Origin of the sequence: Streptomyces sp. NPDC006296, assembly GCF_040613235.1 — a bacterium.
GTDB lineage: Bacteria > Actinomycetota > Actinomycetes > Streptomycetales > Streptomycetaceae > Streptomyces.
Genome location: NZ_JBEXRT010000004.1, coordinates 170303 through 226459, shown reverse-complemented (window position 1 = coordinate 226459; position 56157 = coordinate 170303). Strand labels below are relative to the sequence as shown.

Annotated in this window: 49 protein-coding genes and 5 pseudogenes (1 of these 54 running past the window's edge); 33 read left to right on the top strand and 21 right to left on the bottom strand. The window is 71.7% G+C overall.

Annotated features, from left to right (window positions below; genetic code table 11):
* Window positions 1-389 precede the first annotated feature (389 nt).
* Window positions 390-1895: a glutamate-cysteine ligase family protein gene (locus ABZ172_RS04740; protein WP_356880193.1), complete on the top strand. Its 1506-nt coding sequence runs from the start codon at window positions 390-392 to the stop codon at window positions 1893-1895.
* 263 nt (window positions 1896-2158) lie between these two features.
* On the top strand, window positions 2159-2938 hold the full coding sequence (locus ABZ172_RS04735) for a CPBP family intramembrane glutamic endopeptidase (RefSeq protein ID WP_356880192.1): 780 nt from the start codon (window positions 2159-2161) through the stop codon (window positions 2936-2938).
* 25 nt (window positions 2939-2963) lie between these two features.
* On the opposite strand, the gene ABZ172_RS04730 is transcribed toward ABZ172_RS04735, so the two are convergent.
* Window positions 2964-3785 carry a PhzF family phenazine biosynthesis protein gene (locus ABZ172_RS04730; RefSeq protein WP_356880190.1) on the bottom strand — a complete coding sequence of 274 codons (822 nt, stop codon included), beginning with the start codon at window positions 3783-3785 and terminating at the stop codon, window positions 2964-2966.
* A gap of 174 nt (window positions 3786-3959) precedes the next feature.
* Here ABZ172_RS04730 and ABZ172_RS04725 point away from each other — a divergent pair, with 174 nt between their 5' ends.
* From ABZ172_RS04725 to ABZ172_RS04715, 3 genes are all read left to right on the top strand, one after another.
* Window positions 3960-4556 (top strand): PadR family transcriptional regulator, encoded by a 597-nt coding sequence (locus ABZ172_RS04725; protein ID WP_356880188.1) that lies wholly within the window; start codon window positions 3960-3962, stop codon window positions 4554-4556.
* Between the two features lie 278 nt (window positions 4557-4834).
* Window positions 4835-5299 (top strand): Clp protease N-terminal domain-containing protein, encoded by a 465-nt coding sequence (locus tag ABZ172_RS04720; RefSeq protein WP_356880185.1) that lies wholly within the window; start codon window positions 4835-4837, stop codon window positions 5297-5299.
* A gap of 67 nt (window positions 5300-5366) precedes the next feature.
* Window positions 5367-6401: an EamA family transporter gene (locus ABZ172_RS04715; RefSeq protein ID WP_356880183.1), complete on the top strand. Its 1035-nt coding sequence runs from the start codon at window positions 5367-5369 to the stop codon at window positions 6399-6401.
* 41 nt (window positions 6402-6442) lie between these two features.
* Here ABZ172_RS04715 and ABZ172_RS04710 read toward each other — a convergent pair whose 3' ends face one another.
* Window positions 6443-7171 (bottom strand): pyridoxamine 5'-phosphate oxidase family protein, encoded by a 729-nt coding sequence (locus ABZ172_RS04710; RefSeq protein ID WP_356880181.1) that lies wholly within the window; start codon window positions 7169-7171, stop codon window positions 6443-6445.
* Window positions 7172-7206: 35 nt separating this feature from the next.
* On the opposite strand from ABZ172_RS04710, the gene ABZ172_RS04705 reads away from it, so the two are divergent.
* Both ABZ172_RS04705 and ABZ172_RS04700 read left to right on the top strand, forming a co-directional pair.
* Window positions 7207-8538, top strand: coding sequence for an aminotransferase class I/II-fold pyridoxal phosphate-dependent enzyme (locus tag ABZ172_RS04705; RefSeq protein WP_356880179.1), 1332 nt, complete (start codon window positions 7207-7209; stop codon window positions 8536-8538).
* A gap of 104 nt (window positions 8539-8642) precedes the next feature.
* Window positions 8643-9596 carry a LysR family transcriptional regulator gene (locus tag ABZ172_RS04700; RefSeq protein ID WP_356880177.1) on the top strand — a complete coding sequence of 318 codons (954 nt, stop codon included), beginning with the start codon at window positions 8643-8645 and terminating at the stop codon, window positions 9594-9596.
* Here the strand turns inward: ABZ172_RS04700 and ABZ172_RS04695 are convergent.
* Both ABZ172_RS04695 and ABZ172_RS04690 read right to left on the bottom strand, forming a co-directional pair.
* Window positions 9583-10023, bottom strand: coding sequence for a Rieske (2Fe-2S) protein (locus tag ABZ172_RS04695; protein ID WP_356880175.1), 441 nt, complete (start codon window positions 10021-10023; stop codon window positions 9583-9585). The two genes, ABZ172_RS04700 and ABZ172_RS04695, sit on opposite strands and share 14 nt — an antisense overlap.
* 484 nt (window positions 10024-10507) lie before the next feature.
* Window positions 10508-11083, bottom strand: coding sequence for a TerD family protein (locus tag ABZ172_RS04690; protein ID WP_356880173.1), 576 nt, complete (start codon window positions 11081-11083; stop codon window positions 10508-10510).
* 159 nt (window positions 11084-11242) lie between these two features.
* Between ABZ172_RS04690 and ABZ172_RS04685 the strand changes: the two genes are divergently transcribed.
* Together ABZ172_RS04685 and ABZ172_RS04680 are read left to right on the top strand one after the other, a co-directional pair.
* Window positions 11243-11680: a sec-independent translocase gene (locus ABZ172_RS04685; protein WP_356880171.1), complete on the top strand. Its 438-nt coding sequence runs from the start codon at window positions 11243-11245 to the stop codon at window positions 11678-11680.
* A 194-nt stretch (window positions 11681-11874) separates the two neighbouring features.
* Complete coding sequence (locus ABZ172_RS04680) at window positions 11875-12105, top strand: hypothetical protein (RefSeq protein ID WP_356880168.1); 231 nt, start codon at window positions 11875-11877, stop codon at window positions 12103-12105.
* Window positions 12106-12124: 19 nt separating this feature from the next.
* On the opposite strand, the gene tatA is transcribed toward ABZ172_RS04680, so the two are convergent.
* Window positions 12125-12382: a Sec-independent protein translocase subunit TatA gene (tatA, locus tag ABZ172_RS04675; protein ID WP_356880166.1), complete on the bottom strand. Its 258-nt coding sequence runs from the start codon at window positions 12380-12382 to the stop codon at window positions 12125-12127.
* 148 nt (window positions 12383-12530) lie between these two features.
* Here tatA and ABZ172_RS04670 point away from each other — a divergent pair, with 148 nt between their 5' ends.
* Window positions 12531-14069, top strand: a complete 1539-nt coding sequence (locus ABZ172_RS04670; RefSeq protein WP_356880164.1) for an LCP family protein — start codon at window positions 12531-12533, stop codon at window positions 14067-14069.
* Window positions 14070-14315: 246 nt separating this feature from the next.
* Here the strand turns inward: ABZ172_RS04670 and mgtA are convergent, their stop codons facing one another.
* Both mgtA and ABZ172_RS04660 read right to left on the bottom strand, forming a co-directional pair.
* Window positions 14316-16967, bottom strand: coding sequence for a magnesium-translocating P-type ATPase (mgtA, locus tag ABZ172_RS04665; protein WP_356880162.1), 2652 nt, complete (start codon window positions 16965-16967; stop codon window positions 14316-14318).
* On the bottom strand, window positions 16951-17304 hold the full coding sequence (locus ABZ172_RS04660) for a metalloregulator ArsR/SmtB family transcription factor (protein ID WP_356880160.1): 354 nt from the start codon (window positions 17302-17304) through the stop codon (window positions 16951-16953). Before ABZ172_RS04660 ends, mgtA begins: the two co-directional genes overlap by 17 nt.
* Window positions 17305-17744: 440 nt before the next feature.
* Here ABZ172_RS04660 and ABZ172_RS04655 point away from each other — a divergent pair, with 440 nt between their 5' ends.
* From ABZ172_RS04655 to ABZ172_RS04640, 4 genes are all read left to right on the top strand, one after another.
* Window positions 17745-18251, top strand: coding sequence for a sigma factor (locus tag ABZ172_RS04655; RefSeq protein WP_356880158.1), 507 nt, complete (start codon window positions 17745-17747; stop codon window positions 18249-18251).
* Window positions 18248-19417 (top strand): zf-HC2 domain-containing protein, encoded by a 1170-nt coding sequence (locus ABZ172_RS04650; RefSeq protein ID WP_356880156.1) that lies wholly within the window; start codon window positions 18248-18250, stop codon window positions 19415-19417. The genes ABZ172_RS04655 and ABZ172_RS04650 overlap by 4 nt, the downstream gene beginning before the upstream one ends.
* 740 nt (window positions 19418-20157) lie before the next feature.
* A complete protein-coding gene (locus ABZ172_RS04645; protein ID WP_356880154.1) occupies window positions 20158-20823 on the top strand; it encodes a response regulator transcription factor in 666 nt (221 codons plus the stop codon).
* Window positions 20820-22172 carry a HAMP domain-containing sensor histidine kinase gene (locus ABZ172_RS04640; protein WP_356880152.1) on the top strand — a complete coding sequence of 451 codons (1353 nt, stop codon included), beginning with the start codon at window positions 20820-20822 and terminating at the stop codon, window positions 22170-22172. Before ABZ172_RS04645 ends, ABZ172_RS04640 begins: the two co-directional genes overlap by 4 nt.
* Here ABZ172_RS04640 and ABZ172_RS04635 read toward each other — a convergent pair.
* Window positions 22153-22971, bottom strand: coding sequence for a hypothetical protein (locus tag ABZ172_RS04635; RefSeq protein ID WP_356880150.1), 819 nt, complete (start codon window positions 22969-22971; stop codon window positions 22153-22155). The genes ABZ172_RS04640 and ABZ172_RS04635 overlap by 20 nt on opposite strands.
* Window positions 22972-23255: 284 nt before the next feature.
* On the opposite strand from ABZ172_RS04635, the gene ABZ172_RS04630 reads away from it, so the two are divergent.
* Both ABZ172_RS04630 and ABZ172_RS04625 read left to right on the top strand, forming a co-directional pair.
* On the top strand, window positions 23256-24680 hold the full coding sequence (locus tag ABZ172_RS04630) for a glycosyltransferase (RefSeq protein ID WP_356880148.1): 1425 nt from the start codon (window positions 23256-23258) through the stop codon (window positions 24678-24680).
* Between the two features lie 181 nt (window positions 24681-24861).
* Entirely contained in the window at window positions 24862-26193 is a 1332-nt protein-coding gene (locus ABZ172_RS04625) for a DUF6056 family protein (protein WP_356880146.1), read from the top strand.
* Between the two features lie 93 nt (window positions 26194-26286).
* Here the strand turns inward: ABZ172_RS04625 and ABZ172_RS04620 are convergent, their stop codons facing one another.
* Both ABZ172_RS04620 and ABZ172_RS04615 read right to left on the bottom strand, forming a co-directional pair.
* Entirely contained in the window at window positions 26287-27204 is a 918-nt protein-coding gene (locus ABZ172_RS04620) for a serine hydrolase (protein WP_356880144.1), read from the bottom strand.
* A gap of 496 nt (window positions 27205-27700) precedes the next feature.
* The gene (locus ABZ172_RS04615; protein ID WP_356880142.1) at window positions 27701-28573 is read right to left on the bottom strand and encodes a type II CAAX endopeptidase family protein; all 873 of its coding nucleotides are present in this window, start codon (window positions 28571-28573) and stop codon (window positions 27701-27703) included.
* Between the two features lie 314 nt (window positions 28574-28887).
* On the opposite strand from ABZ172_RS04615, the pseudogene ABZ172_RS04610 reads away from it, so the two are divergent.
* Window positions 28888-29839 (top strand): annotated as a pseudogene (locus ABZ172_RS04610) (IS630 family transposase); the annotation flags it as partial.
* A 222-nt stretch (window positions 29840-30061) separates the two neighbouring features.
* Here ABZ172_RS04610 and ABZ172_RS04605 read toward each other — a convergent pair.
* Together ABZ172_RS04605 and ABZ172_RS04600 are read right to left on the bottom strand one after the other, a co-directional pair.
* Window positions 30062-30523, bottom strand: a complete 462-nt coding sequence (locus ABZ172_RS04605) for a hypothetical protein (RefSeq protein ID WP_356880237.1) — start codon at window positions 30521-30523, stop codon at window positions 30062-30064.
* A 13-nt stretch (window positions 30524-30536) separates the two neighbouring features.
* The gene (locus ABZ172_RS04600; RefSeq protein ID WP_356880140.1) at window positions 30537-30956 is read right to left on the bottom strand and encodes a helix-turn-helix domain-containing protein; all 420 of its coding nucleotides are present in this window, start codon (window positions 30954-30956) and stop codon (window positions 30537-30539) included.
* Between the two features lie 102 nt (window positions 30957-31058).
* Here ABZ172_RS04600 and ABZ172_RS04595 point away from each other — a divergent pair, with 102 nt between their 5' ends.
* The 8 genes from ABZ172_RS04595 (at window position 31059) to ABZ172_RS04560 (ending at window position 37534) form a co-directional block, all read left to right on the top strand.
* The gene (locus ABZ172_RS04595; protein WP_356880138.1) at window positions 31059-31910 is read left to right on the top strand and encodes an alpha/beta hydrolase; all 852 of its coding nucleotides are present in this window, start codon (window positions 31059-31061) and stop codon (window positions 31908-31910) included.
* Window positions 31911-32085: 175 nt separating this feature from the next.
* On the top strand, window positions 32086-32574 hold the full coding sequence (locus tag ABZ172_RS04590; protein ID WP_356880136.1) for a tyrosine-type recombinase/integrase: 489 nt from the start codon (window positions 32086-32088) through the stop codon (window positions 32572-32574).
* Between the two features lie 21 nt (window positions 32575-32595).
* Entirely contained in the window at window positions 32596-33480 is an 885-nt protein-coding gene (locus ABZ172_RS04585; RefSeq protein WP_356880134.1) for a HipA family kinase, read from the top strand.
* The gene (locus ABZ172_RS04580; RefSeq protein WP_356880132.1) at window positions 33477-33860 is read left to right on the top strand and encodes a DUF3037 domain-containing protein; all 384 of its coding nucleotides are present in this window, start codon (window positions 33477-33479) and stop codon (window positions 33858-33860) included. The genes ABZ172_RS04585 and ABZ172_RS04580 overlap by 4 nt, the downstream gene beginning before the upstream one ends.
* Before the next feature lie 202 nt (window positions 33861-34062).
* Window positions 34063-34824 carry a 3-oxoacyl-ACP reductase FabG gene (gene fabG, locus ABZ172_RS04575; RefSeq protein WP_356880130.1) on the top strand — a complete coding sequence of 254 codons (762 nt, stop codon included), beginning with the start codon at window positions 34063-34065 and terminating at the stop codon, window positions 34822-34824.
* A gap of 22 nt (window positions 34825-34846) precedes the next feature.
* Window positions 34847-35602, top strand: a complete 756-nt coding sequence (locus ABZ172_RS04570) for an SDR family oxidoreductase (protein WP_356880128.1) — start codon at window positions 34847-34849, stop codon at window positions 35600-35602.
* 429 nt (window positions 35603-36031) lie between these two features.
* Window positions 36032-36754, top strand: coding sequence for a uracil-DNA glycosylase (locus ABZ172_RS04565; protein WP_356880126.1), 723 nt, complete (start codon window positions 36032-36034; stop codon window positions 36752-36754).
* Between the two features lie 288 nt (window positions 36755-37042).
* Window positions 37043-37534, top strand: coding sequence for a hypothetical protein (locus ABZ172_RS04560; RefSeq protein ID WP_356880124.1), 492 nt, complete (start codon window positions 37043-37045; stop codon window positions 37532-37534).
* A 69-nt stretch (window positions 37535-37603) separates the two neighbouring features.
* Here ABZ172_RS04560 and ABZ172_RS04555 read toward each other — a convergent pair whose 3' ends face one another.
* The gene (locus tag ABZ172_RS04555) at window positions 37604-38116 is read right to left on the bottom strand and encodes a DinB family protein (RefSeq protein WP_356880122.1); all 513 of its coding nucleotides are present in this window, start codon (window positions 38114-38116) and stop codon (window positions 37604-37606) included.
* 301 nt (window positions 38117-38417) lie between these two features.
* Here ABZ172_RS04555 and ABZ172_RS04550 point away from each other — a divergent pair, with 301 nt between their 5' ends.
* Window positions 38418-39323 (top strand): Gfo/Idh/MocA family oxidoreductase, encoded by a 906-nt coding sequence (locus ABZ172_RS04550; protein ID WP_356880235.1) that lies wholly within the window; start codon window positions 38418-38420, stop codon window positions 39321-39323.
* Here ABZ172_RS04550 and lnt read toward each other — a convergent pair.
* Entirely contained in the window at window positions 39247-40875 is a 1629-nt protein-coding gene (gene lnt, locus ABZ172_RS04545; RefSeq protein ID WP_356880120.1) for an apolipoprotein N-acyltransferase, read from the bottom strand. The genes ABZ172_RS04550 and lnt overlap by 77 nt on opposite strands.
* 492 nt (window positions 40876-41367) lie before the next feature.
* Here lnt and ABZ172_RS04540 point away from each other — a divergent pair, with 492 nt between their 5' ends.
* Both ABZ172_RS04540 and ABZ172_RS04535 read left to right on the top strand, forming a co-directional pair.
* Window positions 41368-45684: a bifunctional nitrate reductase/sulfite reductase flavoprotein subunit alpha gene (locus ABZ172_RS04540; RefSeq protein WP_356880118.1), complete on the top strand. Its 4317-nt coding sequence runs from the start codon at window positions 41368-41370 to the stop codon at window positions 45682-45684.
* 180 nt (window positions 45685-45864) lie between these two features.
* Window positions 45865-46305 (top strand): hypothetical protein, encoded by a 441-nt coding sequence (locus ABZ172_RS04535; RefSeq protein WP_356880116.1) that lies wholly within the window; start codon window positions 45865-45867, stop codon window positions 46303-46305.
* Between the two features lie 89 nt (window positions 46306-46394).
* Here the strand turns inward: ABZ172_RS04535 and ABZ172_RS04530 are convergent.
* Window positions 46395-47080: pseudogene (locus tag ABZ172_RS04530) on the bottom strand (IS5/IS1182 family transposase); the annotation flags it as partial.
* A gap of 136 nt (window positions 47081-47216) precedes the next feature.
* Here ABZ172_RS04530 and ABZ172_RS04525 point away from each other — a divergent pair.
* From ABZ172_RS04525 to ABZ172_RS04515, 3 genes and pseudogenes are all read left to right on the top strand, one after another.
* Window positions 47217-47654 carry a hypothetical protein gene (locus ABZ172_RS04525; protein ID WP_356880114.1) on the top strand — a complete coding sequence of 146 codons (438 nt, stop codon included), beginning with the start codon at window positions 47217-47219 and terminating at the stop codon, window positions 47652-47654.
* A 413-nt stretch (window positions 47655-48067) separates the two neighbouring features.
* A pseudogene (locus ABZ172_RS04520) lies at window positions 48068-48918 on the top strand (IS5 family transposase).
* Between the two features lie 77 nt (window positions 48919-48995).
* The gene (locus tag ABZ172_RS04515; RefSeq protein ID WP_356880112.1) at window positions 48996-49301 is read left to right on the top strand and encodes a hypothetical protein; all 306 of its coding nucleotides are present in this window, start codon (window positions 48996-48998) and stop codon (window positions 49299-49301) included.
* Between the two features lie 25 nt (window positions 49302-49326).
* On the opposite strand, the gene ABZ172_RS04510 is transcribed toward ABZ172_RS04515, so the two are convergent.
* A protein-coding gene (locus tag ABZ172_RS04510) for an IS5 family transposase (RefSeq protein ID WP_356880233.1) occupies window positions 49327-50156 on the bottom strand; the annotation gives its coding sequence in 2 pieces (ribosomal slippage) (window positions 49327-49812 and window positions 49815-50156; 828 coding nt in all).
* Between the two features lie 177 nt (window positions 50157-50333).
* Here ABZ172_RS04510 and ABZ172_RS04505 point away from each other — a divergent pair.
* Window positions 50334-50855 carry a hypothetical protein gene (locus tag ABZ172_RS04505; RefSeq protein WP_356880110.1) on the top strand — a complete coding sequence of 174 codons (522 nt, stop codon included), beginning with the start codon at window positions 50334-50336 and terminating at the stop codon, window positions 50853-50855.
* Here the strand turns inward: ABZ172_RS04505 and ABZ172_RS04500 are convergent.
* The 4 genes and pseudogenes from ABZ172_RS04500 to ABZ172_RS04485 all read right to left on the bottom strand — a co-directional run.
* Window positions 50835-51592 (bottom strand): annotated as a pseudogene (locus tag ABZ172_RS04500) (IS5 family transposase); the annotation flags it as partial. The gene ABZ172_RS04505 and the pseudogene ABZ172_RS04500 sit on opposite strands and share 21 nt — an antisense overlap.
* Window positions 51593-51843: 251 nt before the next feature.
* Window positions 51844-52747: pseudogene (locus ABZ172_RS04495) on the bottom strand (IS5 family transposase).
* Between the two features lie 21 nt (window positions 52748-52768).
* On the bottom strand, window positions 52769-52930 hold the full coding sequence (locus ABZ172_RS04490; protein ID WP_356880108.1) for a hypothetical protein: 162 nt from the start codon (window positions 52928-52930) through the stop codon (window positions 52769-52771).
* A gap of 225 nt (window positions 52931-53155) precedes the next feature.
* On the bottom strand, window positions 53156-53923 hold the full coding sequence (locus tag ABZ172_RS04485) for a PASTA domain-containing protein (RefSeq protein WP_356880106.1): 768 nt from the start codon (window positions 53921-53923) through the stop codon (window positions 53156-53158).
* A 166-nt stretch (window positions 53924-54089) separates the two neighbouring features.
* Between ABZ172_RS04485 and ABZ172_RS04480 the strand changes: the two genes are divergently transcribed.
* A complete protein-coding gene (locus tag ABZ172_RS04480; RefSeq protein ID WP_356880104.1) occupies window positions 54090-54839 on the top strand; it encodes a hypothetical protein in 750 nt (249 codons plus the stop codon).
* A gap of 796 nt (window positions 54840-55635) precedes the next feature.
* Here the strand turns inward: ABZ172_RS04480 and ABZ172_RS04475 are convergent.
* Window positions 55636-56157, bottom strand: the 3' portion of a protein-coding gene (locus ABZ172_RS04475; RefSeq protein WP_356880102.1) for an undecaprenyl-diphosphate phosphatase. 351 nt of this gene lie beyond the right edge of the window; the window shows 522 of its 873 coding nt (coding positions 352-873); its start codon lies off the right edge, out of view; it ends in the stop codon at window positions 55636-55638.

Sequence of the window (56157 nt, the reverse complement as noted above, 5' to 3'; positions counted from 1 at the left end):
CCGGTGCGTCAACTCTCTGCCTCGTGCGCAGAGTTTATACGACAAATGTTCACACTATGTTTCGGCTACTCGCGCCGGGTATGGTCCGCAAGGCGGATTCGGGTCTTTGAATTGCGCGGAATCTGTGGATTCCGGGTGGCCCCGGACCTTCTCGCCAGGTGTTTTCCCGGTGCGGCGGTAGGCTGAAATACGCCGGTGTTTCCACTCCGCGGCCTGATCGTGCTCACCGCATACCCGCCATGCCTTCGGAATGTGCCTCCGGCTCTGCCTCCAAGACTACTGGGTGCTCGTCGGCCGCGGGGGCGTTACGGATCATCCCGGCGGGGCACTATCGATCGTGATACGAGCGGCCTGTGCCGCGGGCCGCCCACTCGAGGAGGGACCCTTCGATGGGCGAGAAGATCGAGGCGGGTGGGTTCACCCCGTCCGATCGGCAGACGTACCGCGAGAAGCTCAACCAGTGCCTGACGGGACTGGAGAGGCTTCTGTCGGAGCGGAGGTTCGATCGCCCCAGGAATCTCATGGGGCTGGAGATCGAGCTGAATCTCGCGGGTGCGGACGGCATGCCGAGCATGCGTAATGCGGAAGTGCTCCGGCGCATCGCCAGCCGGGATTTCCAGACCGAGCTGGGGATGTTCAACCTGGAAGTGAATATTCTTCCGCACCGGCTGAGCGGCCGGGTATTCGATCAGCTGGCGGAGGAGTTGCGCACCGGACTCGCCTATGCCCACCGGAAGGCCGCCGAGGTCGACGCCGGGATCGTGATGATCGGCATCCTGCCGACGCTCGGGCGCGAGGACGTGGTTTCGGCGAACCTGTCGGACGTGGACCGTTACACGCTCCTCAACGACCAAATGGCGGCCGCCCGGGGCGAGGAATTCGTCCTCGATATCGAGGGGGTCGAACGACTGGTCGCGACCTCCGCGTCGATCGCCCCGGAATCGGCCTGCACCTCGGTCCAGTTGCACCTGCAGGTGACGCCGGACCGTTTCGCCGACGTCTGGAACGCCGCCCAGGCGATCGCGTCCGTGCAGATCGCCCTCGGGGCCAACTCGCCCTTCCTGTTCGGCAAGGAACTGTGGCGGGAGTCGCGGCCACCGCTGTTCCAGCAGGCCACGGACGTACGGCCGCCGGAGCTGAGGAACCAGGGGGTGCGCCCCAGGACCTGGTTCGGGGAGCGCTGGATCAGTTCGGCGTACGAGCTCTTCGAGGAGAACGTCCGCTTCTACCCGCCGCTGCTTCCGATCTGCGACGAGGAGGATCCGCTGCGGGTCCTGGACGAGGGCGGCGTACCGTCGCTCGGCGAGCTCGTCCTGCACAACGGCACGGTCTACCGCTGGAACCGGCCGGTGTACGGGCTGGCCGACGGCGTTCCCCATCTCAGGGTGGAGAACCGGGTCCTGCCCGCCGGGCCCACGGTCGTCGACGTGATCGCGAACTCCGCCTTCTACTACGGGCTGGTGCGCGCGCTCGCCGACGAGTCCCGGCCGGTGTGGTCGAAGCTGCCCTTCGAGGCGGCGGCCGAGAACTTCGACGCCGCCTGCCGCCACGGGATCGAGGCCGAGCTGCTCTGGCCGCGCCCCGGCCGCTCCGGCGGGGTGACGAAGGTGCCGGCGGTGAAACTGGTCCGTGACGAGCTGCTGCCGCTCGCCGCCGCCGGGCTCGATGCCTGGAACATCGAACCGGCCGACCGCGACCGCTATCTCGGCGTCATCGAGGAGCGCTGCAGGCTCGGGGTGAACGGTGCCTCCTGGCAGGTCGACACCTATCACCGGGCCCTGCAGGCGGGCCTCGGACGGGACGGCGCGCTTGCGGCCACCACCCGGCGCTACGGCGAGCTGATGCAGTCCGGCGAGCCGGTGCACACCTGGCCGGTCGGGTTCCCCGCCCCCTGAGCAGGGACGCCCGGCGCCCCGCCCCGCGATCCCGTCGGGCACGCCGGGAGCCGTCCCGTAGTCTCGGGTGATCAGCGCGGTCCCCGGTGGACCGGCGCGCTCCGTCGGCGGAGCACCGCGCGGCGGTGGACGTCCGCGTACCGGGTGTACGCGGACGTCCCGGCGAGGTGCCGTGGCCGTCGGCGTGCGCCGGCCGGGGACCGCGGGACAGACCTCAGGGCGACACAGGGCTGACGGAGGCCGTACAGGTGGAGGCGGGGCGCGTGGCTGAATCCATTCCTCACGAGGGGGCGAGCCGACGCGTCCTGCGGTCGGAGACGCTCCTCGTGCTGGCCCTCTCGCTCGGGGCCAGTGGGGTGTCCGCCCTGATCAGCTTCATCGGGTCGCTGACGAAACCGGGGGGCCTCAAGGACCAGGCGGCGACGCTGAACGGGTCCTACGCGCCCGGGCGGCCGTGGCTGGACCTGGCCTGGCAGCTGTTCGGCATCGCGTCCGCGCTGGTGCCCGTCGCGCTGGTCGCCCATCTGCTCCTCCGCGAGGGGGCGGGGCTGCGGACCCTGGGCCTCGACCGCACCCGGCCGGGCCGTGACCTCGGCCGGGGCACCCTGGTCGCGGCGGGGATCGGCAGTGCGGGGCTGGCGTTCTACCTCGTCGCGCGCGCCGCCGGTTTCAACCTGACGGTGGTGCCGGAGTCGCTGCCCGACGTGTGGTGGAAGTTCCCCGTACTGATCCTCTCCGCGCTGCAGAACTCGCTCGTGGAGGAGGTCATCGTCCTCGGCTACCTGCTGCGGCGGCTGGGACAGCTGGGGTGGACGCCGACGGCCGCCCTGGTGGCCAGCTCGGTGCTGCGGGGCTCCTACCACCTGTACCAGGGCATCGGCGGCTTCATCGGGAACCTGGTGATGGGCGTCGTCTTCGTGCTGCTGTACCGGCGCTGGGGGCGCGTCGGACCGCTGGTCGTCGCGCACGCGCTGCTCGACATCGTGGCGTTCGTCGGCTACGCGCTGCTCGCGGGCAAGGTGGGCTGGCTGCCCACCCCGTGAGGGGGCGGGCCCGTCCGCCGGCCCCTCAGAGACCGGTGAGCAGCTCCCCGTCGATCACCGTGACGGCGCCGCCGGTCAGCAGGGTGCGTGCACCGCGCAGCGAGGTGCGGACCAGGCCGGAGCGGGCGGACGCCTGAAGCCCCACGAGGTCGTCGCGGCCGAACCGGGCCGCCCAGAAGGGCGCCAGCGCGGTGTGGGCGCTCCCGGTCACCGGGTCCTCGTCGATGCCGACCGCCGGGAAGAAGCCGCGCGAGACGAAGTCGTACGCACCCGCCGGGTCCTCGGCCGGGGCCGTCGCGACGACCCCGCGCCGTGAGCAGGCGACGAGCGCGCCGAAGTCGGGGCGCAGGGCCCGTACGGCCGCTTCGTCGGACAGCTCCACGAGCAGGTCGCCGACGTGCTCGCCGGTGTCGTGGAGGGAGAGCGGCGCCGCGCCGAGCGCGTCGGCCAGTCCCGGCGGAGCGGCCACGGGGGTCAGCGGCGCCGTGGGGAAGTCCAGCGTCAGGGTGCCGTCGTCGTGGGCGGTCGTGCGCAGGACCCCGGAGCGGGTGGCGTGGCGCACCGTGCCGGTCGCCCGTCCGGTGGTGTGCAGGACGTGGGCGGCGGCGAGCGTGGCGTGCCCGCACAGATCGACCTCGGTGGCCGGGGTGAACCAGCGCAGCGCCCAGTCGGCCGTACCGCCCGGTGGCAGCGGATGGGCGAACGCGGTCTCCGAGAGGTTCACCTCGGCGGCCACCCGCTGAAGCCGCTCCGGCTCGGGAAACGGCCCGGAGTCCAGGAGCACGACCCCGGCGGGGTTCCCGGAGAACGGGCGGTCGGTGAACGCGTCGACGATACGGATCCTCATGGGGCCGACCGTAGGCGCGACAGGCCGGGGCGGTCCACCGTCCGTCCCGTACCGGCGGCCCGGGGGAGGGGCCCCCGGGCCGAGCCTTGCCGTGCGACAGGTTCCGATATATCGTTGAGGCATCGCGACAGTTCAAAGAAGAGTCGCGGCATCACGATGAGAAAGGAGCGCGTCATGCGTTCACATGGAAACGACCACGGATGCGGACCCGGGCGCCGAGGCGCCGGCAGGGGAGAATTCGAAGGCGGCCGCGCCGCGTTCGGACCGTTCGGACCGCCCTTCGGCGGCGGGCCCTTCGGTGGCGGGCGCGGGCGGGGAGGGGGCCGGGGAAGGGCGCGGCGCGGTGATGTGCGCGCGTCGATCCTCGCGCTGCTCACGGACCGCTCGATGCACGGCTACGAGATGATCCAGGAGATCGGCGAGCGCAGCGGCGGGGCGTGGAAGCCCAGCCCCGGCTCGGTGTACCCCACCCTCCAGCTGCTGGAGGACGAGGGCCTGATCACCAGTGCCAGCGAGGGGGGCAAGAAGCTCTTCACCCTCACCGACCTCGGGCGGAGCGAGGCCGAGTCCGGCCCGGACGCCCCCTGGGAGGAAGCGGGCCGCGGCGTCGACTGGGAGGGCGTGAACGAGATCCGGCAGGCCGGATTCGGTCTGATGGAGGCGTTCGGCCAGGTCTGGAAGACCGGCTCGGCCGACCAGCGGCAGAAGGCGCTCACGGTGATCAACGACGCCCGCAAGAAGCTGTACCTGATCCTCGCCGACGAGGACTGAGCCGTGCGGTGCGCACAGCCGGAGAAGGGCCCTCTCGTGGGGCCCTTCTTCCGTCCGGCGCGGGGGCGGCGACCGCGGTCCGTGACGGCTGTTCTCATCCGCAGGGATGAGGCGGCCCCCTCCCGCCCCCGACTTCTGCGGGAGGACGGATGGGCCGCTCCGGGGATGTTTCCGTCCCCGGTGGGTGATGTGGTGGAGATGTGCACATCCGGACGTCAGGAATTCCCGAGCAGGCCCCGCCGAACCACCCGTGGGCCGGTGCCGCGCTGAGTCCGGTGATGACCGTCGTGGTGACCGGTGCCCGCAGGCGGGCGGTGCGGGACGGCGACCGGCACGTCGACACCGCGCACCTCCTGCACGCGCTCGTCGAGTCCGACCCCGCGGTCCGCGAGGTCTTCGACGGCGGTCCGCAGCTGGCCCGGGTGCTGGGATACCTCGTGCAGCGCAGCATCGGGTACGGCCTGCGCTGGCAGCGTACCCAGGAGGACTCGGGCGGGTTCCCGGCGGTGCGGGCGCCCGCGGGGGAGGGGTGGTCCCCCTCGGCGGCCTCGGCGATGGACCGGGCCGCCCGGAGCGCGCTCCGGCGCGGGGAGCTCCAGGCCGACGGTCTCGACCTGCTCGCGGCGCTGGCCGCGGATCCGCGGTGCCGCGCGGTCGAGGTGCTGGACCGGGCCGGGGTCGACGCCGGGCCGCTGGGCGCGCGCGCCGCGGACCGGCGGGCCGCGCCGGACCCGCTGGGGTGATCATGAACACGCGCACGACAGGTGTGACAGGGATGACGCTGCTGACGCCTGCTGCCATGATGTGCCGATGCACGCGTCTCAGGGGAGAAGTGCCGGTCTGGGCCTGGCCCTTGCCTCGGCCTTCGCATTCGGTGGTTCAGGGGTCGCGGCCAAGCCGCTGATCGAGGCGGGCCTGGATCCGTTGCACGTGGTGTGGCTGCGGGTGACCGGTGCCGCTCTCGTGATGCTGCCGGTCGCCTGGCGGCACCGGAGCCTGGTGCGGGAGAGGCCGGTGCTGCTGGCCGGCTTCGGTCTCTTCGCCGTCGCGGGTGTCCAGGCCTTCTACTTCGCCTCGATCTCGCGCATCCCGGTCGGTGTCGCCCTCCTGATCGAGTACCTGGCGCCCGCACTGGTCCTCGGCTGGGTGCGCTTCGTGCAGCGGCGGCCCGTCACCCGGGCCGCCGCCGTCGGCGTGGTCCTCGCGGTCGGCGGGCTCGCCTGCGTCGTCGAGGTGTGGGCCGGGCTGCGCTTCGACGCGGTCGGGCTGCTGCTCGCGCTCGGTGCCGCGTGCTGCCAGGTGGGCTACTTCGTCCTGTCGGACCAGGGCGCCGGTCACGGGGACACGGCGGACACCGGGCCCCCGCACCCCGTGGGGGTGATCGCGTACGGGCTGCTGGTGGGCGCGGCCGTGCTCACCGCGGTGGCCCGCCCCTGGGTCATGGACTGGGCGGTCCTCGGCGGGAGCGCCGGCATGAACGGGCACGACGTGCCCGCGTGGCTGTTGCTCGGCTGGATCGTGCTGATGGCGACGGTGCTGGCCTACGCGACCGGTGTGGTGTCGGTGCGTCTGCTCTCGCCGCAGGTCGCCGGTGTCGTCGCCTGTCTGGAGGCGGTCGTCGCGACGGTGCTCGCCTGGGTGCTCCTGGGCGAGCACCTCTCCGCGCCCCAGCTGGCCGGCGGCGGGGTCGTGCTGATCGGTGCCTTCATCGCGCAGTCGTCCGCCCCCAGGCCCGCGTCGGGGCCGGTGGCCTCGGGCCCTGGGGTGGCCGCGGTGGGTGCGGCCGACTCCCGGGAGCCCGCGGGTGCCGGGGGTGACCGGTCGGGGCCTCCGGCCGCGCCGTAGGGTCCCGGTCCTGCCGGTCGTCCCCTCCTCCTCCCTCTGGATCAGGGAGCGGCGGGCGCGGCCCCGTCGCGGAGGGCGGTGAGGTACTCCGGCACCGGGACGGCGGGGTCCAGGTCCTCGGACGGCAGGGGTGCCCCGTAGGTCCGCGCGACGGGGACCACGCCCGCCCAGTGCGGCAGGGCCAGGTCCTCCGGGTCGTCGTTCGGGCCGCCCGTGCGGATCTTGGCGGAGACCTCGTCGAGGTCCAGGCGGATCACCGCGGTCGCGGCGAGCTCCTTGGCGTCCGCCGGGCGCGAGTCCGCGGACCTGCCCGCCACCACCTGGTCGACGATGGCGTCGAGCGCGACGCGCCGCTCCTGCGGATCGGTCACCGCCCGGGCGGTGCCGTGCACCACGACGGAGCGGTAGTTGATCGAGTGGTGGAAGGCGGACCGGGCCAGCACCAGGCCGTCCACGTGCGTCACGGTCAGGCAGACGGCGAGGCCCGGGTCCGTCGCGCCGGCGGTGCGCAGCGGACGCGATCCGGTCGAGCCGTGGACGTACAGCCGGTCGCCGATCCGGCCGAACAGGGTGGGCAGGACGACCGGTGCGCCGTCGCGGACGAAACCGAGGTGGCACAGGTAGGCCGCGTCGAGTATCCCGTGCACCGTCTCCCTGTCGTACGAGGCGCGCTCCCTGGCGCGGGTCGGGACCGTGCGCTCCGTCGGCTCGTAGGCGGTGGCCCCGGGAAGCCCGGTGCGGTCGGGCGTGTCCGTGTCCGTGTCCGGCATTGCGTTCTCCATTGCGCTAGTGCATAATCCTGTTTGTGCTAGGAGAGTATCGGATCATCGGGCGGCGCGCATCGGAGATCGCTGCGAGTGTGGAGCGCGGGGTCGGTTCGGGCGATCTCGCGCCCGGTCATGTGCTGCCGCCCATGCGGGAGTTGGCGGCCACGCTGGGTGTCAATCCCCATACGGTGGCCGCCGCGTACCGGTCCCTGCGCGATCGCGGGGTGATCGAGACGGCGGGGCGGCGGGGGAGCCGGGTGCGGCCGCGTCCGGCGAGCACGGCACGCGGGTCGCTCCGGGTGGAGGCCCCGGCGGGCGTGCGCGACCTGGGGGACGGCAATCCCGACACCGCCCTCCTCCCCGCTCTCGGCGAGGCCCTGGCGGGGGCCGCGGCGGCGTACGGCCGGCGGCCCCGCCTGTACGGCGACGAGACGGTCGACCCCCGCCTCGCGGAGATCGCGCGGGCGGAGCTGGACGCCGACGGCGTGCCCGGCGGGCCGGTGGCCGTCACCTCCGGGTCGCTCGACGCCATCGAGCGGGTGCTCGCCGCCCACCTCAAGCCGGGGGACGCGGTGGCCGTCGAGGACCCGGGGTGGGGGGCCCTGCTGGACCTCGTCCCGGCCCTCGGCATGCGCGTCGTCCCGGTGGCGCTGGACGAGGAGGGCCCGCTGCCCGGAGAGGTGGAACGGGCCCTGCGGGCCGGGGCCAGGGCCTTCGTCGTCACCGGCCGGGCGCAGAACCCGACCGGTGCGTCGGTGGGGAGCGGTCGGGCCGGGGAGCTGCGGTCCGTCCTCGCGGAGCACCCCGGGGTGCTGCTGATCGAGGACGACCACGGCCACGCCATCGTCGACCTGCCGGTCCATCCCCTCGCCGGGGTGACGGACCGCTGGGCCTTCGTGCGGTCCGTGTCCAAGGCGTACGGGCCCGATCTGCGGCTCGCCGTGCTCACCGGGGACGCGCTGACCGTGGACCGGGTGACGGGGCGTCAGCAGCTGGGCCCCGGCTGGGTCAGCGGACTGCTCCAGCGGACCGTCGCGCACCTGTGGGCGACGGGCGCCGTCGACACGCCGGCCGTCGCCCGTTCCTACGGGGAGCGCCGGGACGCCCTCGTCCGGGCCTTGGCGGAGCGGGGTACCGAGGCGTACGGGCGGACCGGGATGAACGTGTGGGTGCCCGTGGGCGACGAGACCGGTGCCGTCGCCAGACTGCTGCACGCCGGCTGGGCGGTGGCCCCCGGAGCGCGCTTCCGGATCGCCTCGCCGCAGGGGGTGCGGCTGACCGTCTCGACGCTGTCCGCCGCGGACATCGAGCCCCTGGCGGACGCGGTCGCGGCGGCGGTGGCACCGGTCCGCCCCGGCGGACAGGGCTGACCGGGCCGGTGCGAACCGCCTCCGACCGTGTGCGGCGGGGTGCACGGCCGAGGTGCCGGAGCGAACGCGGGAGGCGGCCGACCGGGTGTCGTAGCATCGCTCACGTGTTGAATCTGGAGCGCCTGCGGACGCTCGACGCCCTCGCCCGGCACGGTTCGGTGGTCGGAGCGGCCGAAGGGCTCCGCGTCACCACCTCGGCCGTCTCCCAGCAGTTGGCCAAGCTGGAACGCGAGGTGGGGCAGCGGCTCCTGGCCAGGAACGGGCGGGGGATCCGCCTCACCGACGCCGGCCGGCTGCTCGCCGACCACGCGGCGACGATCCTCTCGCAGGTGGAGTTCGCCCGGTCCGACATCGAGGCCCAGCGCGGCCAGGTGGTGGGCGAGGTGCGGCTGGCCGCCTTCCCGACGGCCGCGCGCGGCCTGTTCCCCGCAGCCCTCACCACGCTGCGCTCGGAGCACCCCGGTCTCGGGCTGCGTACGACGGAGCTGGAGCCGGAGGACGGGATCAGGGCGCTGCTCCGGGGTGACGTCGACCTCGCCGTGGTGCTCGACTGGAGCAACAAGCGCCTGCCGCTCCCCGCGGGACTGGCCAGGACCGAACTCCTGGACGACGCAACGGACATCGCCATGCCGGCGGATCACGTGCTGGCGGACCGGACCGAGGTCGGCCTGGAGGACTTCGCCGACGACGACTGGGTGTCCTGGCCGGAGGGCGAGTTCTGCCACGACTGGCTGACCTTCACCCTGCGCTCCCAGGGGATCGAGCCCCGGATCGCCCATCTGGCCGGCGAACACCACACCCGACTCGCCCTCATCGCAGCCGGGTTCGGTGTCTGCGTGGCGCCCCGGCTGGGGCGCGGGCCGGTCCCGGACGGGGTGCGCCTGGTGCCCGTCCGGGAGCCGATGCGACGCCATGTCCACGCGATGTGGCGCGTGGACGCGGACCGGCGGCCGTCGATCAGGGCGGCTGTGGAGGCCTTGCGCGCCGCGGGCCGGCCGTTCCGCACCCCGGCCCGGGAGCCTCGCACCCCGCCGGTCCGCCCCCTCACACCAGGGTGATGGACCCGCCCTCCACCCGGATCTTCTTCTCCGGCAGCGGTCGGGGCGCCGGGCCACCGGTCACCTCGCCGGTCGCCGCGTCGAACGTGCTGTTGTGGCACGGGCAGGTGATGACGCCCCCGGAGACGCCCTTCACCGCACAGCCCTGATGGGTGCACTTCGAGGAGAACGCCTTGAACTCACCGGGCTTCGGCTGGGTCACCACGACCTCCTGGTCGGCGAAGACCACTCCTCCGCCCTCCGGGACGTCGGAGGTCGCGGTGAGGGGCGCGCCGTCACCCTGCCCGGCCGGTTCGGTCGAACCGGAACCGCCGGCGTCCTCCGCCCCGGCCCCGCACGCGGTGAGAGCGACGGCCAGCCCCGCCGCACCCGCCGTGACGACGGTGCGCCGCCCGAGGCGGATCTGGCTCTCCTGTGATGCGCTCATACCGGCATTCCCTTCGTCGGGTGACAGGACGTCAGGTGGAAGGATCTCATCCATGCCCATGCACACGCGCCGCCCCCTGTACGGACGCGGGGCTGATCCTTCGCGCCGGCCGGGCCGGACCGTGAGCCGGGTGGCGGGCATCGCCGGACCGGGCGGGCCCCGGTGCGGTCTCTCCGCCGAGTCCGCCGCGGGCGCCGCCGGGATCGCCGCGCCGACCACCGAGCCCGCCGCGCGGCGCCGGAGAGGCCGACGGGTCCGCCCGCTGACCGGGCCCGCCGGTGCGACCGGCGCGTGCGTCCACCCTGCGTGCGCCCGCGTCGGGCACCGTGCGTCCGAGCCACCCGGCACCCGGCACCCGGCGCGTCCACGCCCGCGTCCGGCTACCCGGTGCCTCTGGCCGCCGGCGCGTCCCGTGGCCGGAAACGCCGGAGGCGGGCCCGGGGGAGTGCCCCGGGCCCGCCTCTGCCGCTGTCCGTGCCCTACGTCAGATGTTGACGCCGAAGTCCGCGGCGATGCCCGCCAGGCCGGAGGCGTACCCCTGGCCCACCGCGCGGAACTTCCACTCGCTGCCGTGGCGGTAGAGCTCGCCGAAGACCATCGCGGTCTCGGTCGAGGCGTCCTCGCTCAGGTCGTAGCGGGCCAGCTCGTTGTTGTCGGAGCGGTTGACCACGCGGATGAAGGCGTTGCGCACCTGGCCGAAGCTCTGGCCGCGCGCCGACGCGTCGTGGATGGACACCGGGAAGACGATCTTCGCGACCTCGGCGGGCACCGACGCCAGCTCCACGTTGATGGACTCGTCGTCGCCCTCGCCCTCACCGGTGAGGTTGTCGCCGGTGTGCTGGACCGAACCGTCCGGGCTGTTCAGGTTGTTGTAGAAGACGAAGTGCTGGTCCGAGACCACCTTGCCGGCCTCGGTGCACAGCAGGGCGCTGGCGTCGAGGTCGTGATCGGCGCCGGTCGTGGTGCGCACGTCCCAGCCGAGTCCGACCGTCACGGCGGTGAGGCCGGGGGCCTCCTTGCTGAGCGATACGTTTCCGCCCTTGGCCAGGCTGACTCCCACGAGAGTTCCTCCATTGTGTCGCTGTGGTTGGCGTCGTCATCGGGTCCAACGCCTGACGTCCACTTATGGTTCCATGATTGCGCAACTTCGTAACTGTGGATCTCCCCGTGCCGTGCCCCCTGGCGCCGGGCGGACCCCGGCGGCCCGGAAGGTGGCGGCGTGTTCTCCGATGTGGGTGTGCTGGAACTGGCCACGCTGGTGGTCCTCGCCCTCGTCCTGTACGGGCCGGACAAGCTGCCCGAGGCGATCAGGACCGTGTCCGCGGTGGTGCGGAAGTTCCGGGAGTTCTCGGAGAACGCGAAGCAGGAGGTCCGTGACGGGCTGGGGCCGGAGTTCGAGGACTTCGAGTTCGAGGACCTGAACCCCCGGACCTTCGTGCGCAAGCACGTCCTGGACGGTGACGGCGCGGGGCTGGAAGAGATCCGGAAAGCGCTGGATCCGCGGCCCGAGCTGGACGAGGCCGTGGGCGCCCTGCGCCGCGCGGCCGAGGGTGGAACGGCCCCCGGCTCCCGGTCCGGGGCGGACGCGGTCTCCCTGGTCAAGGGTGAGGACGGTCCGGCGGCCGGGCGCCCGCCCGTGGACCCCGACGCCACCTGATCCCCGGGGCCTCCGCGCCGCCCTCGGAGCGGCGAGGGTGCCGGCACCGGGAGGCTTCCGGAACGAATCGCGCACGCCCCGGGAGTGGGAGGGTGCTCGAACCGGCGGGCGGGGTGCGGGACTCCGGGGCCGTCACACCCGGGTGACCGACTTCACGATAGTTCACGATGTGCGCAACTATTAAAGTGTGATGCATGACGGGAGACGGTATGACGATGTGGGAGGTCGCAGTGCTCGACGGAGGGCCCGCTGACGGGCTGCGGGTGAGGGTCGCCGACCGGCCCGGGGTGGTCCAGGTGACCTGCCCCTGCGAGATGGACGAGCCGTCGTCGGGGGTGCGGGTCGACGCGCTCTACCTCTACCGCCGCGAGGCGCGGGTCCGGGACGGGTCGCTGCGCTACGGCTTCGACGCGGCCAGTCCCTGACACGTCCGCGGGGGTGGGTTCAGGAGACTCGTACGCCGTCCTCCGGCCCGGCCGGGTGGGCGACCGGTGCGGGCCTGGGGGTGAGCGGCTCGGCGGGTGCGGGCCCGGTGCCGGGTGTCGCGCCGTCCTCCTTCATGGCCTTCGTCTCGCTCTTGAGGATCCGCAGCGACTGACCCAGTGCGCGTGCGGAGTCCGGCAGCTTCTTCGAGCCGAAGAGCATGATGACCACGATCGCCAGGATCAGTAGGTGCCAGGGTTCCAGTCCGTTGCGGAGCATGTCCACCCCGTCCTCTCTCTCGCTGTTGCCGGTGCGCGCACCCGGTGGTGCGAAGCACACTTCAAAGATTGCTAGATTGCGCAACTGTACAAGTCCGGGGTGGGTCCAGTCGTCCCCTCGCCGGATCCGGACGAACGAGGGTGCGCAGATGACAGGAAGTCACCGGGCGGCGGCGACCGCCCGCCGGAGTGCCAGGGCCGATGCCCCGGGCCGGCGGCCCGGGCGCACCCGGATACGGATCCTCCTCGCCGCGGCGCTGTCGCTGCTGGTGCTCGTGACGGCCGGTGCGGGCTGGGTGTACCTCAAGCTCAACGGCGGTATCGACACCTTCGGTGCCGACGGGATCTCCGACGACCGGCCGGCCGCCGCCTCGGGCGGCCAGAACGTCCTGGTCATCGGTTCGGACGCCAGGACCGGCGGGAACAGCGAACTGGGCGGCGGGGACAGCAACGACATCGGCCGCTCCGACACCGCGTTCCTGCTGCACGTCTACGCCGACCGCCGGCACGCGGTCGCGGTGTCCATCCCCCGCGACACCCTGCTCGACATCCCGCCGTGCAAGCTGCCCGACGGCAGCTGGACCGGGACCAGGCGCCAGGCCATGTTCAACGAGGCCTACACCGTGGGCAGTACGGCCGAGGGCAATCCCGCCTGCACCCAGAACACCGTCGAGCACCTCACCGGTCTGCGCGTGGACCACACCGTGGTCGTCGACTTCAAGGGCTTCTCGGCGCTGACGGACGTCGTCGGCGGTGTCGAGGTCTGCGTGCCGCAGGACATCTACCAGCAGGATCTGAACCCGGGCCGCGCCACCCGGGGGAAGCGGCTCTTCGCCCAGGGGGTGCAGAACGTCTCCGGTCAGCAGGCCCTGGACTACGTGCGCATCCGGCACGGCATCGGTGACGGTTCCGACATAGGGCGCATCAAGCGGCAGCAGGCCTTCGTGGGCAGCCTGATCAAGAAGGTGAAGAGCGACGGGCTCACCCCCACGAAACTCCTGCCGCTCGCCGACGCGGCGACCACGTCGATGACCGTCGACCCCGGCCTCGGTTCGGCCGACAAACTGGTCTCCTTCGCGATGTCGCTGAAGGACATCGACCTGGAGGACACCAGGTTCGTCACTCTCCCCTGGCGCTACGAGGGCGCCCGCGTCGCGATCGTCGAGCCGGACGCCGGGGCGCTGTGGGCGGCGCTGAAGGCCGACCGCACCCTCGACGGCCAGGACGCGGGCTCCGGCGGCGGCGACGCGAAGGACGACGCCTCCCCGGACACGGGATCGCCGAAGGACACCGACGCGCAGGTCCCCGCCGAGGACATCTCCGCCACCGTCCACAACGGCACCGCGGTCACCGGACTCGCCGCGCGTGCGGCGGCCGCCCTGGAGGCCGCGGGCGTCACCGTCACCGGCACGGCGACGGCGAGCAGCCAGGACCACCTCACCACCGTGATCGAGTACGGCTCGGGCCGGAAGGCGGAGGCGCGGACGCTCGCCCGGCTCCTCGGCACCGGTGAGCTCCGCCCCGCCGACGGCGGCGGTCTGGACGTCGTACTCGGGCAGTCCTACGCCGACCGGGCGCCCGGATCCGGTGCGACCGCGGCCCCGGTCCCCTCGGAGGTGCCGGCCGAGGTCGCCGACGGCGCGCGCACCGCGGACGAGGACCTGTGCGCGGCCCTGTCCTACGGCTGATCCGGATCGGGCTGGTGCGGGGGCCAGGTCCCGGACCGGGTGATGCGGACCCGGTCCCGGACCGGGTGCCCGAGGGGCCTGGCGCCGTATGCGGGCACCCGCCGGTCCTGGCGCCGTACACCGATGCCCAAGCTCCCGCCGGTCGCGGCGCCGCACGGCCCGCTCCCCGGAACGGGCCTGAGACGCCGGGGCGCCGGGTGTGAGGGGGGGGCGAGGCGGGTGCGGTCCGGTGCCGTCCGGTCCGTCCTAACGCCCCGTGCCCGACCTGTCGTGCCGGGACCGGGCGACCACCAGGGCGACGGTGTACAGGGCGAGGACCGTGGCCAGCAGCGGGTAGTACAGGGCGGGCAGCGCGGTCATGCCCAGCATCGGTCCGAGCGGTGAGAGCGGCAGCAGGATACCGATGACGGCCAGGCCGGCGGCGGCCCAGCGGACCGGGCTCGTGGCGCCCTCGGCGGTGCGGCGGCCGGTGCGCAGCAGCAGCATCACCAGTGCCTGGGTGAGCAGGTTCTCGGTGAACCATCCGGAGTGGAAGGCGGCCTGGCCGGAGCCGGCCGCGTCGTGCAGGGCGAGCGCGAGGACACCGAAGGTCGCCAGGTCGGCGGCGGCCCCCAGCAGCCCGAAGCCGGTGATGAAGCGGAGGAAGCGGCGGGGCTGGAGCACCGTCGGCGCGCGGAGTGCGGCGGGGCGCAGCCGCTCGAAGGCGAAGGCGAGCTGAGCGGCGTCGAAGCACAGGTTCTGGACCAGGATCTGCGCCGGCAGCATCGGGAGGAACGGCAGCATCAGGCCGGTCGCGAGCATCGCGATGACGTTGCCGAGGTTGGAGGAGAGCGTGATGCGCAGGTAGGTCGCGATGTTGACGCTGCTGTGCCGTCCGGAGGTGATGGCGTGGGCGATGGCCGTGAGGTCCTTGTCCGCCAGGACCACGTCGGCGCTCTCCCGGGCGACGTCCACCGCGCCGCGCGGACAGATGCCGACGTCGGCCGAGTGGAGTGCGGGCAGGTCGTTGACGCCGTCGCCGAGGAAGCCGGTGGTGTGCCCGTCGTCGCGCAGCACGGAGATGATCCGGGCCTTGTGCTCGGGAGCGCAGCGCGCGAAGACGGTGGTGCGGCGGGCGAGCACCGCGAGCTCGCCGTCCGTCAGGCCGTCGACGGTGTCGGCGGCGAGGACGGTGCCGGGATCGAGCCCGAGGTCCCGGCAGGCGCGGGCCGCGGTGCCCGGGTGGTCGCCGGTGAGGATCTTGACGGTGACACCCCGGTCGGCGAGGACCTCCAGGGCGTCCGCCGCGGTCGGGGCGAGGGCGTCGCGCAGGGCGACGAAGCCGATCAGGGTCAGGCCGCGTTCGTCGGCCGGGGTGTAGGCGCGGTTGCGCGCGTGCCGCTCGGCGGTGGCCACGGCGAGGACGCGCAGTCCGCTCGCCGCTTCCGCGGCGGCCAGCGCGAGGAGCCGGGCCCGCTCGTCCTCGTCGAGCGCGCAGCGCTCGACGACGTCCTCCGGGGACCCCTTGACGACCAGGGTGTGGACCCCGGGCCGGCCGGGGCGGCGCACGACCGCGGTGGAGAGGCGCCGCACCGGATCGAAGGGCAGCGCGGCCACACCCTCGTACTCCGGCGGTTCGTCCCCCTCGACGGCGTCCAGGACCGCCTCGTCCAGGGCGTCCGGGACCGGAAGGTCGGCGAGCTGGAGCGTCCACCAGGCGTTGACGCCGGCCCAGCGCAGCACCTCGGGGTCCGGACGGCCCCGCACGTCCAGCGCGTGGTGCACGACCGGCCGGTCCTGGGTGAGGGTGCCCGTCTTGTCGAGGCACAGCACGTCGACCGCGCCGAGATCGTGCAGTGCGGGGAGCCGTCTGACGATGACGCGGTGGTCGCGGGCCAGGAGGGACGCCCCGCGGGCCAGGGCGGTGGTGACGATCACCGGCAGCATCTCGGGGGTGAGCCCGACGGCGACCGCCACCGCGAACGGCAGCGTCTCGAACCCCCTGCCGCGCAGTGCCGCGTTGGCCATGAGCACGAGGGGCGGGGTCAGCAGCATGAAGCGGATGAGGACCCAGGAGATCCCGTGCACCGACCGGTCGAAGGCACTGGGCACGCGCCGGCCGGGGCCGCTCCGGGTGGCGGCGAACCGGGTGTCCGGTCCGGTCGCGACGACCACGGCCGTGCCGCTGCCCGTCGCCACGCTGCTGCCCTGGAAGCACAGCTGCGGCCGGTCGAACAGACCGCCGCGCGGCTCCGGCGCGTCGACGGCGTACTTGGCCACCGGAGCCGACTCGCCCGTCAGCGGCGCCTGGTGCACCGAGAGGCCGCTCGCGCGCAGGAGCCGCACATCGGCGGGGACCAGGTCGCCGGGGCCGAGGCGGATCACGTCGCCCGGCACCAGCTCGTCGACCGGGATCTCCCGTGACCGGGGTGCCGCGTCCCGGGCCGGGCGCCGCAGCACGGTCGCCGTGGTCGCCACCAGCTTCCGGAGCGCGGCCACGGACCGGTCGGCCCGGCGTTCACCGCCGGCGCGCAGGGCGCAGCTGAGGACCACCAGGGAGAGGATGACGCTCGCGGTGCCCCAGGCCGCCACGGTGGCCGACACCAGTCCGAGGCAGAGCAGGACCGCGGTGAAGGGGTCCCGCAGGCTCCCGGCGAGGCGGCGCGGCCAGGAGGCGGTGCTCCAGGAGGGCACCGTGTTCCCGCCGGAGCGGGCGAGGCGCTCGGCGGCCTCCGCCTCGACGAGCCCGCGGGGCCCGCTGTCCAGCTGCCGCAGTACCTGGAGCGAGGTGAGCTCGGGCCAGGGCGCGGGCGCGCCGTCCGGTGGGAGGTCCGGGCCCGCGGGCCGCTGGGCCCACCGCTCCCCGGGACCCGCGGAACCGGTACCGCAGACCGCTGCGGTCTCAGGCACCGAGGTCACGGAGGCGGGGGACCGAGGTGTGGGAGGCCCGGTCGGTCAGCTGGCCGATCATGAGCCGCACCACCGTCACCACGTCGGCGTCGTCGACGAAGTAGACCTGCCGCCGCCCCTCCCGCCGGGAGCGTACGAGACCGGCGAGCTTCAGCTTCGTCAGGTGCTGGCTGACCGCGGGCAGGGCTCCGCCCACGCGCTGGGCGAGCCCGCTCACATCGCTCTCGCCCTCCGCCAGGGCCCACACGATGTGCAGGCGCGGCGGCGAGGCCAGCAGTCCGAACGCCGCAGCCGCGTCCGCCAGCACCTCGGCGGGCGGATCGTCGGAGCCCCCTGCTGCCACCATCGTTCTCCCGTCCGGCGTGGGGCCGTGCGGTCGGGCCCGAAGGTTCCCAGTGTAGGGGCCCGCGCGGCACCCGGATCCGCAGCTCGGAGGGACCGCCGGGGCCCTCCCGCACGCGCCCGCTCCCCTCGGCCCGCTCCGCGGGCGGGGACCGGTCCGGGTCCCCGGCGGCCGGCCGGCGCCGCACCGGTGCGTGCACGGAAGGCTGACCTTCGGCACCGGACCCAGGAAATTTACCGTTCATCAACTAGCCTGCTAGGCATCGCCGTTGCAATCGGGCGGCATCCGGGCGTCATCCGGTCACGCGTGCCGCCCGGATCCCGGCGGGCGCGGAGGGCGGCGAGGTGGGAAGCGGAACGCAGTGTGTGCAAGGACCCGCCGCTGTCACCTGGTACGTCGGTAGGGTGGCGGAAGCAGTACGCAGAGTAAGAAGAGGGAGGGTCATGACCGTTGCATCAGACGAGGTCGTGCAATGGGAGCGCAGGACCCACATCCGCATCGTCCGCGGCGAGGCCGCCGCTCTCGGTGAGCTCTACGACCGGCACGCGGCGCTCGTCCACGCCGTGGCGGCACGGCTGGTCGGTGAGGAGAAGGCGGTCCAGGAGGTCGTGACCGCCGTGTTCGTCAGCCTCTGGCAGCATCCGGAGGCCTACGACCCGGCGCGCTACCGGCTGAAGACCTGGCTGGCGATGACGACGTGCGACTGCGTCGCCGGACGCGCGGGCAGAGGCGGCGCGAAGCCGTCGGCCCCGGTCGAGGTGGACGACTCGCTCGCCACCATGAGTTCCCGCACCCGGGCGACGCTCCATCTCGCCCACGCCGAGAACAAGGACTACCGCCAAGCGGCCACAGAGCTGGGCATCACCCATGAGGAAGTGCTCTGCCAGCTCAGGCAGACCCTGCGCTCGGTGGCCGATGCCGCCGACGGTGCCGGAAGGGACGGACGATGAACAGTCCTGCCGACGAACACGCCCAGGTCCAGAGAATGCTGGGTGCCTGGGCCCTGCAGGCATGCTCGGCCGAAGAGGCCGCACAGCTCGACAAGCACCTCTCCGTCTGCCCCGAGTGCTCCGACGAGGCCGAGCGGCTGCGCGGTGCCGTCGGTCTGCTGCACCCGCACCTCGACCTCGACCTCGCCCCGACCCTGCGCGCCGAGGTGCTCGGCGCCTGCCTGAGCGCCAGGCAGCCGGAGGTGTCGGTGCCCGACTACGCGCAGCCCTACGACGCGGAGACGGCGCGACTGGACACCCTCCTGGCCGACCTGAGCAGCCAGGAATGGAAGGCGCCGGTCCAGCTGGAGTGGTTCGAGGGGGAGAACAGCGCCACCCGTGACACGTCCGTGAACGGTGTCCTCGGTCACCTCCTCGCGGTCGACGGCACGGTGGCGAAGACGCTGGGGCTCCCCGACCCGATGCTGCCGCCCGCCGACGGCACGAACGACCCGCTGGCCCGCACCGAGGCGCTGTGGGAACAGATGGACGCGTCGGCGAAGCAGCCGGAGCCGTCGGGGTCCGACGACGCGGACCCGGGCACCGGCGACCCGGCCGGCTCGATCCGGCAGACGTGGCGGGACCAGACCTACGAGCTGATCCGCACCGTCTCCTTCGGCAACGCCGGCGTGGCCGACATGGGCGTGCCCTACGGCGAGGCGGTCCTGCCGCTGCGCCTGGCCATGCTCGACCGGGCCTTCGAGACCTGGATCCACGCCACGGACATCGCCGACGCGGTGGACTACCCCTACATGCCGCCGGTACCGGACCACCTGCGCACCCTCATCTCGGTGGCCGTCGAGATGCTCCCGGCGATCCTCGCCGCCCGTCGCCAGGCGGGTCTCGCCTCGCCGCCGCTGCCCGTCACCCAGCCGGGCGCGCAGGGACGGAGCCTGCGGCTGCAGATCGAGGGCGAGAGCGGAGGCGACTGGTACCTGCCGCTCGACGGCGCCGAGGGGCCGGCCGGACCCGAGAACTGCGTCAGCCACGTGGTGCTGGAGGAAGTCGAGTTCTGCCGGCTCGCGGCCGGGCACCTGCCGCCGCGCAAGGTGGCCGCCGCGCACCAGGGCGATCAGAAGGCGGTCCTGGAACTCCTCTACGCCATGGCCTCCATGAGCCGCATCTGACCCTCGGCGTTCGAGCGAACCGGGTCGGCCGCATCAGCGGCCGGCCCGGTCCGTCTTCCGGCGCACGGGGTCCCCACCGGTCCGGGCGGCCCGCACTCCGCGCCCCCCGGCGCCTCCGCCGGCCCGGCTCGCGGCTGCTGGGCTCGACTCCCCGGCGCGGTGCGGTGGGGCGCCCGCCCCCCGGCCGGGAGCGCGCCGTGGCCCGCGTCACCGTGCGCACCGGCTGTCCCCGTGCGGGGGCGTAGGGGGCTACGACCTCCGGCCGTCCCGTTCGCCGGCCCCGTGACCGCGAGGGGGGAGGCGTACGGCGGGCGCCGGCGATCCGTACCCTTCCCGGGCACCGGGAGCGCCGCCGGGTGTGTGGGCCGGGACGGACCGCGGCCGGTGCTTCCCTGGTGCACCGCGCTCCTCGTCCCTATCGCCCCTCGATCGTCTACAGTGCAGTAGACCGTCTACGTGTCTGTAGTCGGCCGGTCGTCTCCGACCGCCCCTGCCGCATCCAGTGAGAGGCAGTCCGCCGATGGCCGTGACCGACCCCGCCGCGACTCCGCGCGTGGCGGAACTCCCCGATGGCCGGGTGCTGCCGACGGCCTGCGCCGCCCCGGGCGCCGCGGCGGTGTTCCTCCCGCCGTGGCCGTCCTCGTGGCCCTCCCGGTGACCGCCACCGCCGGGCGGCACGCGGTCACCCCCGCGGCACCCCCGCTCCGCCCGGGTGCCGCGGGTCCGCGGAGGACGGCGCGGTGACAGGGCGCCGCGTCCTTGTGGTCGAGGACGACCACGCGCTGCGCGACGTGCTCCTGCGCGGCCTGCGGGACGAGGGCTTCGACGTGGTGCCGGCCCGGGACGGAGCGGGCGCCCTGCGCCTGGCGGCCGAGGGGTTCGACGCGGTCGTCCTGGACGTCGGGCTGCCGGACGCGGACGGCCGGGACGTCTGCCAGGCGCTGCGGGCCAACGGCTGTGCCGTCCCCGTCGTCTTCCTCACCGCCCACCACACGATCACCGACCGGCTCACCGGCTTCTCCGCGGGCGGCGACGACTACCTGGCCAAGCCCTTCCACCTCGCCGAACTCGCCGCCCGCCTGCGGGTGACCCTGCGGCGCGCGGGCCCGCAGGCTCCGGCCGTGGCGGGAGACCTGGTGCTCGACCCGGTGCGCTTCACCTGCACCGTCGCCGGACGGCCCGTCGGCCTCACCCCCACGGAATTCCGGCTGCTGGCAGCACTCGCGGCCTCGGCCGGGAGCCTCGTACGGCGCCGGGAACTGGTCCGGGCCGGCTGGCCCGAAGGGGCACAGGTCACCGACAACACGCTCGACCAGTACCTGAGCCGCCTGCGCCGCAAACTCCGCACGGCGGGCAGCACCCTGACGGTCACGACGAGCCGCGGAACGGGCCACCGGCTCTCATGAGCGTCCTCCGGCGCCTGCCCCGCCCCCGCACCCTGCGGGGGCGGCTCGCCCTGGTCGCCGTCACCACCGCGACGCTCCTGGTGCTCGCCCTGACCGTGGCCTTCGACGGTCTCGTCAGCCGGCGGCTGCAGCAGCAGGCCGACGACCACCTGCACACCCGGGCCGCCACCGTGGCCGCGACCGTGGACACCACGGGCCCCGCGGCCCGTGTGGTGGAGGTCCCGCACGACGACCTGCTCGACGCCGATGTGTGGATCTACGCCGGGTCCCGTCGGATCGAGGCACCTCCCGGCGCCGCAGGGGGGCCACTGACCGCCGCCGACGCCCTCGCCGCCGGCGGCGGTCGCCGCTGCCTCACCCGGGAGGGCGAGAAACCGGTACGGCTGTGCACCCGGCCCGTCCCCGGCCGCGGGGACACCCCGGCCACCGTGGTCACCGCACTCGACCTCACCCCCTACCGCCGCTCCGTGGACACCGTCCTGTACGCGTCCCTCGCCCTGGACGCGGCGATGCTCGCCTGCACCTACGTCCTGACCCGCCTCGCGGTGGGCCGCGCGCTGCGTCCCGTCCAGGACATGACCGACCAGGCGACGACATGGAGCGTGCAGGCCGCCGACGACCGCTTCGGCCACCGCACGCGTCCGGCCGAACTCGCCCGGCTGGGCGCCTCGCTGGACGCCCTGCTGGACCGCATCCGGGCCGGACTGCGCCACGAGCAGCAGCTGACCAGGGAGCTGTCCCACGAACTCCGCAACCCGCTCGCCCGGATCATCGCCGAACTCGACTGGTGGCACGGCCGGCCGCGTACCGTCGCCGAGACGGAGCTCGTCCGTGCCGCCGTCGCCGACGCCGCGCAGTCGATGCGGACGATCTGCGACACGCTGCTGGACGACGCGCGCGGCACCGCCGCCGCGCTCCCCGGCACCGCGGAGGTGGTGCCCGCACTGCTCCGCCTCGTGGCGCGCTGTCCCGATCCCGGCCTGATCGACCTCGTGGCCACGGACCGGGGGGTGACGGCGGGGGTGCCGGCCGGCCTGCTCGAACGGACGGTGGGTCCGCTGCTCGACAACGCCCTGCGCCACGCGCGCTCCCGCGTCCGGATCGCGGCCCACGGGCGGAACGGGAGCGTGGTCATCGAGGTGACCGACGACGGCCCGGGCGTACCCCCGTCCTTCGTCCCCGACCTGTTCCGTCCGGGGCGGCGCGCAGACCCGGACGACGGGCACGACGGAGCCGGTCTGGGGCTGCCCCTCGCACGGCGCCTCGCCCGTTCGGCCGACGGGGACGTGCGCCACGACCCACGGGCCGGCTCCGGGGCCCGCTTCGTCGTCACGCTTCCGGCCGGATGACCTCCCCCCGCTCCGGGGCATCGCGCCGCGACACGGCCAGGAACACCACCAGGGCGAGGATCACCAGGAGGAACAGCGCACTCGTGACCACCGTGCCGAGGCCCAGTCCGCCCTCGCCGGCCGGCTGCGACAGGTAGTCGCCGATCGACGCGCCCAGGGGCCGGGTGAGGACGTAGACCGTCCAGAAGCTCAGCACCGCGCTCAGCCCCATGGCGCGGTGCGCCACGGCGACCACCGCGATCACCAGGCCGAACAGCAGCGCCGCCACCCGGTAGCCCAGGGCGAGCTGTTCGGCGACCAGGTCACCGACGGCCGTTCCCAGCGCGAAGGTGAGCAGCACCGCGGCCCAGTAGAACGCCTCGCGGCGCACCGAGTCCACGCGGTGGATGGACAGCGTCCCCTCGGTCGTGAACCAGAGGCCGAATGCGACCGCCAGCGCCACCGCGAACACGGCGGTCGTGGTCTGCAGCGGAACCCCCAGGTTGTCCGTGAGGTTGTCGGTGATCAGCGTGCCCACGATGCTGACCAGCACGACGACCAGCCAGTAGAGGCCGGGCCGGTAGGCGACGGCGCCCAGCTGCGCGGCCAGGGCCACGACCAGGAGGGCGCCCATCACCAGGGAGGTGCCGGTCAGCCCCATGCCCAACCGGCCGTCGAGGAAGTCCGCCGCGGTCTCGCCGACCGTGGTGCACAGCACTTTGATCACCCAGAAGAAGGCGGTGATCTCGGGGACCTTGTTCCAGCGTGTCCGGCCCGTGCCGCCTTCGGTGGCGGGGGACCGCTCTGTCTCGTACGTCATGCCGGGGGACGTTGCCAGCTCCCACCTGTACACATCCTGAACGCGTGCGGTGCCCACCCGGCCGCCGTCCGCGTCCGGACGCGGCAGCCCGGCCCGGTGTCACCGGACCGCCCGACGACCAATCGGGTCGCCCGCGGACGACTCGGAGTGTGCAGACCTCCTCCGGCCGGTGGATGCGGGTGGAATGCCCTGGAACGCGCTCCGCGTCGCACGGGGGCGCGCCCCCATGTCCGCGCGGTGGTCGGCAGCGCGCTCGGGCGCGTCCGGTCAGGAGGCTTGGTCCGGTGGCTCCTCAGCTCTCGTTGGTCGTTCCGTGCTTCAACGAAGCGGCCGTCATCGAGAAGTTCTCCTCATCGGTCGACGACGTCCTCGGCCCGTCCGGCCTCGACTACGAGATCTGCTACGTGGACGACGGCAGTACCGACCGGACCCTGGACATCATCGGCCGGCTCTGCGTCTCCGACCGGCGGGTCAGGTACACCGCGCTCAGCCGGAACTTCGGCAAGGAGGCCGCCATGCTCGCCGGCCTGCGGATGTCCCGGGGCGAGGCGGTGGTCCTCATGGACGCGGACCTGCAGCACCCGCCGGAACTCATCCCGCGGATGCTCGAACTCCACCGCCGGGGGTACGACCAGGTGATCCCCCGGAGGGACCGTGAGGGGGAGGGCGCGGCACGCACCGCGTTGAGCCGCGGCTACTACGCCGTGGTCCGCCATCTCATGGACGTGGAGGTCCTGGACGGCGCCGGGGACTTCAGACTGCTGTCCCGCCAGGCGGTGGACACGGTGCTGTCGCTGCCGGAGACCAACCGGTTCTCCAAGGGCATCTTCTCCTGGATCGGTTTCAGCACGGCCACCTTCACCTACCGCAACGCGCCCCGGATCGCCGGAAGTTCGAAGTGGGGAAGCCGCCGGCTGCTCAACTACGGCATCGACGGGCTGCTGTCCTTCAACGACCGGCCCCTGCGACTCGCCGTCTACGCGGGATTCTGGTGCCTGCTGGCCGCGGTCGTCTACGCGGCATGGGTGGGCTTCGACGTGGCCCTGCACGGGGCGGTCGTCCCCGGCTACGCGACGCTCCTCATGGTCGTCGTGGGCATCGGCGGGATCCAGCTGATCACCCTGGGGATCATCGGCGAGTACGTCGGCCGCATCTACCACGAGGTCAAACGCCGCCCGCCCTTCGTGGTGCGCGAGACCGACGAACGCCCCGCCCCGGTGCCCCAGCCGGTGCACCGCGGACCGGCCGGCCGGTCCGCGGAACCTCCCAGGACACCGCGGCAGTTCATGACGTTCGTGGCGATCGGCTTCGTCAACACCGCCGTCTACCTGGGCCTGTACGCCGCCCTCAACCCGTGGATCCCGTACCTCGTGGCGCACGTGCTCGGATACGCGGTCAGCGTCGTCGGGTCCTTCCTGCTGAACTCCTACCTCACCTGCCGGACCCGTCCGACCTGGCGGGGGTTCATCCGCTATCCGGTGTCCAGCGGATTCAACCTCGTCGCCTCCGGCGCGCTCCTCTACACGGCCGTCAGCCGGCTCGGAATGGACAAGAATGTCGCCGCACTCGTCGCCGGAGTCCTCGTCACCCCTGTCTCCTTCCTCCTCGCCCGCTGGGCCATCAACTCCGGGCGGCGGCGGACGGACACCGCGGGCATGGCCCCGGACCCTGCTGCCGAGGCGCAACCGGACAACCCCACCCTCGGTTAGTACCGCCCGCTCGGACGGCGGGAGACGCACCGCGCGGGTCGCCGACCGGGCCGGTACGGAGGTCCGCGCCCCCCGGAGCGCGGCGGGTCCGGCCGGTCCCCGCCTCGTCACCGCCGGCACGGCACTGCTGCCGCTCCTTCCGCTGTCCCTCTTCGCGGGCGCCTCGTGGTTCGCCCGCCGGGTGCGCCCGAGCGGTGACGAGTGGTGCTTCCTGCCCCTCGTGCGCGACGAGGGATTCCTGGCCCTGGTGGACCAGTTCTGGTCCACGGACAACGGCCGCGTCGCCAACGGCGTGCTCGTCGGCTCCTACGCCGCGTACGGCGTCGCGGGCCAGCAGTGGTACGCGGGCGTCAGCGCGGTCGTCATGCTGGCGCTGCTGTGGGCCTGGGCGGGAGCGCTGCTGCGGCACGCCCGGTGGAAGCTGCCCCGGGGCGTTCCGCTCTTCTCCGCCGGCATGCTCCTGGCCGTCTTCTGCTTCGCGTCCACGAACACCTACAAGACCTTCTTCTGGCCCGCCTCCTCGGTCTCCCACACCTTCCCGCCCGTCCTCGCGGCAGCCGCCACCGTCCCCGCGCTGCTGGCCACCTCACGCCGGGGCAGGGCCGCCGCGGTCGCCTCGGCGTTCGTCCTCGGAGCCGTCCTGGGCACCCTGTCGGAGGAGACCTCCGTCGTCGCCCTGGCCCTCCTCGCCCCGGCCCTGCTGCTGGGCCGCCGGCTCTTCACGGCAGGACGGCTCCCCTTCGTACGGACCTGGTGCGCCGCCGCCGCGGTGGGCATCCTGGCCGGCACGGCGCTGCTGCTCACCTCGCCCGGCTCGCGCAACCGGCGCTCACGGCACCACGCCGACGCCATGTTCGCGCCCGAATCGCTGGCAGCCTCACTGCGGGGCTACGCGCACGTCGTCCACACCCTGACGACGCACTGGGAGTACTTCGGTGTGATCGCTGTGGGGGTGCTGCTCGGCGTCCTCGTCCGCCGTACGGACGGCGGTGTTCCGCGCCCCGACCGCAGGGCCCCGCTGATCCTCGCCCTGGGGGCGGCCGTCCTGCTGCTCTCCGGATACGTGTGCACGGTGATCGCCTACCCGGCTTTCGGCGCCTCGGTCGCGACCGCCAACCGGCTGTGGAACGACTTCCTCTTCCTGGCCCTCCTCCTGCTCACCGGCGCCGGCGGTCTCCTGGGCAACCTGGCTGCCCGGCGGTACCGCCAGGGCGTGCGGCCGGTGGCCGTGGGCGCGGTGCTCGCCTGCGCGGGCCTCGCCGCCGTGCTCGCCGTCCCCCTGCGCGCCCTGGAAGGGGACATGCGGGTGCGCGCCGAGGCGTGGGACCGACAGGACCGCCTGCTCAGGGAGCGCGCCGCGGCGGGGGAGACCGTCCTGCCCTACACACCGCTCGTCGTCAGCAAGATGTCGGAGCCGTTCGGGAACAAGGGCAAGCGGCCCTGGCCCGCCTCGTGCGTCGCCGCCTACTACCGGGTGGAGAAGGTGACGGACGGCAGGAAACCCCGACCGTGACGCGGCCACCGGGACCCCCGCTCAGCCCGCCCTCGTCCCTCGGCGGTGCCGTGGCCGGTGACCGGGGCGCCCGGGGGTGAGCGCGTCCGCCGGTCAGGCGTGCGCGGTCGCGCTCACCGCCTGCCGGGCGGTCCGCTCCACCAGGGAGACGCCGTCGCTCATCGTCGTGCTGCCCTCCGACAGCACGGTGACCAGATAGCGGTGTCCGTCCACCGTGATCCGCCCGACGCTGTTGACGTCCCACAGGCCGGACGCGGTGCGCTGCAGCCAGCCGTTCTTCAGCTCGTACGCGGCGCCCGAGGCCGAGGACACACCCCAGGTCTGGTCGCTCGCGACACGGCTCATCAGGGTCCGGATGTAGGTGCGCGAGGCGTCGTTCAGCGGTGAACGGGCCTTCGCCGCGGCGGTGTCGTCGAACACGGAGAGCAGAAGCCTGATCTGGTCGCTCGCCGTGGTCCGCGTCAGGCCCCACCGCGTGCCCTCACCACCCTGGGTCGAGGTCAGCCCCAGGCGCTTGTTGGCCGCCTCCAGACCCGGTGCCCGGCCTATCGTGCGCCACAGGGCGTTGGCCGCCGCGTTGTCGCTCTTCCTGATCATCGGTTCGGCCAGGGCGCGCTCCTGGGCGGAGAGGGGCCGGCCCGCGTCCTGGGCCCGCAGCAGCAGAGCCGCGAGCACGTCGACCTTGACGATGCTGGCGGTGTCGTACCGGGTGTCCGCGCCGTACAGCACCGGCTTCCGGCTCCCGCCGTCCAGGCCGACCACCGCCGCGCTCACCCGCGCCGTCTCCCGGGGCTGCACGGACGCGTGCGCACCGGCCCCGGCAGGGTGCTGCGCCGGCGGTGCGGGTGCGGCGACCGTGCCTGTGGTGTGCAGCACGCCGAGGGAGAGGAGGGGCGCCACCGAGACGAGGAGCGTACGGGCGCGGCTGACGCGGAGCCCGGCCGGGACCTTCGGGCGCGGCATGGATCGCGGGTGGAACATGATCGGGTAGGCCTCGCCCGTCGTCGACAAAGGGGATCTTCCCCGTGAAGGTAGACAGAACGCGCGCCGGATGAAATGGCCCGCGTCACGGTGAGACCGTTTTGTGCAGGATTGTAAGAAGGCTCACACTCCCGAGGAGCGCGGGGTGCCGACAGCGATCCACCGGACGCGCAGCGAGCCGGAGATCCAGCGCGAGCAGTTGCCGGTCAGCGTGCACATGAGCCGACGAGCTCGCGGAGCGCGCCGCCGTGCACAGCCTCAGCATGGATGAGCTGGACGTGTGGCACACGATCGAGGGTCTGGACCACCTTCTCGACGGTGACGGCTGAAGAGGCCAAGGCTCTTGATGTGTCGGCGGCCGGTTTCGCCGACCGACCGCCCTGACATGGGGCGCCCCCGGTGAGGAAGACCCCGGCAGTGGGCGGCCGCACCGAAGGCGGGTTTCCGCGTGCTGCGGAGCGTCATCGCCTCGATCGATGTCCGGCGTCGGCACGGCCGGTGCGGCCGAAGCAGCGCTTACGGTCCGTCAGGTCGCTCCCAGGTTGTTCCCGGTATCGGACTGTTCCTCCCGAAGGTCGGGCCACCGGTCGCTCCTGAGACTGCGGCGGTAACTCCACAGTGCGGCGAGCACGACGACAGCGAGCACGAGGAGCGACACGATCGTGGTCTCCGTCGTGGACTCGGCCGGTGACCCCTCCGAACCGGCGTTCAGGAAGTTCGGCAGCCAGTTCCACACCGAATGGAACGCACAGGTACGCCACAGCGCCCCGTCGGCCAGGGCCCACAGGGCGAGCGCGATACCGAGAAGCAGAGTCATCGCGATATACGTCATCGGGGCGTTGCGGTTGATCATGTGTGCGCAGGCGAACAACGCGGAGCTGCCGAGCACCCCGACGGCCGCGCCCCGGCGCGCGGTGAGCTTGGGCAGCAGGAAGCCCCGGAACACGATCTCCTCGGTGGACGCCTGCACCAGGTAGGCCGTCAGGAGCAGGAGTCCGCCGCCCAGTGCCACAGAGCTGCTGCCGCCCTCGCCCTCACCGCTGCCCGTCCGTACCGCGTTACCGGCGGCGGAGAGCAGCAGGAGGAACCCGACTGCGGTGATCGCACCCAGCACCGCCTTCCGCAGTCGTCCGTCGGGCCGGAAGCCGAGAGTGGAGAACGGTCTGCGTTCGAGCACTGTCACCCACAGCGCGAGCAGAGCCAGGGTGGGTGTGAAGCCTGCCAGGCAGGCAACGATCTGGCCGGCGGGGGAGTCGCCGTCGAAGCCCGTGCCCCGGAGCGTCAGCCACCCGACGAACTGACCGACCGCGAGGCAGACAGCGGCGACGAGAACCGAAGACAGCGGGCCGACGCGTCGCTGCGCCAGATCCTGCCCGTGAACGAGATGGTTCGCCTGCATGAGCACCTCTTGAGTCGTTGCCCGGTGCAGCAATGCTGAGCCCGTGGAGGAGGTGACGCACGGCCCACTACGCCGACCGTGTATCAGCGAACCGTTCCGGGGCGGGCCGAGACTCGGTCATGGGGCGGGACCGAGGGTGCAGGTCCCGCCTCGGTCCGCTCGTACTGCCCGTCGTGCGGGGTGATCGGCCGCCGAGGTGCGTGCGGAGTGCGGCACCGGATGGGCCGTCCAGGACGCTCGGCTCAGCGACGTCGTCCTCAACCCGCCGTACGCACCTCGGCTGGACCTCGGCTGGCGGGAACCGAGTCCCGGTCATCGCTCAGTTGGTAGCGGCTGATGAGGGCACGGTGCGCGATGTGATCCATCGGTTCAACGAGATCGGTCTGGCCTGCTCGGACCCTCGGTGGGCGGGAGGTCGTCCCCGCCAGCTCAGCCCTGACGACGAGGATTTCGTCGTCGCGACGGCCACCACCCGACCGGCCAAGCGTGGCCAGCCCTTCACTCGCTGGTCCATCCGCAAGCTCGTCGCTCACCTGCACCGCGTGCACGGGCGGGTGATTCGCATCGGCCGCGAGGCGTTACGGTGCCTGCTCGCCCGACGCGGCGTCACCTTCCAGCGCACCAAGACCCGGAAAGTCTCCCCGTACCCGAGCGCGACGCCACACTCGACCGCATCGAGCACGTCCTGGAGCAGTTCACGGACCGGGTTTTCGCCGTCGACGAGTTCGGGCCGCTCGGGATCCGGCCCACCGGCGGTTCGGGTTGGGCCACCTCCGGTCACCCCGAACGGCACCCGGCGACCTACCACCGCACCCACGACGTCCGGTACCTCCACGGCTGCTGCTCGATCGGCGACGACACCCTGCGGGGCGCCAACCGCAGCAGGAAGGGCGCCTCGAACACTCTGGCCGCGCTCAGGTCGATCCGTGCAGCCCGCCCGGACGGCGCCCCGATCTACGTGATCATGGACAACCTGTCCGCTCACAAGGGCGCCAAAATCCGGGCCTGGGCCAAGAGGCACCGAGTCGAGCTGTGCTTCACCCCCACCTACGCGTTCTGGGCCGATCCCATGGCGGCCCACTTCGGGCCGCTCCGGCAGTTCACCATCGCCAACTCGAACCACCCAACCACCCGGTGCAGACCCGGGCCCTGCACGCCTACCTGCGCTGGCGCAACGCCAACGCCCGCCACCGCGACGTCCTGGCCGCCGAGCGCCGAGAACGCGCCCGCATCCGCAGCGAGAAGCGCATTCGCTGCGGCGGACGCAGGCGAGCAACGGCACCGCCAGATGCCCTCAGGTGTCTGCCGGTTGCCGTCGAGAGCCTAACCCAGCCCCCCCAACGCCTGTATGGCCCTGGACAGCTGCCGGCCAGGCCAAATGAGATGACTTCCAATGCGCACTCTTCGACAAGGGCTCCGGTAGATCCAGTACCGGCCCGCTCTCGTGGACGGATGCCTTGCCGGCACCGGACTCAGGGCGGAGAGCCTCTAGGTTGGTCGGCCTCCGGCACGTTCCCACTGGGCGTCGTCCCATTCTACGTATTCGATCTGGACGTCACCTGGCAGCTTCGCGGTCAGGTTCCTGCCGGTGGGAACGGCCTGCGGCCCGCGCACGATCTGCGCTCCGGTCCTGTTGAGCAGTGCCTGGCACCCGTCGAGGTCATCGATGATGAGCGTGGCCACTGTCGCCTTGTAGGACTCCAGTACTCGCTCGTCGCCCGCCACCACCAAAACGCGGCCGACGGTTGCCAACTCCAGGCCGTTCGGCATGGTGAATCGGGTGCTGATCGGCTCACCCGTAACCGTGGTGAGCGGTGCCAGCACCGCATCCAGATCCCCGGCGTAGGCCCGGGCGTAGGTACGGAAGATGCGCATGATCACCAACAAGGTGTCAGGAGATGCAGATATTCCCCTCGCCATCAAGACGAGGACGTGAGTCTTCGACAACATCACGAATCAACCGTCAGTGATGAGCGGGTGGCTCGTCGGCGAGCTGGTTGCTGCGGTTGATCTCCGGCATGTGCGTCTCGGCCCAGACCCGCAGAGCGGAGAGAGGCCCTTCGAGGGACAGACCGAGCTCGGTCAGCCGGTAGTGGACGGAGGGCGGCACGGTGGGTTCCACGCGGCGTGCGACCAAACCATCGTGGACCAGGCTGTGCAGGGTGACGGACAGCATCTTCTGTGAAATGCCCGGGATTCGGCGCCGCAGGTCAGCGAAACGAATCTCTCCCGGAGCCTCCTCCTCGGCCAGTACCTTGACCGCCATCGACGTCCACTTGGTGCCTATACGGTCGAGTAACTGGCGGGTCGGGCAAAGCGGATTCAGCAGGTCCCCGCGCTCACCGGGTCGTAGGTCACGTTCGCCGGGCCGTGACGTGGTCACCTGGGGCTCACCACCTGAATGGAAAGTGCCGTCTTGGGCAGACCAGGATAGTTCCCTAGCGTGACGTGGTCACCATCACTCACCAGCACCTGGAGTCCTTCCATGCCCGAGCTGCGACGCGTCCTCGCTAACGGTGTCGAACTGAACGTCGCCCTCTCCGGTTCAGGCCCGGCTGTTCTCCTGCTGCACGGCTTCCCACATACCTGGGAGCTGTGGACCGATGTCATGGCCGACCTGTCCGGCCGCTACCGTGTCATCGCACCGGACCTGCGCGGGTTCGGCGCGAGCAGTCGGCCTGCCTCCGGATACGACGCGGGCACCCTGGCCGAGGACGCTGCGGCGCTACTCACCGCGCTCGGCGTGTCCTGCGCCGCTGTGGTGGGCATCGACGCAGGCACAGCGCCGGCCTTCCTCCTCGCTCTGCGCCGCCCCGGCCTCGTCCGGCGCCTGGTCGTCATGGAGTCCCTGCTGGGCAAGCTGCCCGGCGCCGAGGACTTCCTCGCCGACGGGCCGCCGTGGTGGTTCGGCTTCCACTCTGCCGCGCCCGGCCTCGCCGAGACCGTGCTGGAAGGCCACGAGGCTGCATACGTCGACTGGTTTTTGAACGCCGGTACGCTCGGCGACGGCGTGCGCCCCGCCCTCCGGGACGCGTTCGTCCGCGCATACACCGGCCGTCAGGCGCTGAGCTCTGCGTTCTCGTACTACCGGGCCTTGCCCGAGAGCGCGGCGCAGATCGAGCAGGCGGTCGCTACTGCCCGCCTGAAGGTGCCCACAATGGCGCTGGGCGCCCGGCCCGTCGGTCCCGCGCTGGAAAGCCAACTCCGATCGGTCACCGACAATCTCACCGGACACGTCATCGAAGACTGCGGCCACATCATCCCGCTGCACCGGCCGCATGCCCTGCTCGCGCTGCTGCATCCATTCCTGGCTGGTGAGGACGGGGAGGTAGCGTGAGCAGGGCGGGTCTGACATTCGACACACGCCCCAGGGTCTGTCTTCAAAGGGTCGGGCCTTGACCCCGGATGTTGAACACACGAGACACTGGATCCTGAGGATCTGAGAACGGACATCTCGTGGTGATGAAGGACTATCCGCCGCAGTTCAAGGCGGATGCGGTCGCGCTGTACGAATGGAAGCGGAGCTGCCGTGGGTGAAGCCGGAGGGAGGGAGGAAGAAGTTCTCCCTGCTACTCACCACGCGCCTCGGCAACGCTGTCGCGGTGAACACATGGAACACCTATACCTGGAAGCCCGCTCTGGCCAAGGCGGGCATCGTCCCGCCGCGCGCCGAGGGGGCGAAAGCCTGGCAGCGGGCGGCGGCTCCGAAAGACGGCTTCCATGTGCTTCGGCACACCTACGCCTCGATCATGTTGGAAGCCGGAGAGTCCGTCGTGACCCTGGCTCGGTGGCTCGGGCACTCCTCGCCTGCGATCACTCTTGGTTACTATGCTCACTTCATGCCGGAGGCCGGCAGCAAGGGACGCGGCACCCTCGACGGTCTGCTTGGGGAGCGCGGGAGATCAGCTTGCTGGTCGAAACTCCCCAGATTCTCCCCAGCGCTATTGACCCGGGTTACCGGTCTACGCTCCAGAGAAGCTGTCCGTGGATTGCAAGGTTGAAGAGATGGGTGACCTGAGAAAGTGTTGCAAGAGGTCGTAGCGACCCGCTATGTCACACCCCTGCGGGAGGGTGGCTCGCTCCCCGGGATCGTCGAGGCCGACGACCTGGGGACGTACGTCATGAAGTTCACCGGGGCGGGGCAGGGGCGCAAGACCCTGGTCGCGGAGGTCATCTGCGGCGAGCTCGGCCGGAGGCTCGGACTGCGGGTGCCGGAGCTGGTGACCATGCAGCTCGACCCCGTCATCGGTCTGGCTGAGCCGGACCAGGAGGTGCAGGAGCTGCTCAAGGCGAGCGGGGGGCTCAACCTCGGCATGGACTACCTGCCGGGCTCGCTCGGCTTCGATCCGCTGGCCTACCAGGTGGATCCGGCCGAGGCCGGCCGGGTCGTCTGGTTCGACGCGCTGATCAACAACGTGGACCGCTCGTGGCGGAACCCCAACATGCTGGTCTGGCACGGGGACCTCTGGCTGATCGACCACGGGGCCACCATGATCTGGCACCACAACTGGCCGGGCGCGCAGGCCTCCGCGGCGAAGCCCTACAACGCCTCCGACCACGTCCTCGCGCCGTTCGGTCCCGACATCGCGGCTGCCGCCGCCGAGCTCGCCCCGCTCGTCACCGAGGAGCTGCTCACCGAGGTCGCCGCCGAGGTGCCGGACGCGTGGCTGGCCGGCGAGCCGGGGTTCGAGACGACGGACCTGCTGCGACGGGCCTATGTGGAGCCGTTGCTGGCGCGCGCCGGGAGCATCCACGAGCGGATCTCGGTGGGGGAGCCCACGAAGCCGCAGCCCTCCCGGGCCCCCGGCTGGCTCGCGGACCGTCTGGCCCCGCGGTCCGGTTCCACCGACGGCGACCGTGCCGCCCGGGCGGACTCCGGCAAGCGGAGCGAGGGCGGCGAGCGATGAGCGAGCGCGACGTCTTCGAATACGCGGTCCTGCGCGTCGTGCCCCGGGTCGAACGCGGGGAGTGCTTCAACGCGGGTGTGCTGGTCTACTGCCGGGCGAAGTCCTTCGTCGCGGCGCGCACGCACCTCGACGAGCGCAAGCTCATGGCCCTGGACCCGCAGGCCGACGTGACGGGTGTACGGGCCGCGCTGCGTGCGGTCGAGGGGGTCTGCGGCGGCGGTGAGGCGGCGGGCCAGGCGGCCGGTGACGATCCCGGCCGCCGCTTCCGCTGGCTGATCGCCCCGCGCTCCACGGTCGTCCAGCCGGGGACCGTGCACAGCGGACTCACCCTGGACCCCGAGGCCGAGATCGAGCGGTTGCTCGACCTGCTGGTGCGCTGATCCCGGCACCGGCGGCGCCGTCCGCGCCATCCGCGGTCACGGCGCCGTCCGGTGTGACATGCGCCCGCGCCCCCGTGGGCCGTTGACACCGGGTGCCAGGGCTTCTAGCGTCTCGTCTGCTGAAGGTACTAAGCGGTTGCTCAGTCATCGGGAACTTCCTGACGTCCGCTGAGCCGCGATCCAAGGGCGAGGAGAACCAAGCATGTCCACCACCGAGCAGCGCGTCGCCATCGTGACGGGAGCGGCACGGGGCATCGGCGCCGCCACCGCCGTACGCCTGGCGGCCGAGGGCCGCGCCGTCGCCGTACTCGACCTCGACGAGGCGGCGTGCAAGGACACGGTCGAGAAGATCACCGCCGCCGGGGGCAGGGCTCTGGCCGTCGGCTGTGACGTGTCGGACGGCGCTCAGGTGGAGGCCGCCGTGGCACGGGTGGCCGCCGAGCTCGGCGCACCGACGATCCTGGTCAACAACGCGGGCGTGCTCCGTGACAACCTGCTGTTCAAGATGAGCGAGTCCGACTGGGACCTCGTGATGAACGTCCACCTCAAGGGTGCGTTCCTGATGGCCAAGGCCGTCCAGTCGCACATGGTGGAGGCCAAGTTCGGCCGGATCGTCTCGCTCTCCTCCTCCTCGGCGCTCGGCAACCGGGGCCAGGCCAACTACTCCGCCGTCAAGGCCGGTCTCCAGGGCTTCACCAAGACGCTCGCCAAGGAGCTCGGCAAGTTCGGTGTGACCGCCAACGCCGTCGCCCCCGGATTCATCGTCACCGAGATGACCGCCCAGACCGCGGCCCGGGTCGGCATGGGCTTCGAGGACTTCCAGGCCGCCGCCGCCACGCAGATCCCCGTGCAGCGCGTCGGGCACCCCGAGGACATCGCCAACGCCATCGCGTTCTTCACGGGGGACGCGGCGGGCTTCGTGTCCGGGCAGGTCATGTACGTCGCCGGCGGACCGCTCAACTGACCCCGGAAGGACAACGGACACCATGACTGCGCAGGACAGTGGCAAGGTCGCGCTCATCACGGGTGCGAGCCGGGGCATCGGCTACGGGATCGCCGAGGCGTTCGTGGCCCGGGGCGACCGGGTCGTCATCACGGGCCGCGGGGAGGACGCCCTGAAGGAGGCCGTCGAGAGGCTCGGCGCCGACCGTGCGGTCGGCATCGCGGGCAAGGCGCACGACGAGGCGCACCAGGCCGCCGCCGTCGAGCGCGCCATGGAGGCGTTCGGACGGGTCGACCACCTGGTCAACAACGCGGGGACCAACCCCGTCTTCGGACCGATGGCCGAGCTCGACCTCAACGTGGCCCGCAAGGTCTACGAGACCAACGTGATCTCGGCGCTCGGTTTCGCCCAGCAGACCTGGAAGGCGTGGCAGCGGGAGAACGGCGGGACGATCGTCAACATCGCCTCGGTCGCGGGTGTCTCCGCGTCCCCGTTCATCGGCGCGTACGGCATGAGCAAGGCCGCCATGGTCAACCTGAGCCTCCAGCTGGCGCACGAGTTCGCGCCGGTCGTACGGGTCAACACGATCGCTCCGGCCGTGGTGAAGACCAAGTTCGCCGAGGCGCTGTACGAGGGCCGAGAGGCCGAGGCGGCGGCCGCGTATCCGCTGCGCCGGCTTGGTGTCCCGCAGGACATCGGCGGTGCGGCGGCGTTCCTCACCTCGGAGCAGTCGGACTGGATCACGGGGCAGACGCTCGTGATCGACGGCGGCATCTTCCTGAACGCGGGCGTGGGCTGACCGGGCCCGCTCCGGCCCTACCTCGATCACCTCACGTGCCCCGCCGGTCCCGTATGTCGGACCGGCGGGGCACGGTGCTGCGCGCACCGCGGTCCCACGGCCGGTCGCGGAGCGTGCGCGGCCTCCACCGCGCCCGGACCGCGGAGCCCTGCGGACCGTGTCGTTCCGTCCCCGTCGGCAGACTGCCCCGTCCCTGTCGGCAGACTGCCCCGTCCCCGTCGGCAGACTGCCCCCGTCCCCGCCGGCACAGGCTGCGGCCCGATCTCCGGCCGTCGTCCGGAGGCGGAGCGGCGGAGCACGGCCGGGACGGGGGCCGCAGAGCAGGGCCGGACGGGCAGGAGCGGGGCCCGACGGGCTCGGAGGCCGGTTGTCAGTGGTGCCCGGTAGGTTCTGTGAGCAAGAACCGATTGCTTACCGGAGGTTGTGGACGTGACCGACACCGACCTGCTGCCCGAGTCCTGGCGCGGCGTCCTCGGCGACGAGCTGCAGAAGCCCTACTTCAAGGAGCTCACTGACTTCGTCGAGGAGGAGCGGGCCAGGGGGCCGGTGTATCCGCCGCGCGAGCAGGTCTTCGCCGCGCTGGAGGCCACACCCTACGACCGGGTGAAGGTGCTCGTCCTCGGCCAGGATCCGTATCACGGCGAGGGCCAGGGGCACGGCCTGTGCTTCTCGGTCCTGCCCGGCGTCAAGACGCCGCCCTCGCTGCGCAACATCTACAAGGAGATGAACGACGAGCTCGGCCTGCCCGTCCCGGACAACGGATATCTGATGCCGTGGGCCGAGCAGGGCGTCCTGCTGCTCAACGCGGTGCTGACGGTCCGCGGCGGCGAGGCGAACTCCCACAAGGCCAAGGGCTGGGAGAAGGTCACGGACGCGGTGATCCGTGCCGTCGCCGAGCGCCCCGACCCGGCGGTCTTCGTCCTCTGGGGCAACTACGCCCAGAAGAAGATCCCGCTGATCGACCAGGACCGTCATGTGGTGGTCAAGGGTGCGCACCCCTCGCCGCTGTCCGCCAAGAAGTGGTTCGGCTCCCGGCCCTTCACGCAGATCGACGCGGCCGTCGCCGCGCAGGGCCACGAGCCGATCGACTGGCGCATCCCGGACCTGGGTCTCCCGTCGCAGGCCCGCCCGAAGGCCGGCGCCCGCGCCTGAGCGGGCTCCCGGCGGGCCGTCCGAAGGCCCGAGCCGCCGCGCCCGAGCCCGTCGTCGATGGCTGCGGGGCACTACCCGGCGGTGGGGGCGGGCGCGGCGTCCGCCCGGAGGAGGGGTCCGGGCGGCGTCCGGTGTGTGTGCTCGCCGGGCGGAGGGGGCGCCGCGCGACCACAGGCACCGCGCGGCACCGCATCCGATGCCGCGCGCTGATCCACCAGGGACGACGCGACAGCCGTTAGCGTCTGAGCGACCGGAACAGGCCGGCGGTGATCAGGGGAGACCTCTGCGGTGGAGCGGCGGGAAGAGCCGGGGGACGTCGTCATGACGAGGATCGGCCAGGCGGTCATGCTGCTCCACGCCGGGGACCGGGAGGAGGCCCGCAACCGCTTCGGCATTCTCTGGTCCGAGATCGGCGAGCGCGGGGACGCCCTGCACCGCTGCACCCTCGCCCACTACATGGCGGGCACCCAGGACGATCCCGGGGACGGGCTGGCCTGGGACCTCAGGGCACTGACGGCGGCGGAGGGCCTGACCGGCGCGGGCACGGTCCCGGGCGCGGAGCACCGGGACTCGACCGCCGTGCGGGCCCTGGTCCCGTCCCTCCACCTCAATCTGGCGGGCAGCTATCTGAAGCTGCAGCACTTCGACGCGGCCCGGATCCACCTCGACCGTGCCTGGGACGCCGTCGACGCGCTGGAGGAGGACGGATACGGCGGAGGGGTCCGGGCCGCCATCGGGCGCATGGAGCTGCGCCTGCGGGGGAGCGAGACCGACGGATGACGCGGACGCGCTTCCCCGGGGGCCGGCCGGGCCGGTGACCCGGGCCCGGGGCCGCCGCGGTCCGGTCCGTCAGGCGCCGGTCGCGCCGTCGATCCGCTCCCGGACGAGGTCGGCGTGGCCGTTGTGGCGGGCGTACTCCTCGATCATGTGCGTGTAGATCCAGCGCAGGCTGAACGGCCTGCCCGCCTTGCCGACGCCGACGGACAGGGCGTCGAGTCCGTGCTGCGCGGCGTTCGCCCGGGCGGCCTCGATCTCCGCCTCCCAGGTGGCCCTGGCCTCCTCCCAGGTGTCCTCCTCGGTGAGGTGGAACTCCCCGTCCGGGTCCTCGTCCGTCCCGTAGAGCGGCGCCAGTTCCTCACCGGCCAGCACCTCGCGGAACCAGCCGCGTTCGTTCTCCGCCATATGGCGCACCAGACCGAGCAGGGTGAATTCCGACGGAGGCACGGACGCCTCCCGCAACTGGGCGTCGGTGAGGCCGGCGCACTTCATGGCGAGGGTGGCGCGGTGGTAGTCCAGCCACCCCTCCAGCATCGTGCGCTCGGCGGCGTCGAGGGCGGGGACGGGACGTTCGTCTGTCGTCATGGGGGCATCGTCGCGCACCCGTGATCACCGGCACCAGTGGTTTCGCCCGGTGCCCTCGTCCGCCGCCGGCGCCGGGTGTCCCCGCAGCGGCCCGGTACGTCCGGCGCCCGGCCGGGCCTCCGGCCTTCGACGGGCCCCGCGACCGGCGGTCCGCGGAACCACCGGCCGGCCGCACCCCGTCGGCCCTCGGCGTGCGCCCGCGACCGGCGGCCTCCGCGGCGCACGTATGCTGCCGGGACCAGGGAAGGGCGGAGCACGCGACCACGACACGGCCCTGGCCAAGGGCGACAGGGAGAACCTCGTGAAGGTCGGCTGCATCGGGCTCGGCGACATCGCGCAGAAGGCGTACCTGCCGGTACTGACGACCCTGCCCGGGGTCGAGCCGCACCTCCAGACCCGTACCCCGGCCACCCTCGCCGCGGTGGCCGCCGCGCACCGCATTCCCGCGGAGCAGTGCCACGAGGACCTCGACTCGCTGCTGGCCCGGGGGATGGACGCCGCGTTCGTCCACGCCCCGACCGCCGCCCACGCGGAGATCGTGGGCCGGCTGCTGGACGCCGGCGTCCCGACCTACGTCGACAAGCCCCTCGCGTACGAACTCGCCGACTCCGAGCGCCTGGTGGCCCGTGCCGAGGAGCGCCGGGTGTCGCTCGCCGTCGGGTTCAACCGCAGGCTCGCCCCGTCGTACGCGCAGTGCGCCGACCACCCGCGCGAGCTGATCCTCCTGCAGAAGAACCGGGTGGGGCTGCCCGAGGACCCGCGCACCATGGTGCTCGACGACTTCATCCACGTCGTCGACACCCTGCGCTTCCTGGTGCCCGGGCCGGTGTCGAGCGTAGTCGTGCGGGCCCGGATCGCCGAAGGCCTCATGCACCACGTGGTGCTCCAGCTGTCCGGCGACGGGTTCACCGCGATCGGCATGATGAACCGGCTCAACGGATCGACGGAGGAGATCCTCGAAGTGTCGGGTCAGGACACCAAGCGCCAGGTCCTCAACCTCGCGGACGTCATCGACCACAAGGGGCAGCCCACCCTGCGCCGGCGCGGCGACTGGGTGCCCGTCGCACGCCAGCGCGGGATCGAGCAGAGCGTCCTGTCCTTCCTGGACGCGGTGCGCTCCGGGGAACTCCTCAGCGCCCGGGACGCCCTGGAGACCCACCGGCTGTGCGAGCGGGTGGTCCGGGAGGCCGCGGAGCAGGCCTCCTGAGGGACCGCAGCCCCACCGCACCGAGGCAGACGGCCAGCACCGCCATCGCCCCGTAGACCGGCCAGGCGCCCAGTCGCACGAACAGGGTGGTGCCACGGGCGAGCGGTACGTCGTACACGGCGGCCCGGCTGTCGCCGGTGCCGAGCTGGGGCCCCACCCGTTCGCCCAGCGGGCCGTACACCGCGCTCACGCCCGTGAGCGTGGCGTGCACCATGGGCAGGCCCGTCTCCGCCGCCCGCAGCGCCCCGAGCGAGGCGTGCTGCGCGGGCGCCCAGCTGTGCTGGAACGTCGAGGTGGACGACTGCGCCACCAGCATCTGCGCCCCGTCCCTGGCCAGATGACGGCTCATGTCGGGGAACGCCGTCTCGAAGCACACCAGCGGGCCGATCCGCAGCCCGTCCGGCAGGTGCATCACCACGGGGTGGGTGCCGCGCAGCCGGTCCTCGCCCGCCGCCTTGCCCACCGAGGTCGCCCAGCCCAGCAACGGGCGGACGGGGATGTACTCGCCGAACGGCACCAGCCGCATCTTGTCGTAGCGCTGCCCGGTCAGCCCCTCCGGTCCCACCAGCACCGCGGACTTGAAGATCCCTGTCCGTCCGGGGCCGATCGTGCGCCGGGCGTCCATGTTGACCAGCACATCGGCCCCGACCAGCCGGGAGAGTGCCGCGACCCGGTCCGCGGTCCCCGGGCTCCGGGACAGGTCGACGCCCACGCTGCTCTCGCCCCACACCACCAGGTCCACGCCCCGGCCCGCGAGGGTGCGGGTGAGCTCCTCGCTGCGCGCGAACCGGCGCTCGACACTGCCGGGGCCCTCGACCACACCCGGCTGCACGACGGCCACCCGCACGGAGCGGACCTCCTCGGGCCGGGGCGCCCAGATCGCCGCGGCCCACGCGCCCACCGCGACCGCCACCAGGGACGCGGTCGCCGCCCTGCGGGCCGTCGGCGCCGCCAGCAGCAGGGCGACCGCCGTGTTCACCGCCACCACTCCCAGACTGACCAGCCACACGCCTCCCACCGAGGCGACGCGCAGCGCGGGCGCCACGTCCCACTGGCTGGCGCCCAGCAGTCCCCAGGGCCCGCCCAGCGCGTCCCAGGAGCGCACCAGCTCGATCATCAGCCACCCGGACGGCACCACGGCCACGGCGGTCACGGAACGCAGGGCGGACGGCGAGCCGCCGAGCAGCCGGGCCACGAGCAGGCCCCACGGCGCCCAGAGCAGCCCGAGCAGCGCGCCGAGCACCACGATGAAGACGTGGAGACTCGGCAGCAGCCAGTGGTGCACGGCGATCATGAAGCCCATGCCGCCGAGCCAACCGTCGGCCGCCGCACGGCGTGAGGTACCCGCCGAACGGATCAGCAGCAGCCAGGGCACCAGGGCGACGTAGGCGAGCCACCAGAGCGACGGCGTCGGAAACGTCAGGGCCGGCAGGGCACCCGCGCAGAGTGCCGCGACGGCACGACCGGTGCGCGTGCGCAGCAGCCGCTCGTGCAGCCGTGCGCCGTCCTCGTCCGCCCGACCGGCCGGAACCGGCCCGACCCGCTTCGGCATACGCCTCCTCCTCGCCGGTCCCGTGCCCGGCCCCCAGTGTGGTCCAGAAGATCAGCAGCGCACAGGGGGCGTGCCGGGCACACCGGAACGCACTCCTCCACCCGTGTCCTACACGCCCGGACCGCGCCACCGCCCGGTCGTCGTCGCCTGTCCGACGACCGACGACCGCCGACCGCCGACCGACGACCGGCCCCCTGCTGTCCGACCCCGCCGCCGTTCTGCCTCTGCCGTCCTGCCTCTGCCGTCCGGCCCGTCGCCCCTCCCGTCCGCCGTCGCCCCGCCCCGTCGCCGTGCGGATCGGTGGGGAACTCCTGGCCGCGGACGGGGCCGTTCCGGACCGCGCATATGATCCGACCGGGCGCGGACGGGCCTCACCGGCGTACACGGACGGCTGTGCAGCGGACGTAACCACGGTCGATCGTCCGGTGTGACACCCGGGAAACGGGCGTTCCGTACCGTCGCGCCATCCGTGCTCCCCAGGAAAGGCCGTCCATGACCGTGGCGAATCCGCAGCCGGACACCCCTGCCCGCGTGCGGACGGTCTGCTCGTACTGCGGGGTCGGCTGCGGGATGGTCCTCGACATCGGCAGGGGACCCGACGGGCGGCGTACGGTCCTGAAGGCCACCGGTGACAAGGCGCACCCCGCGAACGGCGGGCGGCTCTGCACCAAGGGGGTCACCAGCGCCGAGATGCTCGCCGCCCCCGGCCGGCTGACGACGCCGCTGGTGCGGGCGGACCGCAGCCGGGCACCCGCACCGGTGCCGATGGAGGCGGCCGTGGCGCGGACGGCGCGCCGGCTCCGCGCGATCGTGGACGAGCACGGGCCCGACGCGCTCGCCCTCTACGTCTCCGGGCAGATGACGCTGGAGGCGCAGTACCTCGCCAACAAGCTGGCCAAAGGCTTCGTCCGTACGAGCTGGATCGAGTCCAACTCGCGGCTCTGCATGGCCGGTGCGGGCAGCGGCTACAAGCTCTCCCTCGGCGCCGACGGCCCGCCCGGCTCCTACGAGGACTTCGCGCACGCCGACACCTTCCTGGTGACCGGCTCGAACATGGCGGACTGTCACCCCGTCCTCTTCCTGCGCCTCATGGAACGGGTGAAGGCCGGCGCGAAGCTCATCGTGGTCGATCCCCGGCGCACCGCCACGGCCGACAAGGCCGACCTCTTCCTGCAACTGCGCCCCGGCACCGACCTGGCCCTGCTCAACGGCCTCCTGCACCTCCTCGTCGAGAACGGCCACACCGATCCGGAGTTCATCGCCGAACACACCGAGGGCTGGGAGGCGATGCCCGGCTTCCTGCGGGACTACCCGCCCGCGTCGGTCGCGGAGATCACCGGCGTCCCGGAGGCGGACATCCGCCTCGCCGCCCGGTGGATCGGGGAGGCGGGCGAGTGGATGAGCTGCTGGACCATGGGACTCAACCAGAGCACCCACGGCACCTGGAACACCAACGCCCTGATCAATCTGCACCTTGCCACCGGGGCCATCTGCCGCCCGGGCAGCGGCCCGTTCTCGCTGACCGGGCAGCCCAACGCCATGGGCGGCCGGGAGATGGGCTACATGGGCCCCGGCCTCCCCGGCCAGCGCGTGCTGCAGTCCGACGCCGACCGTGCGCACACCGAGGAGCTCTGGGGCGTCGAACCGGGGACGTTGCGCACCGACGCGGCGGGCGCCGGGACCGTCGACATGTTCCGGCAGATGGCGGACGGCCGGATCAAGGCCTGCTGGATCATCTGCACCAACCCGGTGGCGTCGGTGGCCAACCGCCGGACCGTCATCGAGGGCCTGGAGGCGGCCGAGTTCGTCGTCACCCAGGACGTGTTCGCCGACACCGAGACCCAGGCCTACGCCGATGTCGCGCTGCCCGCCGCACTGTGGGGCGAGGCCGAGGGCGTCATGATCAACTCGGAGCGGAACCTCACCCTGGCCACCCGGGCCGTCGATCCGCCGGGCGAGGCCTGGCCGGACTGGCGGATCATCGCGGAGATCGCCTGCGCCATGGGGTACGAGGAGGGCTTCCGCTACGCCGACGCCGAGGAGATCTTCGAGGAGATCCGGCGCGCCCACAATCCGAGGACCGGGTACGACCTGCGCGGAGTCACCTACGACCGGCTCCGCCGCACCTCCGTCCAGTGGCCCAGCGCCACGCCCGACGGCCCCGACCGCAACCCGGTCCGCTACCTCAACGACGGGGTCAGCCAGACCCTGACCGTACGCCCCGACGGGAGCGTGCCCCGGCTCGCCTTCCCCACGGCGAGCGGCCGGGCCGTGTTCTTCGGCCGCCCGCACATGCCCCCGGCCGAGATGCCCGACGACGACTTCCCCTTCGTCCTCAACACCGGCCGTGTGCCGCACCAGTGGCACACCCTGACGAAGACCGGGAAGGTCCCCGCGCTCGGCCGGCTGAACCCCGGCCCCTTCGTCGAGATCAACCCGCGGGACGCGGCGGCCCTGTCGCTCGCGGAGGGCGACCAGGTCGAGGTCGCCTCACGGCGCGGCCGGGCCGTGCTGCCGGCCGTCGTGACCGACCGGGTGCGGCCAGGGAACTGCTTCGCGCCGTTCCACTGGAACGACCTCTACGGCGAGTACCTCAGCGTCAACGCGGTCACCCACGACGCCGTCGACCCGGTGTCCCTCCAGCCCGAGTTCAAGGTCTGCGCCGTGACACTGGCGAAGGTCGCGGCCGTACCCGCCGCCCCGCCGCCCGCTGCGGACCTCACCGCCCCGCCGCCCCCTGCGGACCTCACCGCCCCGCCGCCCGCTGCGGACCTCACCGCCCCGGCAGACGCGAACGCCTCGGCGGCGGTCGGCACCCCGCTCGCCGCCCTCGCCGGGGTGTTCGGGATCGCGGACACGGCACCGCCCGTCCTCGCCGAGCACGAGCGGCGCTATCTGGCGGGCTTCCTCGCGGGACTCGGGGCCCGGCCCGCCGGGACGCCCGTACTGCCGTCCACCGCACCCTTCGCACCGGACCGTGCCCTGTGGGTCGACGGGGTGCTGGCCGGCATGTTCTCCCGTACGCCCGCCGACGCGGATCAGGCGCGCACGGAAGCGGGGGACGACCCCGCTCCCGGGCGGCAGGTGCTCGTCCTGTGGGCGTCTCAGACCGGGAACGCCGAGGAGGTCGCCGCGTCGGCCGCCCGGCGGCTCACCGCGGAAGGGCGCACGGCGACCCTGCTCGGGATGGACGAAAGCCTCCCGGAGAGCCTCCCGCGCACCGCCGATCTGCTCGTCGTCACCAGCACGTTCGGCGACGGGGAGGCCCCGGACAACGGTTCCGGGTTCTGGGAGTCGCTCAACACGTCCGACACGCCCCGGCTCGACGGAGTGCGCTACGCCGTGCTCGCCCTCGGGGACTCCTCGTACGACGACTTCTGCGGGCACGGCAGGCGCCTCGACGCACGCTTCGGCGAACTGGGCGCCGTCCGGCTCGTCCCGCGCACGGACTGCGAACCGGACTACGAGGAGCCGGCCGGGCGGTGGCTCGACCAGGTCTTCGCCGCACTGGACACCCCGGCAGCCCCGTCCGCCCCGGCCGGCCCACCGGCGGTCCCGGCCGATGCCGACGGACCGTCCGCCCCCGTGGTCCCGTCCGCCGACGGGGCCCCACCCGCCGCCGCTGCCCCGGCCGCCCCCGCCGGCCCGTCCGATCCGTCCGACACCGAGACGCCCTCCCTCGGGGCGCGTGCGAACCCCACGGCGACCGGGCGGCTCGTCGGCAACCGGTTGCTCAGCCTTCCCGGCGCGACCAAGGAGGTGCGCCGGTTCACCTTCGACACGCACGACAGCCCCGTCCCGCTCTCGTACGAGGCCGGCGACGCACTCGGTGTGGAGGCACGCAACTGCCCCCGGCTCGTGGCGGAATGGCTCGCCGTCACCGGACTCGACCCCGAGGACCCCGTCGACGTGACCGGGGCCGGGCGGGTACCCCTGGGTGAAGCCCTGCACCGCCACCTGGACATCGCCCGGATCACCCCCGCACTGCTGCGCCTGGTCGCCGAACGCACCCACGACCGCACGCTCAGGAAGCTCCTGCGCCCCGGCAACAAGGGCGAACTGGCCCAGTACACCTGGGGCCGGCAGGCCGTCGACCTGCTCGCGGACCATCCCGCCCGGGCCACCGCCGCCGAGTGGGCCGGCGCGCTCACACGCCTGCGGCCGAGGCTCTACTCCATATCCTCCAGCCCCCTCACCGACCCCGGCCTGGTCAGCCTCACCGTCTCCGTCGTCCGCTACGAGAACCGCTACGGCGCCGTCCGCAAGGGGGTGGCCTCCACCTTCCTCGCCGACGCCGAAGCGGGCAGCCCCGTCCCCGTGTTCGTGCAGCGCGCCCCGCACTTCCGCCCGCCGTCCGACGCCGCCACCCCCATGGTCATGGTCGGTCCGGGCACGGGCGTGGCCCCGTTCGTCGGATTCCTCGACGAGCGGCGGGCCCTCGGTCACCGGGCCCCGAACTGGCTGTTCTTCGGCGAGCAGCGCAGCGCCACCGACTTCTACTACCGCGAGGAACTCGACGCCCTGCGCCGTGACGGCACCCTGACCCGGCTGGACACGGCCTTCTCCCGGGATCAGCGCGCCAAGCTCTACGTCCAGGACCGGATGCGGGAGCACGGCGCCCAGCTGTGGTCCTGGCTCCAGGAAGGCGCCCACTTCTACGTCTGCGGAGACGCCTCCCGCATGGCCAAGGACGTGGACCGGGCCCTGCGGGACATCGTCGTCGCCCACGGCGGACTCCAGGAGGACGCTGCCGCCGCGTACGTCAAGCAACTCACCGCCGACAAGCGGTACGTCCGCGATGTGTACTGAGCCCGGTTCCCCGGCAGGGCCCGCACCCGTTCCGCGATCCGGGCCGTTCGCCAGGGCCAGGCCCCGTGCGGTTCCCGGCCGTACGGCGACGGCCGCCGCCCCGAGCCCGCCTGCGACACTGGGGGCGCCGCTCCGCCGCATCCCGGTCGACGGAGGGCCGCCCGAGGGGGGAAGCCGGTCGTGCAGGACGCCGTGATCTTCGACATGGACGGCACGCTGTGCGACGTGCGGGCCGTCCGCCACCTCCTCGACGGCCCGGGCGCCTTCCACGCCTTCCACACCGCCTCGGCCTCGTGCCCTCCCCACGCGCACGTCGTGGAAGCGGCCCGCGAGGCCCACACCGCGGGCACCGCCGTACTCATCGTCACGGCCCGCAGCACCCGGTACCGGCACCACACGGCGATGTGGCTCGCTCTCCACGAGGTCCCCTCGGACGGCATGTGGATGCGAGCCGCGCGGGACATGCGCCCGGACTACGAAGTGAAGCGGGACATCCTCGCCTCGATCCGGCGGAAGTACCGGCCGGTCCACGCGTGGGACGACAACCCCAACGTGCTCCGGCTGTGGGCTGAAGAGGGCATACCGACCACGACCGTCCCCGGCTGGGACGACCCGCACTGACTCCCCGCAGCGCTGTCGGAGTGCGTCCCCGGTCCGTCTCGTTCGGATCACCGCGAGGACCAGGGAAAGACCCCCGCCAGGCGGAGTCCGGCCAGGGCGAGGAAGAACTCGACGGCCCTTCTCCGGCGTTCGGTGCAGCGTCGGAGCTTACCGAAGTGGTTCATCCAGGAGCACGTGCACTCGACGACCCACCGGCCGCCGGTCTGGATCGGGGTCTTCGCGCCGCGCGGGGCGGTACGGGCATCGATCCTGCGGCCGGCCGGGTCGTTGTGGACGATCCGGTGGCCGTGGCCGTGGCCGTGGCCGGCGGCCAGGGCGGGATGTGGATGCTCCGGCAGCGGTCCGAGGGCCTGTTCGAGGGCGGTGAAGCGGTCGAGGGCGGCGGGCAGCAGGGTGTGGTCGCGGACGTTGGCCGGTGTCGGCCCGGTGACCAGGGGGATGCCGGTGCCATCGGTCAACTGCGAGCTTGTCAGACCGAGTTCGGCACGGTCGACCGGGCTCTTCCTGGCGCATTCACCGCCGAGGGCGCCTTGGTGGTGCAGCCGTCGGCGCACGGTGGTGGCCGAGCGGTGTTCCCTCGGCGGCGCGTTCGTATCCGCAGCCGAAGACCAGGACCTGCACCAGCCGGTTCGAAGACGACGGCGTCGCTGATCCGGGGGTGGTGACAGCCCAGCGGGTGCCGGTTTTCGCGCACGGGCAGGAGCGCGAGCAACTGGTCGCGGATCGGGTCGAGAATGCATGGTGGGACGGCACGTACGGATCCCTCGGTGATCATGAAGTGTAGAGAACTCCATGATCGGGTGAACCGTGCCTGCTCTGTTGCCAGCACCTACTGCCGGACGCTCGTGCAATCGCGCGGAGTGCGAAGTACCCGGCCGAGATTCCGGCACCGGCGTGAGGGAGGGGTCAGGATGTTCAGTTCGCAGAAGAAGCTCAACGATGTGATGGCGCAGCTCAGGCCCGACCTGAGTCGGGAATCGCTCGGTGTCGGGCCCGATTTCCCGGGCGTCGCCCCGAACCCACTCCTGAGCAGTGATGCACGGCAGCGCAATGCGGAACTGCGTACGGGGGCGCTTGCGCTCGGCGTTCTCGTCGACTGGCGGGAGGTCAACAGCAACCCGCGCGTAGTCTTGATATTCGACGTGGAGACCGCCGGCGGCCGCTCGTTCCGCGGTATCGCAGACGAAGACCTCACGATCACCGAGCTCACCCGACTCGCCCCAGGACAGACGTTGCCCGTGCGCTACCGGCCGGCCGTCAGGGACCACTACGTCGCCCTTGTCCGGGACGCGGACCCCGCCCACGTGCAGCGGCTCTCCGAGGAGATCGCGAGCCGCAAGCGGACCTGACCCGAAGCCATTGGCCGGATCCCCGCACCGTCATCACGGTCCGCTGCCTGCCGACGCGCCTGGACCCTCTACCGCTGGAACACCCGCCCTCGAAACCCACGCATCCGATGACCTACCGGCGGACGCCCTTACTCCCGCGCCGTAGGTGGTGGTCGGGTCGATCGGCCGGAACGGGGACAACGGCCGGGAATCCACATTTGTTCGCCTTGTCGGCCAAGACCGCGTCGGGCCCGGTATGAGGACCGGCAGCCCTGCCGGAGCGACTCGTCGAGGGCCGCGACCGGTACGGGCGCCTCGTAGTGGACGGCGAGCTTGTCGTATCGCGTGGAGACCGACGAAGGCTCTTGAGAGTCAGATCTCCCCGAGCCCTAGGGTCTGTCTTCAAAGGGTGTTGATGGGGCATCATGTAGCGCATGGTGCGGCGACATGAGCTCTCGGATGAAGAGTGGGGCGTTCTGTCGGGGCTGCTTCCGAGGGCGGAAACGGGGCGGCCTCGGCGGGACGACCGGGTGGTGCTGAACGGGATCGTGTGGAAGCTTCGGACTGGTTCGGCCTGGCGTGATGTGCCGGAGCGGTACGGGTCCTGGCGGACGTTGTACACACGTTTCCGCAGGTGGGCGCTCGATGGCACGTTCACTCGGATGCTTGAGGCCGTTCAGGCTCAGAAGGATGCGGCTGGGGACGTTGACTGGCTGGTTTCCGTGGACTCCACGATCACCCGCGCTCATCAGCACGCGGCCGGCGCCCGTAAAAAGGGGCAGGCCCTACAGAAACGGCACACGCTCACGCCCTCGGACGATCCCGTGGCGGACTGACGACCAAGATTCACCTCGCCTGCGACGGCCGCGGCCGTCCGCTGGGCTTCGTCGTTACCGGGGGCAATATCAACGACTGCACGCAGTTCGAGCAGGTCCTCGCGCAGATCAAGGTTCGCCGCCCAGGCCCAGGCCGACCGCGCAACAGGCCCGATCACCTCCTGGGCGACAAGGGGTACAGCAGTCGAGGCATACGCAGCTACCTGCGGAGACGTGGCATCCCGCACACCATCCCGGAACGATCGGACCAGCAGGCAAACCGCCGCCGTCGGGGCAGCAACGGCGGCAGGCCGCCTGCTTTCGACAAGGAGCGCTACAAACAGCGCAACGTCGTCGAGCGCTGTTTCAACGCGTTAAAGCAGTACCGAGCCATCGCCACCCGCTACGACAAGACCCGCGAATCCTACGAAGCAGCACTCACCATCGCGTCACTCCTGATGTGGATATGACCCTTTGAAGACAGACCCTAGGGGATGTCTTCAAAAGATCTTGCCAAGGTGGCCCCATAGCTGCGCACGATGCCTTGATGGAACATCTTTCTGTCGACGTGCGCGCTTCGCTCCGGCTCTTCGCTTTCTACTTGGCGAACGGCACCCTCGATCTGGACCTGCTCGATGGGTTCGACTATCGCTCGACCGTTTTCCACTCCGGCTCCTCGCTGGAACAGGTCTTCGCGATCTATAGCAATGTGCTGCAAATAGATGCCGACGGCATGGTGCTGAACGATGGAGAAGCGCAGTACCGGGTCGCGCAGTGGGTTCGGGCGTGCTGCCACCCGAGCTATCGGGTCGAGCCACCCTTCGAGGACTGGGAGACGGAGCTTCATCTCTGATGGCCCGCCGCTCACCGCCGGAGCATCATGCCCACATCAGGAGCGACGCGAGAGTGACGGCTGCCTGGAAGGACTCCGCGGTCTTGTCGTAACGAGTAGCGATGCCGCGCCACTGCTTCAGCCGATTGAAGCAGCGTTCCACCACGTTGCGCTGCCTGTAGCGCTGTTTGTCGAAGGCCGGTGGGCGCCCGCCGCGGCTACCGCGCCGGAGCCGGTTCCGGACCTGGTCGGCCCGCTCGGGGATGGTGTGACCGATGCCGCGTCCTCGCAGCCAGGTGCGGATGACCCGCGAACTGTAGCCCTTGTCGCCCAGCACGTGGGAGGGACGTATTCGGGGCCGCCCCGGGCCGACGCGAGGCACCCGTATCGCTTCCATCACCGCAGTGAACTGGGTGCAGTCATTGGTGTTGCCGCCCGTGAGCGTGAAAGCGAGCGGACGGCCAACCGCGTCGCAGGCCAGATGGATCTTGCTGGTCAGGCCACCTCGGGAACGTCCGAGGGCGGGATCGCGGAGCCCCCTTTTCGTGCCCCGGCAGCGTGCTGGTGGGCCCGGACGACGGTGGAGTCGACCGACACAAGCCAGTTGATGTCCCCGGCGGCGTCCGCTCTGGCCTGGGCGGCCCGGAGCATCCGTTCGAACGTGCCGTCCAGGGCCCACCGGCGGAACCGGGTGTGCAGTGTGGCCCAGGGACCGTACCGCTCGGGCACGTCACGCCAAGCGGTCCCGGTGCGGAACTTCCACACGATCCCGTTGAGCACCGTGCGGTCGTCCGACCGCTTCCTTCCCCGCACCGACTTGGGCAGCAGCGGCCGGACAAACTCCCACTCGGCATCCGACAGTTCATGGCGACGTATCACCCGACCATGATCCACCACGCAAGATCATTTGAAGACGCCGCCTAGGCCCTGTCTGATAAATGATCAAGCTGTGGGCGAGCGAAGTCGTCAGCCGCGTGGCCACAACGGCAGCCGCAGTCGCGAAAGGTCAGGCTCTTCAAATGGATGACATCGGCGCGTGAAAGGCTGAGTCGCATGACCAGTGAAGCCGATGAACCACGTCGAGACCTGTTCCTCCGAGACGGCCTGGAGGCAGCAGACGTGGTACGTGTTCACCGTGAGGCGCTTCGTGTCCTGCGAGACAGCATCGAGACGGCTCACGTCGATGCCTACAGCGATATCGCATGGCCACAGGAAGTGGCGCCCGCGTACGAGCAGGTGTTGTCGATGGCCGCCAATGAGGTGGCCGAGGGCGTCCGGTCTGCGAAAGGTGATCCTGGTATGGGGATTGACGTTGACGTCCGCGAAGACACGCAGTTCGACGTGCTTCTGGCTTTGGCTCCCTACACGATTCATGCCGAGGCGTGGCGACAGGGTCGGGAGATCTTCAGCGCCAGCGACACGGGCACAGCCCTGTGGATCGCTGTCACATCAGAGCAAGAGGTTCGGCTCATGTCACGGCTCGATGCGCTGGGTGTCCCGCAAGCGGCGTTCACGACTCAACCTCCCAGGCGGCGACGTCTGTTCGCCCGGTGGTCACGGCACCAGAGCGCGTAGCCACAAGATGAGCGAACTCAGCTGCAGTCCCGCCCGGTAGCGGGTGGCGAGCTTGTCGAACCGTGTGGCAACGGCCCGGAACTGTTTGAGCCGGTTGAAGCAGCGTTCCACGACGTTTCGGTGCTTGTATGCCTCCCGGTCGAAGGCGGGGCAGCGGCCGCCGGCGCTGCCCTTTCGACGCCGGTTGCCGACATGGTCGTAGCGTTCGGGGATGGTGGCCTTGATGCCACGGTGCCTGAGCGCGGCGCGGATAGCCCGGGAGGAGTACGCCTTGTCGGCCAGCACCCGGTCAGGTCGGCGTCGGGGCCTGCCCATCCCGGACCGGGGAACGTAGATGGCGTCCAGGACTGCGTCGAACATCGTGGAGTCGTTGACGTTGCCCGGTGTCAGGACGATGGACAGCGGCAGGCCTCGTCCGTCGACGGCTAGGTGGACCTTGGTGGTCAGCCCTCCCCGGGATCGGCCGAGAGCCTGCCGCGCCGCCGAGCGTTGCGGATCCTCCAATTTGTCCCCGCAGGGCTCCCCTTTTTACAGGCGCGGGCAGCGTGCTGGTGGGCACGACTGATGGTGGAGTCCACCGACACGGTCCACTCGATCCGGCCCACCGCGTCATCGCGGACCTGCGCGTGCTCGAGCAACCTGGCCCATGTGCCATCGGCTTCCCAGCGGGCGAAGCGTTCGTAGGCGGTCTGCCACGGGCCGTACCGCTCGGGCAGATCTCGCCACGGAGCACCGGTGCAGGAGGCCACCGAGGAGCTGGAGCGCAGCATGTGGGGCGTCCTGCGGTACGTGCGGCAGCCGGACGACGACGAGGTCTGAGCCCCCTCGGGCCACGGCGCCCGGATCAGGGAGGACCCGGGCCGTGGCGGCCGGAGCGGCGGGCGCCCCGGCCGGAGACGACGGCCGGGCGCCCGTAACAGCGGTGAACCGGGCCGCGGTGTCCGGGCGACGGATGTCTCGGACACCGCGGCCCCCGTTCCGCTGGCCCCTAGAGCCTGTCTGACAAATGATCACCGAGCGGTTCGCGGAGCCAGAGGATCAGGGCTGCCAGGACGACTCCGGCTCGGTAGCGGTCGGCGAGTTTGTCGACCCTGTTCGCGATCGCGCGGAACTGCTTGAGGCGGGCGAAGCATCGTTCGACTACGTTGCGGTCGCGGTAGATGGCCTTGTCGAATGCGGGTGGCCGACCGCCGAGGGTCCCGCGTCGTCGGCGGTTGGCCGCCTGGTCGCGGCGCTCGGGGATCGTGGCGACGATGCCTCGGCGCCGCAGCAGGTGGCGGATCGCCCTGCTGGAGTACGCCTTGTCGCCCAGCACGCGTTCGGGTGTTGCGCGCGGGCGGCCTCCTGCGGCGCGCGGGACGCGGATCCCGGCGAGGACCTGGCCGAAGGCGGTGGCGTCGTTGACGGGCGTGAGCACGATCGACAGAGGAAGGCCCCGGCCGTCGACGACGAGGTGGACTTTGGTGGTCAGTCCACCTCGGGAGCGACCGAGGGCCTGGCGCGTCTGCGAGCGGCCGGATCTTCCAGTTCGTCCCCGTGTGTGTCCCCTTTTTGCGGGCGCCGGCGGCGTGCTGGTGAGCCCGGTTGATGGTGGAGTCGATCGAGACGGTCCATTCCACTCGGCCCACCGCGTCGTCGCGGACCTGGGCATGTTCCAGCAGCTTCACCCAGGTCCCATCGGCCTCACAGCGGGCGAACCGCTCGTACACGGTCTGCCACGGCCCGTACCGGTCGGGGAGGTCACGCCACGGGGCCTCGGTCCGCAGCCGCCACAGCACCCCGTTGACCACCTGGCGGTGGGCACGCCACGGACGGCCACGCCCGTCCACCTGCGGCAACAGCGGTTCTATCCGCTCCCATGCCGCATCCGTCAGCTCGTCTCGACCCGCCACAAGATCAATTATCGACCGACCTCAGTCGCCCATGAACCACAGGTAGCTGCCCGGCGTTGCCGCACACGATTCCAGGAGCACACCCAGGTCGAGGAGGGCCGCCCGCTGTCCCCCGTCGGAGCAGTTGCGCACCAGGACAGCGACTTCCTGACGGGCGACTTCGGCCTCCTGCTCGTTGAACATGGTGTCCTCGTACGGGTCAACCCAGCCCAACTTGCCGGGCCCGTGGCGGTCGAGCGCACTCAGCGCACGCGCGAGCGCGTCGCCGTGTGCGTAGGACCCACGAAGCAACGTCGTCCGAGACGAACCCTTACGAGGCCTCCCAGAGTGCAGTTCAAGCTCGATACCCATCGACCCTCCAATGATCTCTACCTCACAGCTTCGCAGAGATCATTTGTCAGACAGGCTCTAGGGGCATTTCTCCTCGAACTTCACTGCGGTGAACTCGACAGGCTGCCCGGCCAGCGCCACACCGGGAGACGGGGACTGCGTACACACCTGCCAGTTGCTTTCCAACAAAACCATCCGGTCCCCGGCCGCGTCGGTCGTCGTGATCGACGTGCCGGAGTCCAGTGCGCCGCGAGCCGCCTTCACGGACTTGCCCGTCAGGGTCGGCATTCTCCCGCCGGCGGCCTCCGGGGCGGCGGCATCGCGTGCGGGGCAGTCCTCCTCAAGCTTGACCGCACCGAAATCCAGCTCGGTGTCGGCAGGTACGGTCTTCCCTGCCTTGATGCTCTGAGAGCAGACCTTCCAGTTCCGGTCGAACGCCTGGAACCTGTCTCGGCCGGCACTGTCGTGGGACTTCAGCGAGTAGAAGCCCTCCGCCTGGGCGGTGTCCTGGGCGGACTGGAGGCCCATGCCGACGAAGTCCGGGACCTTCTGCTTCTCGCCGGGGTCCTCCTGCGGCTTCTCGGCCTTCGCCGGCTTGGCGTCGGGCTTGTCCTCCGCCGGCTCGACGGGCTGGGCAGTCACCGTCTTCGTCACCGTCGGGGCCGGCTTGCTGCGGGCCGCGGTCTCGGCGTCACCGCCCCCAGCGGCACCGAGCATGATGCCGAAGACGAACAGGCCGGCCCCCGCGGGGATCGCCACCCGCTTCTTCGCCCAGCTTGGACCACCAGTCTTCGGCTGCTGAGGTGCGAGCGGCTGCTGCCCCCAACCAGGATGCTGATACGCCATGTGTCCCCCTACGTGCGGTTCGTGGAGCCTGACCGTAGCCACCCGGCTACGCGTCGGGGAGTCAGATGTTCCGGTGGTGACGGAGTTGTGACCAAACAGTGGGGGAGGTGCGGGGGTGCGCGTTACTGTCTGGCCGTAGGTCGTCCACCGTAAGAGCGGAAAGCCCATGACTGATCAGCAGCGCTTGCTCAGCTACGCCAGGTCGAAGGCGCAGGAGATTCAGGGAGAGCTCATTTGGGCACCGGCTGAGTACGGGGGTGGCTGCTGGGAGGCGCACGGTTCTAGCGAAGGCCTCGTGCATGGAAGAGTCGTCGCCGCCCTACAGTTCCTGAGGGAGTACGCCGGCGCCGACAGCAGCTGGTTCAGTCGGGCCGAGCAGGCCTGGGACTCGCAGGGTGGCAACAAGTCAACGGCTACGGGCGCGTACTACGTCGGCGAGTTGCTCAAAGGCTGGGCCGATCAGGTTGAGGCGGGCGTCACCGAGGTCGCTGGATCTCAGGCGAGGGAGAAGGTCGGCGTCGTCAGCACAGATGTGATGGAGCAGGTGCGCCAGTTGAACGACGACGACAAGGCGCACCCTGCTGCGGCGGTCGTCCTCTGCGGAGCCGCTCTGGAAACGGCACTGCGCGCCACGGTCGAGGCGCGAAGCCTCTCGCTCCCTGAGCGGCAACGCCCCTCACTCAACTCCTACACTCAGCTTCTCCGGTCGGCGGGCCTCTTCACGGCGCAGGACGTGAAGGACGCCGACATGTGCGGCGGTCTCCGGAACTCCGCGGCACACGGGCACTTCGACGATCTCAGCCGCGAGCGCGCCGGCCTCATGGAACAGCAGACCAATCTGCTGCTCCGGAAGCTGTCTGACCTCGCGACGGTCGGGGATGAACCCGCCCAGGAGCTGTCCGGCCGATCAAGGTGAGAACTCCTGACGACGAGGCAGGCTGACTATCCTCACAGCGTGAATAGTCACGCGTTCGAGCTGATGTGGGGAGGCGCCGCTCTCGTAGGTGGAGGGCTCGTGGCCGCCAACGTCCGAGGAGTGGCTGACCGGTTCCAGGCGATGTCCTACGCCTACCGGTCATGGCCCGGCAGCGTCACAACATGCAGAGTGATCGGAGGGGCCTTCGCCATTGCAGGGGCAGGGGTCCTCATTGCCGCCGGCCTTTGAATCGAACGTGGAGCGATGATACCCGTGCTTGGTCCCTGACCTTGGTGGTCAGGGACCAAGCCAGAGCCGCATCGCCGCGCCCCGCGACGGTGCCGTGGAAGACGGAGGCCCTCATGTCGTAGCGGGTGGCGACGGATCGGACGGCCTGATCGTCTTCCACAGCCCGTCCGGAACAATCCATCCCCACCGTCCACTCCCCATACCCAGCCCAACAGCCCACTGACCATGTAGGAAACGGTCTCAGCGGCGGGCGGGAGGCCCTACTTGCCGAGTGGACATGCGCAAACCCGCTCGAACGGGTAACCCGCGTGTATGTGCCACAGAGTCGGTCACTCGTTGGACAGAACGACCGGAGCAAGGCCGCTCTCCACCCTCCGGGTGGTGGCCTCGCTCCGGTTCCTTCGTGTCTGGGGGTGAGGCTGTCGACCTCGAAGATCCACTGGGAGAAGGATGGGAGATGACTCTCTCCAGGAGCGTCGAAAGCCCTCCGGTTTTGTCCGGAGAGCTCTCGATCGAAGCTGGGGGAATCTGCTCCCGACGGCCCGGATCAGCCCGCGGACTCACCCGCGTGCGGGCTCAGCACACCCATGCTGACCAGGACGAGCAGTGCGATGCCCAGGAGCACGCGGTAGATGACGAACGGCATGAAGCTCTTGGTCGTGATGAACTTCATGAACCACGCGATCACCGCGTAGCCGACCGCGAAGGCGATGAGCGTCGCGAAGATCGTCGGCCCCCAGGAGACGTGCCCCTCGCCCGCGTCCTTCAGCTCGAACACCCCCGACGCCAGCACCGCCGGGATCGCGAGCAGGAAGGAGTACCGGGCCGCCGCCTCGCGGGTGTAGCCCATGAGCAGACCACCGCTGATCGTCGCACCCGAACGGGAGACGCCCGGGATCAGCGCCATCGCCTGGCAGAACCCGAAGATCAGACCGTCCCTGACACCCAGTTCCTTCAGCGACTTGCGTTCCTTGATCGCCCGGTGCTTGCCGCCCGTCTCGTCGCGGGCCGCGAGCCGGTCCGCGACGCCGAGCACGATTCCCATGACGATCAGGGTCGTCGCGATCAG

Bases quoted from the DNA above. Each gene is read 5' to 3' on its own strand.
- ABZ172_RS04540 (WP_356880118.1), top strand. From the start codon at position 41,368: ATGACCGTGGCGAATCCGCAGCCGGACACCCCTGCCCGCGTGCGGACG.
- ABZ172_RS04615 (WP_356880142.1), bottom strand. From the start codon at position 28,573: ATGCAGGCGAACCATCTCGTTCACGGGCAGGATCTGGCGCAGCGACGC.
- ABZ172_RS04570 (WP_356880128.1), top strand. From the start codon at position 34,847: ATGACTGCGCAGGACAGTGGCAAGGTCGCGCTCATCACGGGTGCGAGC.
- ABZ172_RS04595 (WP_356880138.1), top strand. From the start codon at position 31,059: ATGCCCGAGCTGCGACGCGTCCTCGCTAACGGTGTCGAACTGAACGTC.
- ABZ172_RS04680 (WP_356880168.1), top strand. From the start codon at position 11,875: ATGACGGGAGACGGTATGACGATGTGGGAGGTCGCAGTGCTCGACGGA.
- ABZ172_RS04660 (WP_356880160.1), bottom strand. From the start codon at position 17,304: ATGGTGGCAGCAGGGGGCTCCGACGATCCGCCCGCCGAGGTGCTGGCG.
- ABZ172_RS04670 (WP_356880164.1), top strand. From the start codon at position 12,531: ATGACAGGAAGTCACCGGGCGGCGGCGACCGCCCGCCGGAGTGCCAGG.
- fabG (WP_356880130.1), top strand. From the start codon at position 34,063: ATGTCCACCACCGAGCAGCGCGTCGCCATCGTGACGGGAGCGGCACGG.
- ABZ172_RS04740 (WP_356880193.1), top strand. From the start codon at position 390: ATGGGCGAGAAGATCGAGGCGGGTGGGTTCACCCCGTCCGATCGGCAG.
- ABZ172_RS04515 (WP_356880112.1), top strand. From the start codon at position 48,996: ATGGAACATCTTTCTGTCGACGTGCGCGCTTCGCTCCGGCTCTTCGCT.
- ABZ172_RS04605 (WP_356880237.1), bottom strand. From the start codon at position 30,523: ATGTTGTCGAAGACTCACGTCCTCGTCTTGATGGCGAGGGGAATATCT.
- ABZ172_RS04485 (WP_356880106.1), bottom strand. From the start codon at position 53,923: ATGGCGTATCAGCATCCTGGTTGGGGGCAGCAGCCGCTCGCACCTCAG.
- ABZ172_RS04710 (WP_356880181.1), bottom strand. From the start codon at position 7,171: ATGCCGGACACGGACACGGACACGCCCGACCGCACCGGGCTTCCCGGG.
- ABZ172_RS04655 (WP_356880158.1), top strand. From the start codon at position 17,745: ATGACCGTTGCATCAGACGAGGTCGTGCAATGGGAGCGCAGGACCCAC.
- ABZ172_RS04715 (WP_356880183.1), top strand. From the start codon at position 5,367: ATGCACGCGTCTCAGGGGAGAAGTGCCGGTCTGGGCCTGGCCCTTGCC.
- lnt (WP_356880120.1), bottom strand. From the start codon at position 40,875: ATGCCGAAGCGGGTCGGGCCGGTTCCGGCCGGTCGGGCGGACGAGGAC.
- ABZ172_RS04555 (WP_356880122.1), bottom strand. From the start codon at position 38,116: ATGACGACAGACGAACGTCCCGTCCCCGCCCTCGACGCCGCCGAGCGC.
- ABZ172_RS04640 (WP_356880152.1), top strand. From the start codon at position 20,820: ATGAGCGTCCTCCGGCGCCTGCCCCGCCCCCGCACCCTGCGGGGGCGG.
- ABZ172_RS04480 (WP_356880104.1), top strand. From the start codon at position 54,090: ATGACTGATCAGCAGCGCTTGCTCAGCTACGCCAGGTCGAAGGCGCAG.
- ABZ172_RS04725 (WP_356880188.1), top strand. From the start codon at position 3,960: ATGCGTTCACATGGAAACGACCACGGATGCGGACCCGGGCGCCGAGGC.
- ABZ172_RS04695 (WP_356880175.1), bottom strand. From the start codon at position 10,023: ATGAGCGCATCACAGGAGAGCCAGATCCGCCTCGGGCGGCGCACCGTC.
- ABZ172_RS04720 (WP_356880185.1), top strand. From the start codon at position 4,835: ATGACCGTCGTGGTGACCGGTGCCCGCAGGCGGGCGGTGCGGGACGGC.
- tatA (WP_356880166.1), bottom strand. From the start codon at position 12,382: ATGCTCCGCAACGGACTGGAACCCTGGCACCTACTGATCCTGGCGATC.
- ABZ172_RS04635 (WP_356880150.1), bottom strand. From the start codon at position 22,971: ATGACGTACGAGACAGAGCGGTCCCCCGCCACCGAAGGCGGCACGGGC.
- ABZ172_RS04730 (WP_356880190.1), bottom strand. From the start codon at position 3,785: ATGAGGATCCGTATCGTCGACGCGTTCACCGACCGCCCGTTCTCCGGG.
- ABZ172_RS04490 (WP_356880108.1), bottom strand. From the start codon at position 52,930: ATGTTCAACGAGCAGGAGGCCGAAGTCGCCCGTCAGGAAGTCGCTGTC.
- ABZ172_RS04505 (WP_356880110.1), top strand. From the start codon at position 50,334: ATGACCAGTGAAGCCGATGAACCACGTCGAGACCTGTTCCTCCGAGAC.
- ABZ172_RS04650 (WP_356880156.1), top strand. From the start codon at position 18,248: ATGAACAGTCCTGCCGACGAACACGCCCAGGTCCAGAGAATGCTGGGT.
- ABZ172_RS04590 (WP_356880136.1), top strand. From the start codon at position 32,086: ATGGAAGCGGAGCTGCCGTGGGTGAAGCCGGAGGGAGGGAGGAAGAAG.
- ABZ172_RS04525 (WP_356880114.1), top strand. From the start codon at position 47,217: ATGTTCAGTTCGCAGAAGAAGCTCAACGATGTGATGGCGCAGCTCAGG.
- ABZ172_RS04580 (WP_356880132.1), top strand. From the start codon at position 33,477: ATGAGCGAGCGCGACGTCTTCGAATACGCGGTCCTGCGCGTCGTGCCC.